The 57671-nt window shown below is 72.4% G+C and carries 48 protein-coding genes and 1 pseudogene (2 of these 49 only partly in view); 32 read left to right on the top strand and 17 right to left on the bottom strand.

Going from position 1 to position 57671, the window contains the following annotated elements; translation table 11 throughout:
• The 6 genes from MB828_RS34720 to MB828_RS34695 all read left to right on the top strand — a co-directional run.
• Nucleotides 1-738, top strand: the 3' portion of a protein-coding gene (locus MB828_RS34720) for a (2Fe-2S)-binding protein (protein ID WP_301651646.1). It extends 30 nt beyond the left edge of the window; 738 of the gene's 768 nt are visible here — the last part of the coding sequence; its start codon lies beyond the left edge, outside the window; its stop codon occupies nucleotides 736-738.
• Between the two features lie 38 nt (nucleotides 739-776).
• Nucleotides 777-1928, top strand: a complete 1152-nt coding sequence (gene glgA / locus MB828_RS34715; RefSeq protein ID WP_301651782.1) for a glycogen synthase — start codon at nucleotides 777-779, stop codon at nucleotides 1926-1928.
• 135 nt (nucleotides 1929-2063) lie between these two features.
• Nucleotides 2064-3284 carry a glucose-1-phosphate adenylyltransferase gene (glgC, locus tag MB828_RS34710; RefSeq protein WP_301651645.1) on the top strand — a complete coding sequence of 407 codons (1221 nt, stop codon included), beginning with the start codon at nucleotides 2064-2066 and terminating at the stop codon, nucleotides 3282-3284.
• A 148-nt stretch (nucleotides 3285-3432) separates the two neighbouring features.
• The gene (locus tag MB828_RS34705; protein WP_301651644.1) at nucleotides 3433-5754 is read left to right on the top strand and encodes a GH92 family glycosyl hydrolase; all 2322 of its coding nucleotides are present in this window, start codon (nucleotides 3433-3435) and stop codon (nucleotides 5752-5754) included.
• A gap of 149 nt (nucleotides 5755-5903) precedes the next feature.
• A complete protein-coding gene (locus MB828_RS34700) occupies nucleotides 5904-7235 on the top strand; it encodes a wax ester/triacylglycerol synthase family O-acyltransferase (protein WP_301651643.1) in 1332 nt (443 codons plus the stop codon).
• Between the two features lie 193 nt (nucleotides 7236-7428).
• Complete coding sequence (locus MB828_RS34695; RefSeq protein ID WP_301651642.1) at nucleotides 7429-8931, top strand: SDR family NAD(P)-dependent oxidoreductase; 1503 nt, start codon at nucleotides 7429-7431, stop codon at nucleotides 8929-8931.
• A 66-nt stretch (nucleotides 8932-8997) separates the two neighbouring features.
• On the opposite strand, the gene MB828_RS34690 is transcribed toward MB828_RS34695, so the two are convergent.
• Both MB828_RS34690 and MB828_RS34685 read right to left on the bottom strand, forming a co-directional pair.
• The gene (locus MB828_RS34690) at nucleotides 8998-9768 is read right to left on the bottom strand and encodes an SDR family oxidoreductase (protein WP_301651641.1); all 771 of its coding nucleotides are present in this window, start codon (nucleotides 9766-9768) and stop codon (nucleotides 8998-9000) included.
• A gap of 25 nt (nucleotides 9769-9793) precedes the next feature.
• Nucleotides 9794-10171, bottom strand: coding sequence for a hypothetical protein (locus MB828_RS34685; protein WP_301651640.1), 378 nt, complete (start codon nucleotides 10169-10171; stop codon nucleotides 9794-9796).
• Nucleotides 10172-10665: 494 nt separating this feature from the next.
• Here MB828_RS34685 and MB828_RS34680 point away from each other — a divergent pair, with 494 nt between their 5' ends.
• Both MB828_RS34680 and MB828_RS34675 read left to right on the top strand, forming a co-directional pair.
• A complete protein-coding gene (locus MB828_RS34680) occupies nucleotides 10666-10827 on the top strand; it encodes a hypothetical protein (protein WP_301651791.1) in 162 nt (53 codons plus the stop codon).
• 58 nt (nucleotides 10828-10885) lie between these two features.
• On the top strand, nucleotides 10886-11368 hold the full coding sequence (locus MB828_RS34675) for a GNAT family N-acetyltransferase (protein ID WP_133022564.1): 483 nt from the start codon (nucleotides 10886-10888) through the stop codon (nucleotides 11366-11368).
• Nucleotides 11369-11383: 15 nt separating this feature from the next.
• On the opposite strand, the gene MB828_RS34670 is transcribed toward MB828_RS34675, so the two are convergent.
• From MB828_RS34670 to MB828_RS34660, 3 genes are all read right to left on the bottom strand, one after another.
• Entirely contained in the window at nucleotides 11384-12340 is a 957-nt protein-coding gene (locus MB828_RS34670) for an SDR family NAD(P)-dependent oxidoreductase (RefSeq protein WP_301651639.1), read from the bottom strand.
• Nucleotides 12341-12401: 61 nt separating this feature from the next.
• Complete coding sequence (locus MB828_RS34665; protein WP_301651638.1) at nucleotides 12402-12719, bottom strand: hypothetical protein; 318 nt, start codon at nucleotides 12717-12719, stop codon at nucleotides 12402-12404.
• A gap of 52 nt (nucleotides 12720-12771) precedes the next feature.
• Nucleotides 12772-13755, bottom strand: coding sequence for an aldo/keto reductase (locus MB828_RS34660; protein ID WP_301651637.1), 984 nt, complete (start codon nucleotides 13753-13755; stop codon nucleotides 12772-12774).
• A gap of 103 nt (nucleotides 13756-13858) precedes the next feature.
• Here MB828_RS34660 and MB828_RS34655 point away from each other — a divergent pair, with 103 nt between their 5' ends.
• Nucleotides 13859-14443 (top strand): TetR/AcrR family transcriptional regulator, encoded by a 585-nt coding sequence (locus MB828_RS34655; protein ID WP_301651636.1) that lies wholly within the window; start codon nucleotides 13859-13861, stop codon nucleotides 14441-14443.
• Between the two features lie 18 nt (nucleotides 14444-14461).
• Here the strand turns inward: MB828_RS34655 and MB828_RS34650 are convergent, their stop codons facing one another.
• Nucleotides 14462-15805, bottom strand: coding sequence for an amidase (locus MB828_RS34650; protein ID WP_301651635.1), 1344 nt, complete (start codon nucleotides 15803-15805; stop codon nucleotides 14462-14464).
• 232 nt (nucleotides 15806-16037) lie between these two features.
• Between MB828_RS34650 and MB828_RS34645 the strand changes: the two genes are divergently transcribed.
• Nucleotides 16038-18401, top strand: coding sequence for an alpha-L-fucosidase (locus MB828_RS34645; RefSeq protein ID WP_301651781.1), 2364 nt, complete (start codon nucleotides 16038-16040; stop codon nucleotides 18399-18401).
• Nucleotides 18402-18559: 158 nt separating this feature from the next.
• On the opposite strand, the gene MB828_RS34640 is transcribed toward MB828_RS34645, so the two are convergent.
• Complete coding sequence (locus MB828_RS34640) at nucleotides 18560-19600, bottom strand: LacI family DNA-binding transcriptional regulator (RefSeq protein WP_133023165.1); 1041 nt, start codon at nucleotides 19598-19600, stop codon at nucleotides 18560-18562.
• Nucleotides 19601-19872: 272 nt separating this feature from the next.
• On the opposite strand from MB828_RS34640, the gene MB828_RS34635 reads away from it, so the two are divergent.
• The 6 genes from MB828_RS34635 to MB828_RS34610 are packed head-to-tail and all read left to right on the top strand — an operon-like array spanning nucleotide 19873 to nucleotide 29272.
• A complete protein-coding gene (locus tag MB828_RS34635; RefSeq protein ID WP_301651634.1) occupies nucleotides 19873-21165 on the top strand; it encodes an ABC transporter substrate-binding protein in 1293 nt (430 codons plus the stop codon).
• Between the two features lie 7 nt (nucleotides 21166-21172).
• Nucleotides 21173-22060 carry a carbohydrate ABC transporter permease gene (locus tag MB828_RS34630; protein ID WP_046727889.1) on the top strand — a complete coding sequence of 296 codons (888 nt, stop codon included), beginning with the start codon at nucleotides 21173-21175 and terminating at the stop codon, nucleotides 22058-22060.
• On the top strand, nucleotides 22057-22956 hold the full coding sequence (locus MB828_RS34625; RefSeq protein WP_301651633.1) for a carbohydrate ABC transporter permease: 900 nt from the start codon (nucleotides 22057-22059) through the stop codon (nucleotides 22954-22956). The genes MB828_RS34630 and MB828_RS34625 overlap by 4 nt, the downstream gene beginning before the upstream one ends.
• 25 nt (nucleotides 22957-22981) lie before the next feature.
• Nucleotides 22982-24232 carry a glycoside hydrolase 5 family protein gene (locus MB828_RS34620; RefSeq protein WP_301651632.1) on the top strand — a complete coding sequence of 417 codons (1251 nt, stop codon included), beginning with the start codon at nucleotides 22982-22984 and terminating at the stop codon, nucleotides 24230-24232.
• Entirely contained in the window at nucleotides 24229-26226 is a 1998-nt protein-coding gene (locus tag MB828_RS34615) for an endo-beta-N-acetylglucosaminidase (RefSeq protein WP_301651631.1), read from the top strand. The genes MB828_RS34620 and MB828_RS34615 overlap by 4 nt, the downstream gene beginning before the upstream one ends.
• A 28-nt stretch (nucleotides 26227-26254) precedes the next feature.
• Complete coding sequence (locus MB828_RS34610; protein WP_301651630.1) at nucleotides 26255-29272, top strand: alpha-mannosidase; 3018 nt, start codon at nucleotides 26255-26257, stop codon at nucleotides 29270-29272.
• Between the two features lie 199 nt (nucleotides 29273-29471).
• On the opposite strand, the gene MB828_RS34605 is transcribed toward MB828_RS34610, so the two are convergent.
• Nucleotides 29472-30203, bottom strand: a complete 732-nt coding sequence (locus MB828_RS34605; protein WP_301651629.1) for a FadR/GntR family transcriptional regulator — start codon at nucleotides 30201-30203, stop codon at nucleotides 29472-29474.
• A 163-nt stretch (nucleotides 30204-30366) separates the two neighbouring features.
• Between MB828_RS34605 and MB828_RS34600 the strand changes: the two genes are divergently transcribed.
• From MB828_RS34600 to MB828_RS34565, 8 genes are read left to right on the top strand one after another with little or no spacing between them, the layout of a single operon-like run.
• Nucleotides 30367-31437, top strand: coding sequence for a sugar ABC transporter substrate-binding protein (locus MB828_RS34600; protein ID WP_301651628.1), 1071 nt, complete (start codon nucleotides 30367-30369; stop codon nucleotides 31435-31437).
• A complete protein-coding gene (locus tag MB828_RS34595; RefSeq protein ID WP_301651627.1) occupies nucleotides 31434-32948 on the top strand; it encodes a sugar ABC transporter ATP-binding protein in 1515 nt (504 codons plus the stop codon). The genes MB828_RS34600 and MB828_RS34595 overlap by 4 nt, the downstream gene beginning before the upstream one ends.
• Nucleotides 32941-33966: an ABC transporter permease gene (locus MB828_RS34590; protein WP_301651626.1), complete on the top strand. Its 1026-nt coding sequence runs from the start codon at nucleotides 32941-32943 to the stop codon at nucleotides 33964-33966. The genes MB828_RS34595 and MB828_RS34590 overlap by 8 nt, the downstream gene beginning before the upstream one ends.
• A 41-nt stretch (nucleotides 33967-34007) precedes the next feature.
• Nucleotides 34008-35348, top strand: a complete 1341-nt coding sequence (locus tag MB828_RS34585; RefSeq protein ID WP_301651625.1) for an L-fuconate dehydratase — start codon at nucleotides 34008-34010, stop codon at nucleotides 35346-35348.
• Nucleotides 35345-36100 (top strand): SDR family NAD(P)-dependent oxidoreductase, encoded by a 756-nt coding sequence (locus MB828_RS34580; RefSeq protein ID WP_301651624.1) that lies wholly within the window; start codon nucleotides 35345-35347, stop codon nucleotides 36098-36100. The genes MB828_RS34585 and MB828_RS34580 overlap by 4 nt, the downstream gene beginning before the upstream one ends.
• On the top strand, nucleotides 36097-37083 hold the full coding sequence (locus MB828_RS34575) for an aldo/keto reductase (RefSeq protein ID WP_301651623.1): 987 nt from the start codon (nucleotides 36097-36099) through the stop codon (nucleotides 37081-37083). Before MB828_RS34580 ends, MB828_RS34575 begins: the two co-directional genes overlap by 4 nt.
• On the top strand, nucleotides 37080-37394 hold the full coding sequence (locus MB828_RS34570) for an L-rhamnose mutarotase (RefSeq protein ID WP_301651622.1): 315 nt from the start codon (nucleotides 37080-37082) through the stop codon (nucleotides 37392-37394). Before MB828_RS34575 ends, MB828_RS34570 begins: the two co-directional genes overlap by 4 nt.
• Nucleotides 37391-38221 (top strand): amidohydrolase family protein, encoded by an 831-nt coding sequence (locus tag MB828_RS34565; RefSeq protein ID WP_301651621.1) that lies wholly within the window; start codon nucleotides 37391-37393, stop codon nucleotides 38219-38221. Before MB828_RS34570 ends, MB828_RS34565 begins: the two co-directional genes overlap by 4 nt.
• A gap of 200 nt (nucleotides 38222-38421) precedes the next feature.
• Here the strand turns inward: MB828_RS34565 and MB828_RS34560 are convergent, their stop codons facing one another.
• A complete protein-coding gene (locus MB828_RS34560; protein ID WP_301651620.1) occupies nucleotides 38422-39843 on the bottom strand; it encodes a lipase maturation factor family protein in 1422 nt (473 codons plus the stop codon).
• Between the two features lie 141 nt (nucleotides 39844-39984).
• Between MB828_RS34560 and MB828_RS34555 the strand changes: the two genes are divergently transcribed.
• Nucleotides 39985-42084, top strand: coding sequence for a SpoIIE family protein phosphatase (locus tag MB828_RS34555; RefSeq protein ID WP_301651619.1), 2100 nt, complete (start codon nucleotides 39985-39987; stop codon nucleotides 42082-42084).
• Nucleotides 42085-42115: 31 nt separating this feature from the next.
• Nucleotides 42116-42979, top strand: a complete 864-nt coding sequence (locus MB828_RS34550; RefSeq protein ID WP_301651618.1) for an Fpg/Nei family DNA glycosylase — start codon at nucleotides 42116-42118, stop codon at nucleotides 42977-42979.
• A gap of 7 nt (nucleotides 42980-42986) precedes the next feature.
• Here the strand turns inward: MB828_RS34550 and MB828_RS34545 are convergent, their stop codons facing one another.
• From MB828_RS34545 to MB828_RS34535, 3 genes are all read right to left on the bottom strand, one after another.
• Nucleotides 42987-43643, bottom strand: a complete 657-nt coding sequence (locus tag MB828_RS34545; protein WP_301651617.1) for a zf-HC2 domain-containing protein — start codon at nucleotides 43641-43643, stop codon at nucleotides 42987-42989.
• Between the two features lie 148 nt (nucleotides 43644-43791).
• Complete coding sequence (locus MB828_RS34540) at nucleotides 43792-44307, bottom strand: hypothetical protein (protein ID WP_133022586.1); 516 nt, start codon at nucleotides 44305-44307, stop codon at nucleotides 43792-43794.
• Between the two features lie 144 nt (nucleotides 44308-44451).
• Entirely contained in the window at nucleotides 44452-45024 is a 573-nt protein-coding gene (locus MB828_RS34535) for a sigma-70 family RNA polymerase sigma factor (protein ID WP_301651616.1), read from the bottom strand.
• A 221-nt stretch (nucleotides 45025-45245) separates the two neighbouring features.
• Here MB828_RS34535 and MB828_RS34530 point away from each other — a divergent pair, with 221 nt between their 5' ends.
• Nucleotides 45246-46397: a CapA family protein gene (locus MB828_RS34530; RefSeq protein ID WP_301651615.1), complete on the top strand. Its 1152-nt coding sequence runs from the start codon at nucleotides 45246-45248 to the stop codon at nucleotides 46395-46397.
• Nucleotides 46398-46416: 19 nt separating this feature from the next.
• Here MB828_RS34530 and MB828_RS34525 read toward each other — a convergent pair whose 3' ends face one another.
• The gene (locus MB828_RS34525) at nucleotides 46417-46908 is read right to left on the bottom strand and encodes a MarR family winged helix-turn-helix transcriptional regulator (RefSeq protein ID WP_301651614.1); all 492 of its coding nucleotides are present in this window, start codon (nucleotides 46906-46908) and stop codon (nucleotides 46417-46419) included.
• Nucleotides 46909-46981: 73 nt separating this feature from the next.
• On the opposite strand from MB828_RS34525, the gene MB828_RS34520 reads away from it, so the two are divergent.
• Entirely contained in the window at nucleotides 46982-47797 is an 816-nt protein-coding gene (locus tag MB828_RS34520) for an alpha/beta fold hydrolase (RefSeq protein WP_301651613.1), read from the top strand.
• Here the strand turns inward: MB828_RS34520 and MB828_RS34515 are convergent.
• Nucleotides 47794-49206, bottom strand: coding sequence for an amino acid permease (locus MB828_RS34515; protein ID WP_301651612.1), 1413 nt, complete (start codon nucleotides 49204-49206; stop codon nucleotides 47794-47796). The genes MB828_RS34520 and MB828_RS34515 overlap by 4 nt on opposite strands.
• A 60-nt stretch (nucleotides 49207-49266) precedes the next feature.
• A pseudogene (locus MB828_RS34510) lies at nucleotides 49267-50218 on the bottom strand (LysR family transcriptional regulator).
• A 102-nt stretch (nucleotides 50219-50320) separates the two neighbouring features.
• On the opposite strand from MB828_RS34510, the gene MB828_RS34505 reads away from it, so the two are divergent.
• Complete coding sequence (locus MB828_RS34505; protein WP_301651611.1) at nucleotides 50321-51568, top strand: MFS transporter; 1248 nt, start codon at nucleotides 50321-50323, stop codon at nucleotides 51566-51568.
• Here MB828_RS34505 and MB828_RS34500 read toward each other — a convergent pair.
• On the bottom strand, nucleotides 51504-51959 hold the full coding sequence (locus MB828_RS34500; RefSeq protein WP_301651610.1) for a universal stress protein: 456 nt from the start codon (nucleotides 51957-51959) through the stop codon (nucleotides 51504-51506). The two genes, MB828_RS34505 and MB828_RS34500, sit on opposite strands and share 65 nt — an antisense overlap.
• Before the next feature lie 89 nt (nucleotides 51960-52048).
• Between MB828_RS34500 and lysX the strand changes: the two genes are divergently transcribed.
• Both lysX and MB828_RS34490 read left to right on the top strand, forming a co-directional pair.
• Nucleotides 52049-55321, top strand: coding sequence for a bifunctional lysylphosphatidylglycerol synthetase/lysine--tRNA ligase LysX (lysX, locus tag MB828_RS34495; RefSeq protein WP_301651609.1), 3273 nt, complete (start codon nucleotides 52049-52051; stop codon nucleotides 55319-55321).
• Between the two features lie 160 nt (nucleotides 55322-55481).
• Complete coding sequence (locus MB828_RS34490) at nucleotides 55482-56315, top strand: polysaccharide deacetylase family protein (RefSeq protein ID WP_133022595.1); 834 nt, start codon at nucleotides 55482-55484, stop codon at nucleotides 56313-56315.
• A gap of 30 nt (nucleotides 56316-56345) precedes the next feature.
• On the opposite strand, the gene MB828_RS34485 is transcribed toward MB828_RS34490, so the two are convergent.
• Nucleotides 56346-57020, bottom strand: a complete 675-nt coding sequence (locus MB828_RS34485; protein ID WP_301651608.1) for a class F sortase — start codon at nucleotides 57018-57020, stop codon at nucleotides 56346-56348.
• A gap of 335 nt (nucleotides 57021-57355) precedes the next feature.
• Here MB828_RS34485 and MB828_RS34480 point away from each other — a divergent pair, with 335 nt between their 5' ends.
• A protein-coding gene (locus MB828_RS34480) for a hypothetical protein (protein WP_133023166.1) crosses the window boundary here: on the top strand, nucleotides 57356-57671 show its start. 596 nt of this gene lie beyond the right edge of the window; the window shows 316 of its 912 coding nt (coding positions 1-316); it begins with the start codon at nucleotides 57356-57358; its stop codon lies beyond the right edge, outside the window.

The raw sequence follows: 57671 nt of genomic DNA, 5'->3' as shown, positions 1-57671 counted from the left end.
CGGCCGCTCGGCGGCTTCTTCGTCCTGCGGACGGCCCGGCCGGCGGCCGAAGCCGCCGGGGCGGCAGGGACCGGCCCGCTGCCGACCCTCGCGAAGGCGTACGGAAAAGACACATCGGATGCTCATCGCGATGTCATCACTTTCCGGGTCGAGACGGTCGGGAGGCGTCTACGGGTCCCCGAGCCCCGGGTCGCCGCCTCCGTCGCCCAGCAGGCGCTGGCCGCCCGGCTCTGGTCCGTCGCCCTCGGCTGCGCCGCCCGGTACGGCCGCCTCCCCGACCTGGACCCCCGGCTGCTCCGCTGGGACACCAGCGCCGCCGCCCCCGACGACCTCTGGCTCACCGAGGTGCGCCCGCTGCCCGGCGGCGCCGGCCCGGCCGCGCTCGCGGAAGCCGTCGTGCACGGCCACCTCGAACCCCTGGCGGAGGCCCTGCGCGCCCGCTACGGCGTCGCCGCCGGCCTGCTGTGGGGCAACGCGGGCTCGGCGCTGGCCGCGGCCGCCCGCGAACTGGACCGCTGGGCCCGGACCCGAGGCGAGCCGGAAGCCGCCCGCCGGACCCGCGCCCTCACCGCCGCCCTGTTCGCGCACCCCCGGCTGAGCGCCACCGGCACCCGCACCGGACCGGCCTTCCGCCGCCGCAGCTGCTGTCTCTACTACCGGGTACCCAACGGCGGGATCTGCGGTGACTGTTGTTTCACACAACCACCGCGCTCTTCCCCGCGCGCCGCTTCTGGGTGACCATGGACCAACCGGCCGTGGAGAGCGAGGGGTTGCGGGTGCGAGTCGGACTGCTGACCCGGGAGTACCCCCCGGACGTGTACGGCGGTGCTGGTGTTCATGTGGAGTTCCTCGCCCGGGAGTTGCGGCCCCTGGTCGACCTGGAGGTGCACTGCTGGGGCGAGGGCCGCGGGGACGGCGTCGTCCGGCACCGCCCCTGGCCCGCCCTGGACACCGCCAACGACGCGCTGCGCACCTTCTCCGTGGACCTCGCCATGGCCGCGGGACTGGACGGCCGTGAACTCGTCCACTCCCACACCTGGTACGCCAACCTCGCCGGGCACGTGGCCAAGATGCTGTACGGCGTCCCGCACGTGGTGACCGCGCACTCGCTGGAGCCGCTGCGCCCCTGGAAGGCCGAGCAGCTCGGCGGCGGGTACGCCCTGTCCAGCTGGGCCGAGCGGAGCGCCGTGGAGGCCGCCGACGCGGTGATCGCCGTCTCCGGGGCGATGCGGGAGGACATCCTCACCTGCTACCCGGCCCTGGACCCGGCCCGGGTCCATGTCGTGCACAACGGCATCGACACCACCCTCTACCGGCCGGACGGCTCGACCGACGTCCTCGCCCGCCACGGCATCGACCCCGGCCGCCCCTACGTGCTGTTCGTCGGCCGGATCACCCGGCAGAAGGGCGTGCCCCATCTGCTGCGCGCCGTCCGCGACATCGACCCCGCGGCACAGGTCGTGCTCTGTGCCGGAGCGCCCGACACCCCCGAGATCGACCGGGAGTTCCGGGACCTCTTCGACGAGCTGAGCCGGGTCCGCGAGGGCGTGTACTGGATCCCGCAGATGCTGCCGCGCGCCGACGTCATCCAACTGCTCACCCACGCGGCCGTGTTCGTCTGCCCCTCGGTGTACGAGCCGCTCGGCATCGTCAACCTGGAGGCCATGGCGTGCGGCACGCCCGTCGTGGCGTCCCGGGTCGGCGGCATCCCCGAGGTCGTCGAGGACGGCACGACCGGCCTGCTGGTCGACCTCGACGACGACTTCGAGGCGGGCCTGGCGCGGGCGCTGGACACGGTGGTCGGCGACCCGGCGACGGCCCGGCGGATGGGCGAGGCCGGACGGGAGCGCGCGGTGGGCGAGTTCGGCTGGGACGTGGTGGCCCGGCGCACGGTCCGGCTCTACGAGGAGATCCTGAAACAGACGTGACGGACAGGGGAGTCGGGGCCAGGAGATCCTCGGACAGCCGTAACGAACAGGCCGCCTGTTCGACGTGATCCCGGGGCAGGCTTAGCGGATGTGCTCCCAGGGCAGGCATGGAGCACCAGGGTGAGGGGAGCGGCCATGCGTCGTGGTGGACCTTCGGTACTCGGCATCGTGCTGGCCGGCGGTGAGGGCAAACGCCTGATGCCGCTGACCGCGGACCGGGCCAAACCAGCTGTCACCTTCGGCGGGACGTACCGCTTGGTGGACTTCGTCCTGTCCAACCTGGTCAACGCGGACGTGCTGCGCATCTGTGTGCTGACCCAGTACAAGTCGCACTCGCTGGACCGGCACATCACCACCACCTGGCGGATGTCCAGCCTGCTCGGCAACTACGTCACGCCCGTCCCGGCGCAGCAGCGGCTCGGCCCGCGCTGGTACCTGGGCAGCGCCGACGCCCTCCTGCAGTCGCTGAACCTGGTCAACGACGAACAGCCCGAGTACGTCGCGGTGTTCGGCGCCGACCACGTCTACCGCATGGACCCCCGGCAGATGCTCCAGCAGCACATCGAGGGCGGCGCCGGGGTCACGGTCGCGGGCATCCGCGTCCCGCGCGCCGAGTCCTCGGCGTTCGGGGTGATCACGCCCGGCTCGGACGGCCAGACGATAGAGACCTTCCTGGAGAAGCCCGCCGACCCGCCCGGACTGCCGGACGCCCCGGACACCGTGTTCGCCTCCATGGGCAACTACATCTTCACCACCAAGGCGCTGATCGAGTCACTGCACCGGGACGCCGAGGACGACCACTCGGTGCACGACATGGGCGGCTCGATCCTGCCCCAGCTCACCGCTCGCGGCGAGGCCCAGCTCTACGACTTCGGCACCAACCACGTCCCCGGCGAGACCAGTCGCGACCGCGGCTACTGGCGGGACGTCGGCACGCTCGACGCGTACTACGACGCCCACATGGACCTGATCGCCGAGCGGCCGGCCTTCAACCTCTTCAACCGCAACTGGCCCATCTACACCCACTCCTACCAGCTCTCCCCGGCCCGTTTCAACGCCGGCGGGATGGCGAGCGAGTCCATCATCAGCGCGGGCTGCCTGATCCGCGGCCAGGTCACCCGGTCCGTGCTGTCACCGGGCGTGCGCGTGGACCCGGGTGCGGTGGTCCAGGGGTCGATACTGCACGACAACGTGGTGGTGGGCCGGGGCGCGGTGGTACGCGGCGCGGTGCTCGACAAGAACGTGGAGGTCCCGCCCGGCGCCACGATAGGCGTCAACCCGGAGCGGGACACCGAGCTGTACACCGTCTCCAAGAACGGGGTCATCGCCCTCGGGAAGGGGCAGCTGGTCTCGTAGTCCCGGACCCGTCACGGGCCCGGCGCCGTCACGCGCCGGGCCCAACTCGTGTGCGACGCGCCGGAAGTGAAAACCCCTATTTGCCGGGCTTTGCGGCTTTTCCCCCTCACGATGCAGACAGCGATGTCGAACTTCGGAGGTCATCGACATGAGAGGGACCCGGCGCACACGGCTGTGCCTCGCCGGGGCGCTGACAGCGTCCGCGCTGTTCACCGCCCCCGCCGCAGGGGCCGCCGATCCGGCCGACGGCCACCTCGCCGACCTGGTGAACCCCTTCATCGGCAGCCAGGACGAGGGCAACACCTTCCCCGGCGCGGCCGTGCCCTTCGGCATGGTGCAGCTCTCCCCGGACACCGGGCACAGCACCGGCTACGACTACTCCCAGCACCGGATCCGGGGCTTCTCCCTGGTCCACCTCTCGGGCGTGGGCTGTGCCATCGGGGGCGACCTGCCGGTGCTGCCCACCAGCGGGGACGTCACACAGACGGACTACGCCAGGTACGCGGCCGGGTTCAGCCACGCCGACGAGCAGGCGAGCCCCGGCTACTACCGTGTCGGACTCGACTCCGGCGTCCGGGCCGAACTGACGGCGACCACCCGCACCGGCGTCCAGCGCTACACCTTCCCGGCCACCGGCAAGGCGAACGTCCTGCTCAACGCAGCACAGGCGCTGCACAGACCGGTGAACAGCGAAGTCGAGATCCTCGACGACCACACCGTCCGCACCCGGATCACCGGCCACGGCTTCTGCCGGGACACCGCCCCCTACACCGTCTACACGGTCACCCGCTTCAGCCGCCCCTTCACCGCCTACGGCACCTGGCACGGAGCCACGGTCACCCCCGGCTCCCGCACCGGAACGGACGGCGCCTACGTCCGCTTCGACACCACCGGGGACCGTACCGTCGAGGCGACCACCGCGCTGTCCTACGTCGACGCGGCCGGCGCCGAGGCCAATCTGCGTGCCGAGGGCGGCCGTTCGTTCGACACGGTACGACGGCAGGCCCGGGACGCCTGGGAACGGCGGCTGGCCGGCGTCCGCGTCCGGGGCGGCGACCGCACCCTCCGCCGCACCTTCTACTCGTCGCTGTACCGCAGCTTCCTCGCGCCCAACGTCGGCGAGGACGCCGACGGCCGGTACACCGGCTGGGACCGGCGGATCCACCGCGCCCGGGGCTTCACCTACTACCAGAACTGGTCGCTCTGGGACACCTATCGCACCCAGGCGCAGCTGCTCGCCCTGCTCGCCCCGCGCGAGGCCCGGGACATGGCCCTCTCGGTGCTGAAGGTCGACGAGGAGGGCGGCTGGCTGCCCCGCTGGGGCTACGGCACGGTCGAGACGAACATCATGACCGGCGACCCGGTCACCCCCTTCCTGACCACGGCCTACCAGACGGGCCTGCTCAAGGGGTACGAGGAGCGGGCCTACCGGGCGCTGAAGAGGAACGCCGACGGGGTGCCGCCCGCCGCCAACCCCGGGATCGGCCGCGAGGCCAACGCCGAGTACCTGGCGAACGGCTTCGCGCCCTACCTCAAGGGCCGTCCGCACGCCAAGGTCGGCGACTCCGACTACGACCACGGTGCCTCCGTCACCCTGGAGTACGCCCTCTCCGACGCGATGCTCGGCCAGATGGCCCGGGACCTCGGCCACGGCGCGGACGCGGCCCGCTACGCCACCCGGGCGCAGAACTACCGCAACGTCTTCGACCCCTCCACCGGCTTCTTCCGTGCCCGCGACGCCCAGGGCGTCTTCACCGGCGACCCCGACCCGGCCCGGGGCATCGGCTTCCACGAGGGCACCGCCTGGCAGTACCAGTGGCTGGTCCCGCAGGACCTGCCCGGCGTGATCTCCCTGATCGGCGGCGAGGACGCCACCGACAAGCGGCTCGACTCCTTCTTCGCCTACGACAGGCTGCTCGCCGATCCGGCGAGGACCGCCCGCGAGGTGTGGGTGCACGGCAACGCGTACACGTACTACAACGCGGCCGTCTACAACCCGATGAACGAGCCCGACCTCATCGCCCCGTACACCTACCTCTCCACCGGCCGGCCCTGGAAGACCACCGACGTGGTGCACGCGGCGCTGACCCTGTTCACCGACGGCCCGGCCGGGATGACCGGCAACGACGACCTCGGCACCATGTCCGCCTGGAACGTGCTGTCGTCCATCGGGCTCTTCCCCGTCCAGCCGGGCTACGGCACCTGGGGCCTGTCCACGCCGGTCTTCGACCGGATCGACGTCCACCTCGACCGCCGCTGGTGGCCGAGCGGCGGCTTCACCGTCACCGCGCCCGGCACCTCGGCCGCCGACCGGTACGTGCAGACCGCCCGGCTCGACGGATCGGAGTACGGCCGGACCTATCTGACGAACGGTTCGCTGCGCTCCCTGCGGTCGCTCGCGTTCACGGTCGGCCCGCGCCCGTCAGAGTGGGGTACGTCACCCGAGGCGGCGCCACCGGCGCTGAAGTGACCTCAGGTGCCCCTTGAGTCCCCCCTCTTCCGGAGGGGGCCGGACTTAATCTGCTGTTAACTGAGCGTAGCGTGATCGTACTTGACCGTAATCAGGTCCCGGCGTTTGACTGCTGATCCACCCTCCGTCGACGCGAGGCACCCCCTTAGATGACTGCGACTGCTGATCTGCTCGCCCCTCTCGATCTGGCGTTCTGGAACATCGAGTCCGACCGGCACCCGATGCACCTGGGCGCGCTCGGCGTGTTCTCCGCGCACTCGCCGACGGCCGGCGCCCACGCCGCCGATCTGCTCGCGGCCCGCGCCGCCGCCGTGCCCGGTCTGCGCATGCGCATCAGGGACGTCTGGCAGCCGCTGGCGTTCGGCGGCGCGGCCCGCGAGACCGCCCCGGACTTCGACCCGCTCGACCACGTCCGGCTGCACGCCCCCACCGGCGACTTCCAGGCCGCCGCGGGCCGGCTGATGGAGCGCCCGCTGGAACGCGACCGGCCGCCGTGGGAGGCGCATGTGCTGCCCGGCGAGGACGGCGTCTCCTTCGCGGTGCTCTTCAAGTTCCACCACGCCCTCGCGGACGGCCTGCGCGCCCTGAAGCTGGCCGCCGGGGTCCTGGACCCGCTCGACCTGCCCGAGCGGTCCCCCCGTCCGATCGAGGCACCCCGCCCGATGCTCGCGCTGCCTGACGTGCGCAGGGTGCCCGAGCTGGTGCGCGGGGCGCTCTCGGACGTGGGCCGGGCCCTGGACATCGGTGCCTCCGTCGCCCTGTCCGCGCTCGGCGTCAGCTCCTCCTCCGCGCTGCGGTCCGAGCCCACCGGCACCCGCAGCATCGCCGGCGTCGACCTCGACATCGACGACGTGCACCGTGTCCGCAAGGCCGTCGGCGGCACCGTCAACGACGTCCTGATCGCCGTCGTCGCCGGGGCGCTGCGCCGCTGGCTGGAGGAGCGCGGCGACGGCATCGCGGGGGTCGCGCCGCGCGCCCTGATCCCCGTCTCCAGGCGCCGTCCGCGCACCGCCACCCCACAGGGCAACCGGCTCTCCGGGTACCTGATACGGCTTCCGGTCGACGACCCCGACCCGCTCGCCCGCCTCGCGCGCGTGCGCACGGCGATGGGCCGCAACAAGGACGCCGGCCCCAACCGGGGCGCCGGTGCCGTCGCCCTGCTGGCCGACCACGTGCCGGCGCTCGGGCACCGGCTCGGCGGACCGCTCGTCGGCCAGGCCGCCCGGCTCTGGTTCGACATCCTGGTCACCAGCGTCCCGCTGCCCGGCCTCGGCCTGCGGCTGGGCGGCCACCCGCTCACCGCCGTCTACCCGCTGGCCCCGCTGGCGCCCGGCCAGTCCCTGGCCGTCGCCGTCTCCACCTACCGGAACCAGGTCCACTACGGTCTGGTGGCCGACGCGGCGGCCGTCCCGGACCTCGACGTGCTGGCCCGTGCGGTGACCGACGAGGTGGACTCCCTGATGGAGGTGTGCGACCGCTGACCGCGGACCGGGGGCGGTCCAGGCCCCGGTCCGCCGCAAGGACCGGGGGCGGTCCAGGCCCCCCTGTCCGCCGCCATCCCCGCTCCGCCATTCGGGCGGGTTTGGTCCTTCGGCCCGGCGCTCCGTAAAATCCTCCGTTCGAAAGCGGGCGCGAGTCGGAGCACCGCTGGTGGATCAGGGAAGCGGCGGCGCGATGACGGTGACACAGGACGGCCCGGCGGCCGAGGGCACGGTGGAGGCCGTGGTCCACGGCCCCGGCATCGACCCCGAGCGGCTCGCCGTCTGCCTCGGCGTGCTGGCGGAGCTGGACGAGCTGGAGGTCGACCACCCGGACGCCATCGCGGTGCGCCGGGCCACGGCCGGCGTCTACCGCACGGTCAAGCAGCGTCGCCGCCAGGAACGCCGGGCCGCCAAGACCGCCCACGACAAGGCGGTCACCGAGGCCACCGCGACCGGCTCCGCCCAGCGCATCGACGACGAGACCGAGGGCCTGCTGCCCTCCTCGCGGACCGACGAGGGCCGGATCGCCGGGATACTCCAGCGCCCCCGCTCCTGCTACACCTGCAAGAGCCGCTACGTCGAGGTCGACTACTTCTACCACCAGCTCTGTCCGGACTGCGCCCGGCTGAACCGCGCCAAGCGCGACGCCCGCGCCGACCTGACCGGCAAGCGCGCCCTGCTCACCGGCGGCCGCGCCAAGATCGGCATGTACATCGCGCTGCGGCTGCTGCGCGACGGCGCGCACACCACGATCACCACCCGCTTCCCGAAGGACGCCATCCGCCGCTTCAAGGCGATGGAGGACTCCGCGGACTGGCTGCACCGCCTGGAGGTCGTCGGCATCGACCTGCGCGACCCCGCCCAGGCGGTGGCCCTCGCGGAGCAGGTCACCGCGGCGGGCCCGCTGGACATCCTGATCAACAACGCGACCCAGACCGTACGCCGGCTGCCGTCCGCGTACGCGGCCCTGGTCGAGGGCGAGAGCGCCCCGCTGCCCGCCGGCGAACTCCCCGCCCACCACGTCATCGGCGCCTTCAACTCGGGTGCCGTGGACGGTCTCGCGGCGCTGCCGCTGGGCACCAGCGGCCTGGACGCGCAGCAGGTCGCCGACCTCGCGCTCGTCGCGGGCAACGCCAGCGTCGCCCGGCACCTGGACGGCACCGCCATCGACGCGGGCGGCCTGGTCCCGGACGTCGTGGACACCAACACCTGGGTGCAGACCATCGACCAGATCTCCCCGGTGGAGCTCCTGGAGACCCAGCTCTGCAACTACACGTCGCCGTTCATCCTGATCAGCGCGTTGCGCCCGGCCATGGCCGACGCCGCGAGGAAGGCGGCGCGCGGCCGGTCGTACGTCGTCAACGTCTCCGCGATGGAGGGTGTCTTCGGCCGCGGCTACAAGGGCGCCGGACACCCCAACACCAACGCGGCCAAGGCGGCCATGAACATGGTCACCCGGACCAGCGCGGCCGAGATGTTCCAGACCGACGGCATCCTCATGACCTCCGTCGACACCGGCTGGATCACCGACGAACGCCCCCACTTCGACAAGCTGCGGCTGGCCGAGGAGGGCTTCCACGCCCCGCTCGACCTGGTCGACGGCGCGGCCAGGGTCTACGACCCGATCGTGCTCGGCGAGCAGGGCGAGGACGTGTACGGGGTCTTCCTGAAGGACTACGCGCCGGGCAAGTGGTGAATCCCACGTGATCGTGCGGGTGCGGGTGCGGGTGCGTGGGGGCTGGTCGCGCAGTTCCCCGCGCCCCTAGGTCGCTGTCTGCGCTGCTCGTACTCTGGTACCGCCGTCCACCAGCACGTCGGCTCCCGTCACCCACCGTGCGGCGTCCGAGCACAGCCACAGCACCGCACCCGCCACGTCCGCCGGCTCGCCGATCCGGCCCATCGGCAGACCCGCCGCGATCTCCTGCTCCCGCGGCTCCCACATGAACCGCGCCATCTCCGTGCGCACCAGCCCCGGCGACACCGAGTTCACCCGCACCCGGGGCGCCAGTTCCCCCGCCAGCTGCTGGGTGAGGTGCAGGAGCGCCGCCTTGCTGGTGCCGTACGCGCCCACGTCGGGCCCCACGTGGGCCGCGCCCTCCGTGCAGATGTTGACCACCGCGCCGCCGTGCTCCCGCATCCAGCCCCGCCAGGCGCACTGGGTCAGCCGCAGCGGGGCCTCGACGTTGACCGTGAACGCCTCCCGCCACATGCCGAGGTCGGCGTCCATCAGCGGTCCCCAGGGACGGTTCGTGGCCGCGTTGTTGACCAGGATGTCCAGCCGCCCGAACTCGGCGAGCGCCATCCGGGTCAGCTCCCGGGCGTGCTCCGGCCCCGCCACACTGCCGGCCAGGCCGACACCGCCCAGCTCCGCGGCCGTACGCCGGACCTCGTCCGGGTCCCGGGCGCTCACGCACACCAGGGCGCCGGCCGCCGCGAACGCCTCGGCGACCGCACGCCCGATCCCGCGCGTGCCGCCGGTGACGACGGCCGCCCTGCCCCGGAGCCCGGGCGCCGGCCCGTACGATGACGTCATCGCCGTACCGTCTCATGACGGACCGTCAGTCGACAGCCCCCAGGCGGGAGTTGCGGGCGGCGACCAGTTCCAGGACGGTCCGCCAGTCCTCCAGGACGCCCGCGTCGAAGCCGGCGGTGCGGCTCTCCTCCCAGGCCTGGCGCAGCCGCAGCACGTCCTCGTCGGCGGTGGTGCCGTCCCCGCGGACCAGGCGGTGGACGCGCTCGCCGAGCAGGTGGCGCACCGCCCGCGCGGCGCCCTCGGCGGAGCCCAGCACCTCCTCGACGCCGAGCACCAGGCCGGCCACCTGGAGCTCCTTGTCGGCGGGCCGGCCGCGGCGCAGCAGTGCCGCGGTGCGCAGTGCGCGCTGGTGCCGGCAGGCGTACAGCAGATCCATCAGCTCCTCGACGCTGCGCAGCTCCATGCGTCAGTCCCTCCGCGAGACAGCCGTTGTCCTCCGCCATCGGATCATGCCGAGTTTTCGACCCGGCCAACGCAACCTGAACTGCGCGGCCTGTGCGGGGACCGATGGCCGGTGATCGCATATACGTTCGAGCAAGTAGCCCGGGCGAGTGGTTCGCAAACAGGGCATGATGTTACGAACAGGTGCTTTTGCGGGCCACTGAAGCACGGAGCGACTCGCGATAGTTACACCTTGTTTGCACTCCCTATCGAGCGGTGTCCTGCTCATTTGGTTAATCTGTAGGGGACGGACAGCAGTACGGGGTCCCACCCACACCCATGGTCCGTCCCGGGGCGAGCCGGCGGACAACGGCCTGCTCTCCTGCGAGTGACCGGCGCCACCGCGTCCGACTGGCCTTCCACCCAGACCCGAGCGGGCGTCGAGCACCGGAACGCAGACTGTCCGGTACGCCCCGAGGGTGACCGACACATAAGGAGTGCGCGGTGACACCGGAAATGACGAATCGCGAACAGCGCCCCAAGGAACGCACCGAGGGCGCGGGCAGCCGGTCAGGGCAGCTCGGCAGCCTCGACGTGTGGGCCCGGTCCGCCCCGATCCGCCTCGCGGGTTACGAGGAGGACCTCGCCGAGCCGCACATCCTGCCCAGCGTGGACTGACCGGCCGGTCAGCCCCGTCGCGATCGCCGACGCGCATGGGCGTGCGAGACTCACGCCCATGCTGATCAGAGAAGCCACCGCGGCCGACTGGCCGCAGATCTGGCCCTTCTGGCACCGGATCGTCGCCGCCGCCGAGACCTATGGATGGGACCCCGACACCTCGGAGGAAGCGGCCCGCGCCCTGTGGATGAGCCCGGCGAAGCGGGTCTACGTCGCCGAGGACCCCACCGGAGCCGTCGTCGGCTCCGCCTACCTCACGCCCAACTACGGGGGCCCCGCGGCCCGGGTGGCCAACGCGGGCTTCATGGTCGACCCCGACCAGGGCGGCCGGGGCATCGGCCGCGCCCTCGCCGAGCACGTCCTCGCCGAGGCCCGGGCGCACGGCTACCGGTCCATGGTCTTCAACGCCGTCGTCGAGACCAACCCCGCCGTCGCCCTGTGGACCTCGCTCGGCTTCACGATCCTCGGCACGGTCCCGCAGGCCTACGACCACCCCGTACACGGACCGGTCGGCCTGCACATCATGTACCGCGCCCTTTGAGCTCCGAACTCCGGACTAACCGGCCAGCGCCTCGGACACGGACCACAGCCGGGCCGCGTTGTCCCGGTCCAGCGCGTACGGCGCGACGCCGCCGGCTTCACCGGCCCGCCGGGTGACCGGCCTGGCCTCCGCGCAGTCCTCGAAGTAGCGGCCGCTGACGCCCGCCACCGCCGGTGAGGCGGCCAGCAGCACCGAGGTCGCCGCGCCCTGCTCCACCGTCTTCTCGGGCGGCAGGGCGATCTCGCCCGAGGCGATGAACGCGGCGACCTGCTGCATGTCCATGTGCCGGGCCAGGTTGGTGTCGCCGATGTTGCCCGGCATCAGGGCGTTCGCGGTGATCCCGTCGTCTGCCCAGCGTTCGGCGGCGGCGACGGCGAACAGGATGTTGGCGGTCTTCGACTGGCCGTAGGAGGTCCACGGGTCGTACGGGCGGAACCGGTAGTCCAGGTCGTCGAAGACCACGGGGGAGAGGAGGTGGCCGGTGGAGCTGACCGACACGACCCGGGCGCCGTCCGCCGCCGCCAGCGCCCGGTGCAGTCCGGTGGTGAGGGCGAAGTGGCCCAGGTGGTTGACGCCGAACTGCTGCTCGTGGCCGTCCGGGGTGCGGGTGATCTCCGGCGGCGCCATCACGCCCGCGTTGTTCACCAGGATGTGCAACGGGCCCTGCCAGCCGGCGACGAAGGCGGCGACCGTCGACCGGTCGGCGAGATCCAGCCGGCTCACGGTCAACCTGCCCGACTCCGGCGGCAGTCCGGCCGCCAGCCGGGCTGCCGTGCGGTCGCCCGCCGCGGTGTCGCGCACGGCGAGGGTGACATCGGCGCCGGCCGAGGCGAGCGCCCGGGCCGTCTCCACGCCGATGCCGGAACTGGCTCCGGTCACCACGGCCCGGCGGCCGTGCAGGTCGACGCCGTCGACGACCTCGGCGGCGGTGGTGGTCGCGCCGAAGACGCCGGCGTTCTGGGATACGGACATGAGGTGTGTCTCCTGTGGTGGTGGGGGTGTGGGAGCTGTGGCCGGGCCGTGCCCGGCAGGGTCATCGGGAAGCCGGCGAGCCGCCGACGGGGGTCCAGGTGCGCGCTTCCGCGCTGCGCGTGACACGGCCGAACATGTCGTCCGTGAAGTGCCCGGCCGCGATCACCGTGTCCGGCCGCCCGAGCACCCGGTCGCGCACCGCCCGGGCCAGGTCCGGAGCGACGTCGGAGGCGAACGCCAGGGCGGGGTCCGCGATCTGGGCGGGGGAGTGTAGGACGTCCCCGACGATCCAGACCCCCTCGGCGCCGCCGCCTGACGGGTCGCGTACGGCGATCGCCAGATGGCCGGGTGTATGACCCGGTGCGGCCTCGACCGTCACGCCAGGCGCGAGCGTGTCGCCGCTCGCGACGCGAACGGGGTGCCGTCGGCGCTCAGCCGTTGAGAGTGCCCATGTGCTCGGGCGCGTAGCGGTCGCCGGCGACCGTGCCGTGCGGGGCGACCGCCTCGATGGCGGCGAGGTCGTCCGCGGTGAGCGTGATGCCGGTCGCGGCGATGTTCTCCTCCAGGTAGCGGCGGCGCTTGGTGCCGGGGATCGCCACCGCGCCCTGGTGCTGCACCCAGGCGAGCGCCAGCTGGGAGGGGGTGACGCCCTTGTCGGCCGCGATCCGGCGGACCTCGCGGACCACGTCGAGGTTGCGCTGGAAGTTCTCGCCCTGGAAGCGCGGATCGGTACGCCGCCAGTCGTCCGCGGCGAAGTCGTCCGGGCTGGTGATCGCGCCGGACAGGAAGCCGCGGCCCAGCGGGGAGTAGGCGACCAGGCCGATGTTCAGCTCGTTGAGGGTGTCCAGAACGCCGTCGTGCTCGATGCCCCGCTCGAAGAGGGAGTACTCGATCTGGAGAGCGGCGACCGGGTGGACGGCGTGGGCCCGCCGGATGGTCTGCGCGGACGCCTCGGACAGACCGATGTGCCCGATCTTGCCCTCGGCGACCAGCTCGGCCAGGGCGCCGACCGTCTCCTCGATCGGGACCTGGGGGTCGATGCGGTGCAGGTAGTAGAGGTCGACGCGGTCGGTGCCGAGGTGGCGCAGCGAGCGGTCCAGCGCCCGGCGCACATAGGCGGGGGTGCCGTTCAGGCCGACCACCTGACCGTCGTCGGTGATCTCGACGCCGGTCTTGGTCGCGACCACGGCGGCCTCCCGGCGCCCGGCCAGCGCCTTGCCGAGCAGCTGCTCGTTGACGAAGGGGCCGTAGCTCTCCGCGGTGTCCAGCAGGGTCACGCCGAGCTCCAGCGCCCGGTCGATGGTGGCCAGCGACTCGGTCTCGTCGGTGGCGCCGTAGAAGGCGCTCATGCCCATGAGGCCGAGGCCCTGGACGCCGACGGTCAGGCCCTGGCCGCCCAGTGCGCGCTGTTCCATGAGGTTTCCTCGATTCCATAACTAACTGGATAGATACCTTGACCGTAGACCCCGGTCGCCACTCATGTCAATAACTAGATAGTTACTTGGTAGGGTAGTGCGCATGTCACGCGATTCCAGTGCCACCAAGGCCCGGCTGCTCGACGCCGCCTTCAGCGAGTTCGCCGCCTACGGCATCGCCGGTGCCCGGGTGGACCGGATCGCCGAGGCCGCCGGGGCGAACAAGCGGCTGATCTACGTCTATTTCGGCAACAAGGAGCAGCTCTTCGACGAGGTGCTGCGACGGGCGATGACGGCGGGCGCCGAATCCGTGCCCTTCGACGTCACGGACCTGCCCGGATACGCCGGCGCGATCTTCGACCACCTGGTGGCGCGGCCGGACCTGATGCGCCTGCGCCTGTGGAAGCTGCTGGAGCGGCCGTCGTCGGCCACCGGACTGGAGCAGGACGCCTTCCGCGGCAAGGCCGCCCAGGTGGCCGAGGCGCAGCGGCGCGGCGACCTCGACGGCGAGATGACCCCCGACGACCTGCTGACCATGGTCCTCGCGGCGGCCCAGGCCTGGTTCTGGGCCGCCGAGGGCGTCGACCCCACGGAGCTCGGCGCGACGTGGTCCGCCCAGCGCCTGGCCCTGCACCGCGCGGCGGTCGTCGAGTCGGCCCGCCGCATGACCGAGCCGAAGAAGCCCTGACCCCGGCCCGTCCGGTCGTCAGTCGAGCGGCGCCGTCCGCCGCCACGGCCGTTGTGCCTCCAGCTGCCGGGCCACGTCCAGCAGCACCGCCTCCGAGCCCGGCCGCCCCACCAGCTGTACGGCGCAGGGGGCGCCCGAGGGCAGGGTGCCGAACGGGACCGACATCGCCGGCCAGCCGGTGAGGTTCCAGGCCGGGGTCAGCGGGGAGTAGTGGGAACCGGCCAGCACGTTGCGGAACCAGCCCCGCTCGTGCCAGGGCGCCGCGGCGGGGGAGCGGCGGGCCAGGGCCGGGGTGAGCAGTACGTCGTACTCGGCGAAGAACGGGGTGAGGCGGGCGCGCAGCCGGTCCCGGGCGTCGCTCACCCGCACCCCGGGCAGGAAGCGGCGGCCCACGGCCGCGTGCACCCGGGTCCGCCGCGCCAGCAGGGCGGGGTCCAGGTCCGCCGCGTCCACGGCCGTACCCGCGGTCCAGTGCCGCAGCGCGGTGACCCCGATCGACGCCGGGTACGGCGGCTCGGCGCGCCGCACCTGATGCCCGGCGCCCGCCAGGACCCCGGCCGCCTCGGCCACCGCGTTCGTATACGGCCTGCTCACCGTCACGCCGACCAGAGGGCTGCGCCGCGACACGGCGATCTTCCGCGGCGGGCGCTCCCCGGCGCCCGTGAACTCCCGCTCCGCCAGCACCGAGAGCATCAGCCGGGCGTCCTCGACCGTGGTCGCCAGCGGCCCGTTCTCCGACATGCCGAACCAGTCGCCGTTGCCGATCCCGGCCGGGACCACCCCGAACCCCGGCTTGATGGTGACCAGACCGCAGTTGGCCGCCGGGATGCGCAGCGAGCCCATGCCGTCGTTGCCCACGGCGATCGGCACCAGGCCGGCGGCGACCGCGGCCGCGCTGCCGCCCGAGGAGCCGCCGGCGCTGCGGCTGGTGTCCCACGGGTTGCGGGTGATGCCGTGGGCCCCCTCGGTGGTGCCGAAGACACACAGCTCGGGCACGTTCGTCAGTCCCACCACCACGGCACCCGCGGCCCGCAGCCGGGCCACGGTGACATGGTCGGCGTCGGCGGGCGTGTCCGGTGTCGCCGCCGAACCGTCCCGGTGTGCCTCACCGCGCACCGCCAGGTTGTCCTTCACGGCCAACGGAACGCCCGCGAGGGGGAGTTCGCCGAGACCGGCCCGCGCCCCGACCTCGTCGGCCTCGGCGAGCGCGGCCTCGGCCCGGACCTTGCGGAACGCGCCGATCCGCCCGTCCAGCCGGGCGATCCGCTCCAGGTGCTCGGCCACCACCTGCCTGGGGGTGACCTCCTTGTCCCGTACGGCGGCGGCGATCTCGGCGGCGGTCCGGCCGACCCAGTTGGTCACGGGCACTCCCAGGGGTGCGGAGAAGGGGCTTACTCGTCGGTACGAGAGGGCACTCTGCCGCGCCGCGGGCTCCGCGTCGAGAGTGCTTGTCCCGTGAACCGGCCGACGACGCCCGCAAGATCCGCGCAGGTCATCCGACCACTGCTGCAACTCCCGCGCGTGCACGCCCCATTGACAGGTCTCCGAGCCCGCTCAATCATCAGACATCCGATGAATGGAGCCGCGCATGAGCATGTCTCCCTGTCCAAGACGGCACGTGCTGGCGATCGCGGCGGGAGCCGCCACGGCGGCCGCCCTGCCGCTCACCGCGCCGGCCGAGGCACAGGCGGCCGAGCCGGCCGGTGACCTGGCCGACGGCCGGGCCGCGTCACCGTGGACCCCCGTCCCCGACCCGGTCCCCGTACCGCTCGACTCGCTCTACGACAACGACGGCATCGACACCACCACCGCCCGGGGCGGCGACTTCGACGGCTCCGGCTACACGTTCCCCGGCGAGGAACTCCCGGCCGGCCGCGTCGAGGTCGACGGCGTCCCCTTCGACTTCCCGGCCGCCACAGCGGGCGCCCGGAACAACGTTGTCGCGCGGGGGCAGCGCGTCGACCTGCCCAGGGGTCGCTACCTGTCGGCCGTCTTCCTCACCGCGGGTAGTTACGGCAACGCCTCCGGCACGGCCACCGTGCACTACGCCGACGGCACGACCGGCACCGCAGGCCTGAGCGGCGGCGACTGGTACGCGGCCGGCGGACCGCTGTCGGCGCCGTACCGGTACCGGCCGGACGGCGGCAAGGACGAGCACAGCGTCGGGATCGGCACCTCCGAGGTCCCGGTCGACCCGGAACGGGAGGCCGTCGCCCTCACCCTGCCGGTCACCGGACCGGCCGAGGCCGGCCGGACCGCCCTGCACGTCTTCGCGCTCTCCCTCCAGCCCGCCGCCCAGGGCCGGGCGCTGGCCCTGCGCGGCGCCCGCTCCACCAGCTCCCTGCTGGCCGCCACCGGCGCCCAGAGCGTCGAGGCCACCGTCGTCAACGCGGGCACCGTCCCGATCCTGGCCCGCGACGCGGTGTCCGTGCACGTCGACGTCCCCGGCGCCCGCACCGTCGAGCCCGCCCGCGTCCGCCGCCTCGACCCCGGCGAACAGGCCCGCGTCCGCGTCGGCATCCGCAACCGCCCGGGCACCGCCCCCGGCACCCGGCAGGACGGCACGGTGAGCGTGCGCGGACGCGGCACGCAGGTCGCCTCCGCCCGCGGCACGCTGACGCTCGGCACCGCCGACTACCGGCCCACGGAGGCCTCGTTGGGCGGCCACCAGGCGCCCTACTGGTTCAACGAGGCCAAGTTCGGCATCTTCATCCACTGGGGCGTCTACTCGGTACCCGCCTGGGCGCCGGTCGGGGTGCAGTACGCCGAGTGGTACTGGGACCAGATGCAGGACCCGAACAACCCCACGTACGCCTACCACCGGGACACCTACGGCGAGGACTTCGCCTACGACGACTTCATCCCGCGCTTCACCGCCGAGAAGTTCGACCCGCGGGCCTGGGTGGAGCTGTTCCGGGACGCCGGCGCCGAGTACCACGTACTGACGTCCAAGCACCACGAGGGCTTCGCCCTGTGGGACACCGCGCTCTCCGACCGCAACTCGGTCAAGCTGGGCCCGAAACGGGACCTGCTCAAGGAGCTGTTCGAGGCGTCCCGGCGCTACACCCCCGAACTCCACCGCGGCCTCTACTTCTCCATGCCCGAGTGGTTCAACCCCGACAGCCCCTGGACGGGCCACGCCCCGCGCAACCCGTACACCCTGGAACCGCTGCCGTACACCGGGTACACCGCGGGCAAGGACTACGTGACGGAGTTCCAGGCGCCGCAGCTGCTCGAACTGGTCCACGGCTACGACCCGGAGATCATCTGGTGCGACATCGGCGGCGCGAACGACAGCGTCGACGTCCTCGCCGAGTACTTCAACCACGCCAAGAACCGCGCGCACCCCGTCGACGTGACCGTCAACGACCGCTCGGGGATCGGCTTCCACGACTTCACCACGCCCGAGTACACGACGTACGCCGACACCGTGGTCGCCAAGTGGGAGGCCAGCCGCGGCCTCGACCCGCGCAGCTACGGCTACAACCGGGCGACCCCGGACGACGCCTACATGACCACCGAGGAGGTCGTGCACAGCCTGGTCGACATCGTCTCCAAGAACGGCAACTTCCTGCTCGACATCGGCCCGCGCGCGGACGGCACCATCCCGGAGATCATGCAGACCCGGCTGCGCGAGACCGGCGCCTGGCTCGCGGTCAACGGCGAGGCCATCCACGGCACCACGTACTGGTCGCGGATGCCCCAGCTCGGCGAGGACCTGCGGTTCACGGTCCGTCCCGACGAGGCCTTCTACATACACTCCCTGACCCGGCCGGGGGCCAAGCTCACCGTCGAGGCGCCGGTGCCGGTCCGTGGCGGCGACAAGGTGACCATGCTCGGCCACGACCGGCCGCTGACCTGGACGGTGTCGGGCGGGGCGCTGGTGATCGAGGTACCCGAACCGGCCCGGCGGGCCGGACGGCACGCCTGGGTGTTCAAGGTGGAGTGGCATGGGTGAGCCCGGGCGGGGCCTGCCGCGGCCGGTCCGGGCCCGCGGGTGGCGGGCCCCGGCCACCGGGGCGCGGGGCCAGGTGCGCCTCGCGGAGTGCGGACCGTACCGGTCACGCGGCTGACGAACCCGCCGTGTGGCCCACGGACGCCGGGAGGCGGTGGTGACTAGCCCGGACCGGTCATCTCGCCGCCCCCGGCCCGGGACGCGGCCGCCCCCGTGCTGCCCCGGACGGTCAGCCGGGGCACCGGGACCCGTACCGCCCGGGCCGCGCCGCCGTCCAGCAGGGACGTCAGTTCACGGGCCGCCGTGCGGCCGAACTCCGCGCTGTCCCGTGAGAGGGCGGACAGCCAGGGCTTGACCATCCGGCACAGGGCCGAGTCCTCCCAGGAGACGACGGAGACGTCCGCGGGCACGGAGCGGCCGAGCTCGGCCGCCGCCGCGACCCCGGCGACCGCCATCACGTCGTTGTCGTAGATCAGGGCGGTCGGGGGCGGGGTGGCGCGCAGCACGCGGCGGGTGACGGCCGCGCCCTCGGCGTCGGAGTAGTCGGTGGTGACCGAGTGGACCTCGGAGAGGCCGCGCCGGTCGGCCTCGGCGCGCAGCGTCCTGATCCGGCGCTGGGTGTGCGCGAGGCCGGGCAGCCCCGCGATGTGGACGATCCGCCGGTGGCCGAGGCCCGTCAGCTCGTCCACCACCGACGCCATCGCGGCCGCGTCGTCCGCCCACACCGTGGACAGGCCGGGGTGGCGTTCGTCGGGGGCGCCGCCGATCACCACGGCGGGCAGCCCGAGTTCGTCGAGCAGATCGGGGCGGGGGTCGTCGGCGCGCGGGTCCACCATCAGGAGGCCGTCGACGCGGTGCTCGGCCCACCAACGGCGGTAGACGGCGCACTCGTCGGCCACGTCCTCGGCCATCTGGAAGAGCAGGCCCAGATGGCGTTCGGCGAGCACCTCCTGGATGCCGGAGACGAGTTGGAGGAAGAAGGAGTCCACGCCGAGGGAGTGCGCGGGACGGGCGAGGACGAGACCGACGGTGGCCGCGCCCTCGCCGGACAGCGCACGGGCCGCCGTGCTGGGCCGCCAGCCGAGCTGTTCGGCGACTCCGCGGACCCGCGCCCTGGTCGTCTCGGAGACCCCCGGGCGGCCGTTGAGCGCGAAGGAGACCGCGCTCTCGGAGACCCCGGCACGGCGGGCGATGTCCTTCATCGTCGGCCGCCGCGCGGGAACGCGTTTCTCCACCAACTGTGTGCCTCATTCGGTCCGGACGGTGATCTGCTAATGCGCTTGAGCGCCAACACCCTAAAGCGGATTAGTGACCCCGGGCAATAGCCGGGAAGTACCGTGCTGAGCAGGGAGTTTGAGTCACTAATGAATTTAGCTGGACCGAATCCATTGACGTGGCACGGAAACGGCGTGCAAGGTCTGGCGCGGCACCCCAGCCCGACCCCGCCGCCCCCGCTGCAAAGGAGCAACGGACCATGCCCGTCCCCCGCAGAGCCCTCGTCCTCGCCACCGCCGCCCTCCTCGCCCTGCCGCTGAGCGCCTGCGGTTCCGGGGAGGACGGAGGCGGTTCCTCCGACGCCTCGGGCAGGGTCCAGGGCGACATCACCTTCCAGACCTGGAACCTGCGCGCGAACTTCAAGTCGTACTTCGAGGGCGTGATCGCCGACTTCGAGAAGAAGTACCCGGACACCCACGTGAAGTGGATCGACCAGCCGGCCGAGGGCTACGCCGACAAGATCAGCGCCGACGCGGCCGGCGGCACGCTCCCCGACGTCGTCAACGTCTCCCCGGACCTGGTCGCCCCGCTCGCCAAGGCGGGCCTCGCCCTCGACCTCGACAAGGCGGCGGCCAAGTACCGGTCCGAATACCTGGACGGGGCCTGGGCCAGTCACCGGATACCGGGGATGAGCGGGACCTACGCGTTCCCCTGGTACCTGAACACCGGGCCGCTGTTCTACAACAAGACCCTCTTCAAGCAGGCCGGGCTCGACCCCGACCAGCCGCCGACGACGTACGACGACCTGTTCACCGACGCCCTGAGGATGGCGAAGCAGAGCGGCGGCAAGGTCGCCACCCTCGCCAACGTCCCCACCATCGAGGACTTCGGGCGCTACGGCGCCGAGCTGATGGACAAGCAGGGCGCCGGGTTCGCCTTCAACGACGCCAAGGGGGTCGAACTGCTCACCAGGTACAAGGAACTGTTCGACGCCAAGGCGCTCGACCCGCAGGCGCTGACCGCGACCCCGGAGTCCACCGGCAAGAAGTTCCTCACCGGGGCGGTCGCCATGAACCCCGGCAGCGCCCTGGACCTCGACAACTTCAAGAAGCAGGCGCCGAACCTGTACAAGAACATCGGCATCACCGACCAGATCACCAGCACCGGGCACGTCAACATGTACGTGATGGGCGTGATGGTCAACACGAAGACCAGGCACACCCCGGCCGCCGTCGCCTTCGCGCACTTCGTGACCGACGCGCAGAACCAGATGTCCTTCGCCAAGAAGGTCGCCATCTTCCCCAGCACGGCCGGCTCCCTGGATGACCCGTACTTCACGAAGGAGGACGGCACCGACGAGACCCGGGTGCGGATCGCCGCCGCCAAGTCGCTGAAGAACGCGGTCAACTACACGCCCGTGCTGTTCAGCGACCAGATGAAGACGGCACTGCGCAACGAGGTCGCCAAGGCCCTGCAGGGCAAGGAGAGCCCCAAGGCGGCCCTCGACAACGCTGTCAAGGCCTGCGACCGCCTGCTCCAGCAGGAGGGCTGACGAACCGATGGCCGGCGTGTCTCGCGTGCGGCGCCAACTGCCCACCAGTCCATGGCTGTTCGCCGCCCCCGGACTGCTGGTCGTCGGTGCCTTCGTGCTCTACCCGTTCGTCTCCACGGTGGTCAACTCCTTCACGGACCGCCGTACCCTGCTCCCGGGCCGCTTCGTCGGCCTCGCCAACTTCCGTGAGCTGATCCACGACGACATGTTCTGGACCGGCCTGCGCAACAGCACCCTGTACATCGTCGGGGTGGTGCCCGCCCTGGTGGTACTGCCGCTGCTGCTCGCCCTGCTGGTGCAGAAGAACATCCCCGGAATCACCTTCTTCCGGTCCGCCTTCTACACCCCGGTCGTCGCCTCCATCGTCGTGGTCGGGCTCATCTGGGTCTGGCTCCTCGACGAACGCGGCCTGGTCAACTCCCTGCTGGAGACCGTCGGGATCGGCCGGATCGGGTTCCTCAGCGACCAGTGGCTGCTCCTGCTGAGCGCGATGGCGGTCACCGTCTGGAAGGGCCTCGGATACTACATGATCATCTACCTGGCCGCGCTCGCCAACGTGCCGCGCGAGCTGCACGAGGCCGCCGCCGTGGACGGCGCGGGCGCGGTGCGCCGCTTCCTCACCGTCACCGTGCCCGCCGTACGCTCCACGATGGTCCTGGTCGCCGCGCTCTCCTCGGTCGCCGCCTTCAAGGTCTTCTCCGAGGTGTACCTGATGGCCGGGCCGGACGGCGGCCCGGCCGGCGAGGACACCACCCTCGTGATGCTCGTCCAGCAGACCGGCACCGGACTGACCGGCCGGGTCGGCTACGCCTCGGCGCTCTCCGTCGTCGTCTTCGTCGTCACCGTCGCGCTGATGCTGCTCGTGCTGCGCGCCGACCGCGGGGAGCGGGCATGACCGTCACCGAGGAACGGACCGGGACGGCGCCCACGGCCAGGGAGGCCCGCGTCACCGACGAGCACGGCCGCCGCGTCCGGATCGGCGAACTGGTCTGGCGGTACGCGCTGTTGCTGCTGGTGCTCGCGCTCACCGTGGGCCCTTTCCTGTGGCAGCTGTCCACCTCGCTCAAGGGCCCCACCGAGGACATCTTCGGCTCGCCGCCGAGCTTCCTGCCCGAGCACCCCACCCTGCACAACTACGAGCGGGTCGCCGACACCATCCCGGTCTGGGACTACGCCCTCAACTCGCTGAAGGTCGCGGGCGCGAGCGTGGTCACCAACTGCGTCGGCTCCGCGCTCGCCGGGTACGCCCTGGCCCGGCTGCGCTACCGGGGCCGCCGGGTCGCCACCCTCGTGTTCATCCTCGCGATGCTGGTGCCGGTGGAGGGCATCATCATCGCCCAGTTCACCACCATGCGTGAACTCGGCCTCAACAACACCCTGATCGGCGTCGTCCTGCCCGGCTCGATCGGCGCCATGAACGTGCTGCTGATGCGCAACGCCTTCCTCAACCTGCCCTACGAGATCGAGGAGGCGGCCTATGTCGACGGCGCCAACGCCTGGCAGCGGTTCCTGCGGATCGCCCTGCCGTCGGTCAGGGGCACCGTCGCCGTCGTGGCGATCTTCGCCTTCATGGGCGCCTGGGACGACTTCCTGTGGCCGCTGATCGTCCTCAGCGACCCCTCCAGGTTCACGCTCACCATCGGGCTCAACTACCTGCACGGCACCTTCGCCAACGACGAACGCCTCGTCGCCGCCGGCACGGTGATCGCCGTGGCCCCCCTCATCGCCCTGTTCGCCTGCCTCCAGCGGTACTTCTTCCGCGGGGTCGGCGAAGGCGCCGTCAAGGGCTGACCCCCCGTTCCCGCGAGGAGACCGCATGCCTCCTGCCGTGCCGCGCTTCGGCGTCAACTACACCCCCAGCGAAGGATGGTTCCACCACTGGCTCGACTTCGACCTGGACTCCGTACGGGCCGACCTCGACTCGATCGCCGCGCTCGGCCTGGACCACATCCGGGTCTTCCCGCTGTGGCCCTACTTCCAGCCCGACCGCACGCTGATCCGGCCCCGCGCCGTCGAACAGCTCGTCGCCCTCGCCGACGCGGCGGCCGAACGCGGCCTCGACGTCAACGTGGACGGTCTGCAGGGGCACCTCAGCAGCTTCGACTTCCTGCCCGCCTGGACCCGCACCTGGCACCGGCGCAACCTCTTCACCGACCCGGACGTCGTCGAGGGCGAGGCCGCCTACCTGCGGACCCTCGCCTCCGCCCTCGCGGACCGCCCCAACTTCATCGGCATGACCGTCGGCAACGAGGTCAACCAGTTCGCCTCCGGCCCGCACCCGGACCCGGACCGGGTCACCGAGGAGGGGGCGGAGCGATGGCTGACGCGCCTCCTCGACGCCTGCGCCGAGGGCGCCCCCGGCCGGACCCACCTGCACGCCTCCTACGACGCCGCCTGGTACCAGGACGACCAGCCCTTCACCCCCGCCCACTCGGCCCGGCTCGGCGACGTCACCGCCGTCCACTCCTGGGTGTTCAACGGCACCGCCCAGCGCCACGGCCGGACCGCCCTCCAGACCGAACAACACGCGGCCTACCTGGTGGAGCTGAGCAAGGCGTGGGCGGACCGCCCGCACCGGCCGGTCTGGTTGCAGGAGGTGGGCGCGCCCGCGCCGCTGATCCCCGCCGAGCACGCGGCCGCCTTCGCGGAGGCGACGATCACCGCCGTACTGGACTGCCCCGACCTGTGGGGCGTCACCTGGTGGTGCTCGCACGACGTCAGCCGCGGCCTCGCCGACTTCCCCGAACTCGAGTACGGCCTCGGCGTGTTCACCAACGACCGCAAGCCGAAGGAGATCGCGCACGTCCTCGCGGCGGCGCGGCCCCGCATCCCGCGGGAGCGCGGCACGGCACTCGTCGTGCCCGCCGACCCGGCCCGGCGCTCCGCGTGCGCCCCCGGCGGACCCGTCTACGACGCCTACTTCCGGCTCGCCGCCGACGGCGCCCGCCCCACCACCGTCCTCGACACCCGCGCCACCGACCGGGACCATCTGGTCGCACGCGGCATCACCGAGGTCGTCCATCCCGATCAGGTACTCCCCACCCCACAAGGAGGCACCCGCTCGTGAACCCCAGCAGACGCACGTTCCTCATCGCCACCACCGCGGCCGCCCTGGCGCCCGCCCTGCCGGCGACGGCCGCTCCGGAGGCCGCCGCGGTCACCCCGCCGTACGCCTCCTACTGGTACCCGGACTCCTTCCCCTCCGGCAGTCCGGGCGCCGGTATCACCTGGCGCAGTCTGAAGAGCTGGACGGCGGCCGGGGACACCGACCTCGCCTTCAACGCGGCCTCGGTACCGCTCGCCGGCCGCTTCACCCCCACCCCGGCCAACACCACCGCCCGCTCCGGGCAGGCCCGCGTCCAGGCCCTGGTGTCCTTCGGACCGACCTCCGCCAACCCCGCCCAGGGCTCGGCCACCGCCGACTACTACGCCCTCACCCACTGGGCCTACCTCGACGAGCTGGTCTTCTGGGGCGGCTCGGCGGGCGAGGGGCTGATCCTCGCCCCGAACGCGCCGATCGTGGACGCCGCCCACCGGCACGGCGTCCCCGTACTCGGCAACATCTTCCTGCCGCCGACCGCGTACGGCGGCCAGCTCCAGTGGACCCGCGACCTGGTCCAGACGGACGCCTCCGGCCACTACCCGCTCGCCGCCCAACTGGTCGCCGTGGCCGCCGCCTACGGCTTCGACGGCTGGTTCGTGAACGCCGAGACCGGCGGCGGCAACACCGCCCTCGGCACCGCGATGCTCGGTTTCCTGACCGAGCTGAAGTCCCTGTCGGCCGCCCGGGGACAGCGCGTCACCTGGTACGACGCGATGACCGTGAACGGCACGGTCAGCTGGCAGGGCGCGCTGGACAACCAGAACCAGGCCTTCTTCCAGCACGCCGACGACATGTTCGTGGACTTCCGGTGGAGCGCCTCGACCCTCGCCTCGTCCGGCACCAGGGCCAGCCAGCTCGGGCGCAGCCGCTACGAGTTGTGGGCCGGCGTCGACGTCGAGTCGAACGGCTCCGGCACCTCGGTGAACTGGGACGCGATGGTCCCCGCCGGGTCGGCGCACGTCACCTCCGTCGGCTTCTACCGGCCCGAGTGGACCCGCAACCACCTGCCCGCGAGCCGCACCCCCGGCGACTTCCACGCCGCCGACGACCGCTTCTGGACCGGCCGTTCCCTCGACCCGTCCCGCCCCGACGGCGCCGATCCGTGGCGGGCCCCGGCCGTGTGGGTGGCGGACCGGTCGACGGTGACGGCGGTGCCGTTCGCCAGCGTGTTCAACACCGGGCACGGGCTGCGCTGGTACGAGGAGGGCGAGGTCGCCTCGGACACGCCCTGGAACCACCTCGGACTCCAGGACCGGCTGCCGTCCCGGCGCTGGGCGGTGCGGACGGCCGGCACCAGGCCGGCCGTGACCCTCGACTTCGCGGACGCCTGGCGGGGCGGCAGCAGCGTGCTGGTCGCCGGTGACCCCGACCAGCCCGTGGTCCTGGACCTCTACGCGACCCGGCTGCCCGTCACGGCCGGGACGGTCGTCGAGCTGACGTACCGCACGGACGCCGGCAGCGTGGCCGTCGAACTGGCCGTCGCCACCGCCGAACCGGACGGCGCCGGCGCGCCACCGCCGTACACGTACCTGCCGGTGGACGCCGGAGACGGCTGGTCGACCGTGACGGTCCCGCTCACCGGGCTCTCCGGTACCGTGCACGCCCTCGGCGTCCGCCTCACCGCGACCGCCGGGCCCGTGCGCTGGCGGCTCGGCGCCATCGCCGTACGGGACACGGTGACCACCCCCGCCGCGCCCGCCGGCCCGCGGGTCACCGCGGCGAACGGTGGCGACCTGCGCCTGGCCTGGGACGCGGCGCCCGGGGACGTGCGGCACTACACCCTGCACCGGCTGCTCCCCGACGGCACCCGCCGCTTCCTCGGCGCCACCGGCCAGCGGGCCTTCTTCCTGACCGGACTCCGGCCGGAGCAGGGCGAGACGACGGCGCGGTTCGAAGTGCGCGCGGTAGGGGAGCTGTACACCGCGTCGGACCCCGTGACCGTCACGCACACCTGGTAACCGGTAACGAACAAACGGAGCACCCCACATGCATGACGACCGCAGCCTGGTCGAGGCCCGTCTCAAGCGCGTCCTCGACGAGCGCATCCGTCCCGCCGTGTACCCCGAGTCCGTGCCGCTCGACGTCGCCGCCTGGCACGCGCCCGGCGAGCCCGTGCCGGTCGCCGAGGGGCTCGCGGCCCGGCCCGAGCCGATCGCGGTGGGCGCCCGCTGGGGTGCTCCGTGGGGCACCAGCTGGTTCCGGGTGACCGGGACCGTCCCCGAGGAGTGGGCCGGCCGGACCGTGGAGGCGCTGCTCGACCTCGGGTTCGACGAGAACATGCCGGGCTTCCAGTGCGAGGGCCTGGTGTACCGGCCCGACGGCACCCCCGTGAAGGGACTCAACCCGCGCAACCAGTGGGTCCGGATCGGTGCCCCCGTGGCGGGCGGCGAGGAGGTCCGGCTGCACGTCGAGGCCGCCTCCAACCCGGTGATCCTCGACTACCACCCGTTCCTGCCCACCCGGCTCGGGGACAAGGACACCGCCGGACACGAACCGCAGTACACGCTCGCCCGGATGGACCTCGCGGTCTTCGACGAGACCGTGTGGCAGCTGGTGATCGACCTGGAGGTGCTCGGCGAGTTGATGGCCGAGCTGCCGGCCGACGCCCAGCGGCGCCACGAGATCCTGCGCGCCGTCGAACGTGCCCTGGACGCGGTCGACCTCCAGGACGTGGGCGGCACGGCGGCCGCGGCACGCGCACGGCTCGCCGAGGTGCTGGCCGTCCCGGCGGCGCCGTCCGCGCACCGGATCAGCGCGGTCGGGCACGCGCACATCGACTCGGCGTGGCTGTGGCCGCTGCGCGAGACGGTCCGCAAGGTCGCCCGCACCACCGCCAACATGACCGCCCTCATCGAGGACGAGCCCGACTTCGTGTTCGCCATGTCCCAGGCCCAGCAGTGGGCGTGGGTGAAGGAGCACCGGCCCGAGGTGTGGGCGCGGGTGAAGAAGGCGGTCGCGCAGGGGCGGTTCGTGCCGGCCGGCGGGATGTGGGTGGAATCGGACACCAACATGCCGGGCTCGGAGGCGATGGCCCGTCAGTTCGTGCACGGGAAGCGGTTCTTCCTCGACGAGTTCGGCATCGAGAACGACGAGGCGTGGCTGCCGGACACCTTCGGATTCGCGGCGGGGCTGCCGGGGATCATCAAGGCGGCCGGCGCCACGCGTCTGCTCACCCAGAAGATCTCCTGGTCGCAGACGAACAGGTTCCCGCACCACACCTTCTGGTGGGAGGGCATCGACGGTACCCGGATCTTCACGCACTTCCCGCCCGTCGACACCTACAACTGCTCCATGAAGGGCAGTGAACTCGCCCACGCGGGCCGCAACTTCAAGGACAAGGGCCGGGCCCGGCACTCCCTGGCCCCCACCGGCTGGGGTGACGGAGGCGGCGGCACGACCCGCGAGATGGTCGCCAAGGCGGCGCGGGTACGGGACCTGGAGGGCTCGCCCACCGTCGTCTGGGAGACCCCGCGGGAGTTCTTCGACAAGGCGGAGGCCGAGTACCAGGACCCGCCCGTGTGGGTGGGCGAGCTCTACCTCGAACTCCACCGCGCCACCCTCACCAGTCAGGCGAAGACGAAGCAGGGCAACCGGCGCAGCGAACACCTTCTGCGGGAGGCCGAGCTGTGGGCGGCCACGGCCGCCGTCCGCACCGGGTTCCCCTACCCCTACGAGGACCTGGACCGCATCTGGAAGACGGTCCTGCTGCACCAGTTCCACGACATCCTGCCGGGCTCCTCCATCGCCTGGGTGCACCGGGAGGCCCGGGCGACCTACCAGCGCATCGCCGCGGAACTGGACGGGATCATCGACGCGGCCCAGCGGGCGCTGGCGGGGGAGGGCGACCGGCCGCTGCTGTTCAACGCGGCACCGCACGGCCGGGCCGGGGTCCCGGCCGGGGGCGCCGGGCAGGAGCGGCCGTCCGGTGACGTGACGGTCTCGGCCAGGACCGGTGGCGGACACGTCCTCACCGACGGCGTCCTGCGCGTCGAGATCGACGCCCGGGGCCTCGTGGTGTCCGTCCACGACCTGGTCGCCGACCGCGAGACGGTCGCCCCCGGCGCGGCCGCCAACCTGCTCCAGCTCCATCCGGACTTCCCCAACATGTGGGACGCCTGGGACGTGGACGCCTTCTACCGCAACGCGGTCACGGATCTGACGGACGTCGAGGAGCTGGCTCCCGGCGAGGACGGCCGCTCCGTCCGTGTCGTCCGGACCTTCGGCTCCTCCCGGGTCACTCAGGTGCTGTCGCTGTCGCCGGGGGAGCGCCGGCTGCTGATCGAGACGGAGGTCGACTGGCACGAGACGGAGAAGTTCCTGAAGCTGGCGTTCCCGCTGGACGTGCACGCCGAACGCTACGCGTCCGAGACCCAGTTCGGGCACTTCCACCGTCCCACCCACACCAACACGTCATGGGAGGCGGCCAAGTTCGAGGCGTGCAACCACCGGTTCGTCCAACTGGAGGAGCCGGGCTGGGGGGTGGCGGTCGTCAACGACTCGACGTACGGCCACGACGTGACCCGCAGCGTCCGCACCGACGGCGACCGGGGCACCACGACCACGGTCCGTGTCTCGCTGCTGCGCGCTCCGCGTTTCCCGGACCCCGAGACGGACCAGGGCATCCACCGCTTCCGGCACGCCCTCGTGCCCGGCGCGGGGATCGGCGACGCGGTGCGCGAGGGCTGGCGGATCAACCAGCCCGAGCGCCGGGTCACCGGCGCCCGCGAGGCCGCCCCGCTGGTGACGGTCGACGACGACGCGGTCGTGGTCACGGCGGTGAAACTGGCCGACGACGGCAGCGGGGACGTCGTGGTCCGGTTCCACGAGGCGCACGGCGGCCGGGCCCGGGCCACGCTGACGGCGGGCTTCGCGGTGGCGGACGTGACGGTGACCGACCTGCTGGAGCGGCCGGCCGGCACGCCGGCCCCGGAGCGGGCGGGCGACGCGGTGGCGCTGCGCCTGCGGCCCTTCGAGCTGATGACCCTGCGGTTCCGTCGGGCCTGAGCCGACACCCGGGCCGCGTCGGGGGTGCGCGGGTCCGAGAACGACACCCGGGCCGCGTCGGGGGTGCGCGGGTCCAAGAACGACACCCGGGCCGCGTCGAGGGCGCGGGTCCGGCAGCTACGCCCGGGCCGCGCCGGGGTGCGCGGTCCGGGGGGCGGGTTTTACGGCCCCGTTCTCGGTCCCGGCGCCGGGGCGCGGGTCACCGCTGTTCGCTCAGCTGGGTCCGTAGCCACTGCTCCACCTCTCCCACGTGCGCGGCCGCCGCGGCCCGGGCCGCCTCCGGGTCCCGGGCCACCAGCGCCCGGTGGATCGCCGCGTGCTCCCGGCGCGTCCGGGCGAACGCCCCCTCCTCCTCGTACCCGCGCCACACCCGGGCCCGGAACGTCCGTGACGACAGCCCGTCCAGGATCGCGGCCATTGTGTCGTTGCCCGCGGCGCCCGCGATCACCCGGTGGAACGCGAGGTCGTGCGCGAGGATCTCCTCGGGGTCGTCCGTCACGTTCATGGCCGTCAGGTGCTTCTCCACCTCGGCCAGCTGGTCGGCCGTGATCCGCGCCGCGGCCAGGGCCGTCGCCGTCGACTCCAGTACCCGCCGCACCTCGAGGAGTTCCACCAGCCGGGGCCCGCGGGACAGGTCGGCGACCACCCCGAACGTCTCCAGCAGGTCACCCGCCTCCAGCTGGGTGACGTAGATGCCGGAACCGTGCCGGGCCTCCAGGACGCCCAGCACCGTCAGTGCGCGGATCGCCTCGCGCATGGAGCTGCGCGAGATCCCCAGCCGGGCGGCGAGGTCCCGTTCCGTGGGCAGCCGCTGGCCCGGCTCCAGCCGGCCCTCCGCGATCATCGCCTTGATCTGCTCGATGGCGCGCTGCGTCACCGTGCCCTTGGGCGCGGCACCAACGCCGTTCTCCGCTTCCCCGGTGTCCGCCACGCCGTTCCTCCTGTCGCCGGTGCGCCGAAGTCTAACCAGCCAGGTGGTCCGACCACTATGGCGCGTTCGACGGGAAATTCGCGTCTGGAGGGTGTTGAAAGCGCCGAGTGGTCTGATAAGTATGCCGTCATCTGCTCGAACACGCTCGATGAGGAGCTGCCAGATGCCCGGCAGAACACTGAGGAAGCGGAACCGGTCCCGGATCATCGGCGCGACGGCCCTGGCCGTCGGTGCCTCGCTCGCACTCGCCGCCTGCGGCAGCACCAAGGACACCGGCAGCGGCAGCGCCGGAGGCGGCGGCACCGGCAAGGTCGGGGTGATCCTGCCGCTGCTGACCTCGCCGTTCTGGCAGTCGTACAACGACTACGTGCCGAAGATGGCGAAGTCCGAGGGGGTCGACGCGCTGAAGACGGTCAACTCCAACAGCGATCCCTCGCAGCAGATCACCGACATCAACAACGAACTGAACCAGGGCGTGAAGGGGCTGGTCGTCGCCCCGCTGGACAGCGCCGCCATCGAGGCCGGCCTGGACCAGGCCGAGCGCAAGGGCGTGCCGGTGGTCGCCGTCGACGTGGCCCCCGACAAGGGCAAGGTCGCCATGGTGGTGCGCGCCGACAACGTCGCCTACGGCGCCAAGGCCTGCGACTACCTGGGGCAGCACGTCACCAGCGGCAAGGTCGTGCAGATCATGGGCGACCTCGCCTCCGTCAACGGCCGCGACCGCTCCGAGGCGTTCCGCTCCTGCGTGAAGAAGAAGTACCCGAAGCTCAAGGTGCTGGAGATCCCCGCCAAGTGGGAGTCCGACACCGCCGCTTCCCAGCTGGGCACCCTGCTCAACGCCAACCCCGACATCAAGGGCATCTACATGCAGGCCGGCGGTGTCTACCTCGCGCCGACCCTGCAGACCCTGAAGTCCAAGGGCATGCTCAAGACCGCCGGGCAGAGCGGGCACATCGTCATCGTCTCCAACGACGGCATCCCGCAGGAGTTCGACGCCATCCGCAAGGGCCAGATCGACGCCACCGTCTCCCAGCCCGCCGACGCCTACGCCAAGTACGGCATGTACTACATCAAGGCGGCGATGGAGGGGAAGACGTTCAAGCCGGGCCCGACCGACCACGACTCCACGATCGTCAAGCTGTCGAGCGGCATCCTGGAGGACCAGCTCCCCGCGCCGCTGGTCACCAAGGACAACGTGGACGACCCGAAGCTCTGGGGCAACACGGTCAAATGATCACGCCACTTGTTGAGGCCCGGGACATCGTCAAGCGGTACGGCCCCACCGTCGCCCTCGCCGACGGCCGGCTCACCGTGCTGCCCGGCGAGTCCCACGCCCTCGTCGGCCGCAACGGAGCCGGCAAGTCCACCCTGGTCAACGTCCTCACCGGCCTCCAGGTCCCGGACGAGGGCACCGTCCGCTTCGACGGCGAACCCGCGCCCCCGCCCGCCGACCGGGACGCCTGGCGGCGCAAGGTCGCCTGCGTCTACCAGAAACCCACGGTCGTCCCGGAACTGACGGTCGCCGAGAACCTGTTCATCAACCGCCAGCCGCTGCGACGGGGTTTCATCAGCTGGCGGCGGCTGCGCAGCGAGGCGGCCGCGCTCCTCGACACCTGGGACGTCCGCGTCGACCCCGAGGCCCGCACCGCCGACCTCAAGGTCGAGGACCGGCAAATGGTCGAGATCGCCCGGGCGTTGAGCTTCGGCGCCCGGTTCATCGTCCTCGACGAGCCGACCGCGCAGCTCGACAACCGGGAGATCGAGCGGCTGTTCAGCCGGATGCGGGCGCTCCAGGACTCGGGTGTGACCTTCCTGTTCATCTCGCACCACCTCCAGGAGGTGTACGAGGTGTGCCAGACCGTCACCGTGCTCCGTGACGCCCGCTGGATCACCACCGCCCCCGTCGCCGACCTGCCCAGGGCCGCCCTGGTGGAGGCGATGGCGGGGGAGGCCGTCACCCGGCAGGAGCAGCAGACCAGGGACGCGGTGCCCGCCGGGGCGCCGGTCGTCCTCGACGTACGCGGGCTCACCTCCGAGTCGTACGACGGCATCGACCTCACCGTCCGCAGCGGTGAGGTCGTGGGACTGGCCGGCATCAGCGGCAGCGGCAAGATCGAGCTCGCCGAGACCATCGCCGGACTACGGGCGCCCACCGGCGGCACCGCACGACTCCAGGACGGGGAACTGCCGTTCGGGGACGTCCGGGCCGCGTTGCGGGCCGGTGTCGGTTTCGTGCCCCGGGACCGGCACGACCAGGGTCTGGTCCCCGGGATGAGCATCGGCGACAACGCCACCATGACCGTGCTCGACCGGCTCGGCCGGGGCGGCTTCGTCGGCACCGACCGCAGGCGCGGGGTCGCCACCGGGCTCATCGAGCGCCTCGACATCCACGCAGAGGGCCCCGACCAGCCCGTCTCCGACCTGTCCGGCGGCAACGCGCAGAAGGTGGTGATGGCCCGCGCCCTCGCCTCCGACCCCCGCCTGCTCGTCCTGATCAACCCCACCGCGGGCGTCGACGTGAAGTCCAAGGAGTCCCTGCTGGCCCGCGTGGACAGCGCCCGTGAGGACGGCACCGCGGTACTGGTCGTCTCCGACGAACTCGACGACCTGCGCCGCTGCGACCGCGTTCTCGTTCTCTTCCACGGCCGGATCGTCGCCGAACACCCGGCCGGCTGGCACGACCACGAGCTGATCGCCTCGATAGAAGGAGTGGACTCCATGCCCGAAGGAGTGGACCATGGCTGAGACCAAGGCCCCGCCGCTCGCCCCGGTGCGCTCCCCGGATCCCCGCGCGGCCCGCGCCGTCATCCTGCGCAGGGCGCGCGAACTCGCCCTCGTACCGGCTCTGTTGCTGCTGATGGTGCTCGGCGCGGTGGTCAACGACTCGTTCCTCACCGAACGCAACCTGATCTCCATCCTCGGCGCCTCCGCGGCCCTCGCGATGGTCGTGCTCGCCGAGTCGCTGGTCCTGATCACCGGCAAGTTCGACCTCTCCCTGGAGTCGGTCGTCGGTATCGCGCCGGCCGTCGGCGCCCTCCTCGTCCTCCCCTCGGCGGAGTCCGGCTGGGGCACCGAACTCCCCGCCGCCCTCGCCATGGTGGCGATCCTGGTGGTCGGCGCGGCGGTCGGCGCCTTCAACGGCGTCCTGGTCGTCAAGTTCAAGCTGAACGCCTTCATCGTGACGCTAGCGATGCTGATCGTGCTGCGCGGTGTGCTGGTCGGCGCCACCAAGGGCAAGACCCTGTTCGGGATGCCGGACAGCTTCTTCACCCTGGCCACCACCACCTTCCTCAACGTCCCCATGTCGGTGTGGCTGGCGGCCGTGGCCTTCGCGGTCACCGGACTCGTCCTCAAGTACCACCGCGTCGGGCGCGCCCTGTACGCCATCGGCGGCAACGCCGACGCGGCCCGCGCCGCCGGCATCCGCGTCGACCGGGTGATGCTCGGGGTGTTCGTGGTCGCCGGGGTCCTCGCCTCCGTCGGCGGGATCATGCAGACCGGATACGTGGGCGCGATCAGCGCCAACCAGGGCAACAACATGATCTTCACGGTGTTCGCGGCGGCGGTGATCGGCGGCATCAGCCTGGACGGCGGCAAGGGCACCATGTTCGGCGCCCTGACCGGCGTACTCCTGCTGGGCGTCGTGCAGAACCTGCTCACCCTCGCGCAGGTGCCGTCGTTCTGGATCCAGGCCATCTACGGGGGCATCATCCTCGTCGCCCTCATGATCGCCCGTGTCACCACGGGACGGGCCCAGGACTGACCGGCCCGCGACCCGAACTCCCCCCGAACGAAAGGCAATCCGTGTCCGCGAGCCCGGCCCGCGTCACCGCGGTAGACACCTACGACATCCGCTTCCCCACCTCGCGCGAGCTCGACGGCTCCGACGCGATGAACCCGGACCCCGACTACTCGGCGGCCTATGTCGTGCTGCGCACCGACGCGGCCGACGGGCACGAGGGCCACGGGTTCACGTTCACCATCGGGCGGGGCAACGACGTCCAGGTCGCCGCGATCGACGCGCTGCGGAACCATGTGCTCAACCGCCCGGTCGACGAGATCTGCGACGACCCCTCGGTCCTCTACCGGGACCTGATCGGCGACAGCCAGCTGCGCTGGCTCGGCCCCGAGAAGGGCGTGATGCACATGGCGATCGGCGCGGTGACCAACGCCGTCTGGGACCTCGCCGCCCGCCGCGCCGGCAAACCGCTGTGGCAGCTGCTCGCCGACGCCGAACCCGAATGGATCGTGCGCCAGGTCGACTTCCGCTACCTGACCGACGCCCTCACTCCCGAGGAGGCCCTGGCCATCCTCCGCCGGGGCCGCGAGGGTGCCGCGGAGCGCCGGGCCCGCCTCCTGGAGCGCGGCTTCCCCGCCTACACCACCTCCGCCGGCTGGCTCGGCTACGACGACGAGAAGCTCACCCGGCTGGCCGCCGCCGCGGTCGCCGACGGCTTCCGGCAGATCAAGCTGAAGGTCGGCGCCGACCTCGACGACGACATCCGGCGCTGCCGGGTCGCCCGCGCGGTCGTCGGCCCCGGCATCCGGATGGCCGTCGACGCCAACCAGCGCTGGAACGTCGACGAGGCCATCCGCTGGACCAGGGCGCTCGCCGAGTTCGACCCGTACTGGATCGAGGAGCCCACCAGCCCCGACGACATCCTCGGCCACGCGGCGATCCGCCGGGCCGTCGCCCCGGTCAAGGTCGCCACCGGCGAACACGTCCAGAACCGGATCGTCTTCAAGCAGCTGCTCCAGGCCGGCGCCCTCGACGTCGTCCAGATCGACGCGGCCCGGGTCGGCGGCGTCAACGAGAACCTCGCCGTCCTGCTGCTCGCCGCCAAGTTCGGCGTCCCGGTCTGCCCGCACGCCGGCGGAGTCGGACTGTGCGAACTCGTGCAGCACCTCTCGATGTTCGACTACCTCGCGGTCGCCGGCACCACCGACGACCGGGTCATCGAGTACGTCGACCATCTGCACGACCACTTCCTCGAGCCGGTGGTGATCAGGGAAGGTCACTACACGGCACCCACCGCACCGGGCTTCTCGGCCGCCATGCGACCGGAGTCCGTCGCGGAGTACACCTACCCGGGCGGCACCTTCTGGACCGCCGACGCGCAGACGCAGAAGGGACAGGCGGCATGACCGACTTCGAGGGCCTGAAGGCCCTGGTCACCGGCGGTGCCTCCGGGATCGGACGGGCCACCGCCGACCTCCTCGCCGAACGCGGCGCCCAGGTCGCCGTCCTCGACCTCGACCCGTCCGCCGTGGCGAAACCCCTGCTCGGCTTCCGGGCCGACGTCACCGACGACACCTCCGTGCGGGCGGCCGTGACGAGTGCCGCCGAGGCCCTCGGCGGACTCGACGTCCTGGTCAACAACGCGGGCATCGGCGCCCAGGGCACCGTCGAGGACAACGACGACGACGAATGGCACCACGTCTACGACGTCAACGTCCTCGGCATGGTCCGCACCGCCCGCGCCGCCCTCCCGCACCTGCGTCGCTCCCGGCACGCCGCGATCGTCAACACCTGCTCCATCGCCGCCACCGCGGGCCTGCCGCAACGCGCCCTGTACAGCGCCACCAAGGGCGCGGTGTACTCCCTCACCCTTGCCATGGCCGCCGACCACCTCCGCGAGGGCGTCCGCGTCAACTGCGTCAACCCCGGTACGGCGGACACCCCGTGGATCGGCCGGCTGCTCGGCAAGGCCCCCGACCCGGCCGCCGAACGCGCCGCCCTGGAGGCCCGCCAGCCCTCCGGCCGCCTGGTCTCCGCCGCCGAGGTCGCCGGCGCCATCGCCTACCTGGCGAGCCCGCTGTCCGGCGCCACCACCGGCACCTCCCTCGCCGTCGACGGCGGCATGCAGGGCCTGCGGCTGCGGCCGGCGGGCCGGTGACCGCCCTCGGCCGCAGCGGCGTCCGGGTCGGTCCCCTGGGCCTCGGCGCCGCCGTGATCGGCAACCTGTACACGGAACTCCCGGACCAGCAGGCGTACGACACCGTCACCGCCGCCTGGCAGCAGGGCATCCGTTACTTCGACACCGCTCCGCACTACGGCCTCGGCCTGTCCGAACGGCGGCTCGGCGAGGCGCTGCGCGGGTACGACCGTACGGCCTACACCCTCTCCACCAAGGTCGGCCGCCGACTGGAGCCGGGGCCCGGAGACGGTGACGACCTCGCCAACGGCTTCGCGGTGCCCGACACCCTCCGCCGGGTCTGGGACTTCACCGCCGACGGCATCCGCCGCACCCTGGAGGCCAGTCTGGACCGGCTCGGCCTCGACCGGGTCGACGTCGTCTACCTCCACGACCCCGACGACCACGCCGAACAGGCCTTCCGGGAGGGCTACCCGGCCCTGGAGAAGCTCCGCGCGGAGGGCGTCGTCGGCGCGATCGGCGCCGGGATGAACCAGACCGCGATGCTCACCCGCTTCGTCCGCGACACCGACGTCGACGTGGTGCTGTGCGCGGGCCGCTACACCCTGCTCGACCAGAGCGCCCTCGCCGACCTGCTCCCGGCCGCCGAGGAACGCGGCACCTCGGTGGTGATCGGCGGCGCGTTCAACTCCGGTCTGCTGGCGGACCCGAAGCCGGACGCCACCTACAACTACGCCCAGACCCCGGACGAGTTGCTCGCCCGCGCGCTGCGGCTCAAGTCGCTCGCCGAGGCGCACGGCACCACCCTGCGCGCCGCCGCCCTCGCCTTCTGCGCCGCCCACCCGGTCGTGGCGAGCGTCCTGGTCGGCGCCCGCTCGGCGGCCGAGATCGAGGATGGGGCACGGCAGTTCGCCGCCCCCGTGCCCGCCGCCTTCTGGCAGGAACTGCGCGCCACCGGCCTGCTGCCGGCCGACGCGCCCCTCCCGAACGAGGAGCCGTCATGAGAGTCGCCCTGCACACCAGGGTCCGCGCCGACCGCGTCGCCGCGTACGAGGCCGCCCACCGCGAGGTCCCCGCCGCACTCACCGACGCCATCCGCGCCGCCGGCGCCACGTCCTGGACCATCTGGCGCAGCGGCACCGACCTCTTCCATGTCCTGGACTGCGCCGACTACGGCCGCCTCCTCGCCGAGCTGGACAAGCTCCCGGTCAACGTGGCCTGGCAGGCCCGGATGGCCGAACTCCTCGACGTGGTCCACGACTACTCGGCGGCGGGCTCGGAGGCCGGCCTGCCCGTCGTCTGGGAGCTGCCGTGACCGTCGACGCCCACCACCACGTCTGGGACCTCTCGGTACGGGACCAGGACTGGATCACCGGACCCGAACTCCAGCCGCTCAGGCGGAACTTCACCGTCGGGGATCTCGAACCGGAGGCGCGTGCGGCCGGAGTCACCCGGACCGTCCTCGTCCAGACCGTCACCGTCGCCGAGGAGACCCCCGAGTTCCTGGCCCTCGCCGAGGCCCACGACCTGGTCGCCGGGGTCGTCGGCTGGACCGACCTGACCCGCCCGGACATCGCCGGGGAACTCGCCCGCCTCCGTGAACTCCCCGGCGGGCGGTACCTGAAGGGCATCCGCCACCAGGTGCAGGGCGAACCGGACCCGGAGTGGCTGCTGCGCCCGGACGTCCACCGGGGGCTCGACGCGATCGCGGACGCGGGCCTGGTCTACGACCTGATCGTCCAGGCCCGGCAGCTCCCGGCCGCCGTCGCGGCGGCGACTGCGCATCCCGGGCTCACCTTCGTCCTCGACCACCTGGGCAAACCCCCCATCGCCGCCGGCGCCCTGGAACCCTGGGCCGGCGCGGTACGTGCCCTCGCCGCCGTGCCCAACACCGTCTGCAAACTCTCCGGCATGGTCACGGAGGCCGACCCCGCCGCCTGGAAGGTCGAGGACCTGCGCCCGTACGCCGAGACCGTGCTGGACGCCTTCGGTCCGGACCGGCTGATGTTCGGCTCGGACTGGCCGGTGTGCACCCTGGCCGGAAGCTACGCCGAGGTCTTCGACGCGGCGGCCCGGCTGGTCTCCCCGGCCGAACACACCGCCGTCTTCGAAACCACCGCCACCCGCGTCTACACCCTCTGAACCGCCCGGCCCGCGGCGCGGTTCAGTTGTTCGGCCGCGGGTGAGTGGGGGCTGGTCGCGCAGTTCCCCGCGCCCCTGAAGGGGCGCTCACGCCGGCGCCCTGCTTTTAGGGGCGCGGGGAACTGCGCGAGCAACCCCCACCGGGCCGCACCGAACAGCTGAACCGTCCTGCCCGCCCGGCCCAGCGCCGGCCCGCCGGGCTACGGTCGCCGTGTCGTCGTGGCCAGTCGGGTCGGCGGCAGGAAATCTCGTACGTACGTGCGCTCCCAGCACGCGCCCGTCTCCCGCAGCTCCCGCCAGGTCGTGTAGCGGTAGCGGAAGAGGCGGGCGCGGACGAAGCGCGGGGGTTCGCCGGGCGGGAACGGGGAGCGGCGCAGCAGCCGCAGGGTGTCGCGGTCGTCCTCCAGGAGGCGCTCCACCAGGCCGCCGAACCAGTCGTCGGCGTAGGCGGGGGAGAGCGCGGCGAACCACATCAGCCAGTCCAGGCGCAGGTGGTAGGGGGCGAACTGGCGCGGCCAGTGCCGGGGATCGCCCGGCTTGCCCCTGAACTCGTACTCCCGCCAGTCGGAGTCCTCGCGCGGAGTGCCGTCCAGGGTGCCCTCGACCACCACCTCGTACCGGATCCGGCTGACGCTGCCGAACGCGCCGTAGGTGTTGACCAGGTGGAGCGGGTCGAAGGACCGGTTCATCACCTGGCGGCGGGAGACCATGTTCACCACGGGGCGGTAGCTCAGGAAGAGGATCAGCGCGGTCACGGCGAGGACGACGACCTCGTACCACAGTGGGGTCGGGGGCGCGGCCGTACGGTCCGTGGGCAGCTCCAGCGCCGACAGCGCCACCACGACGGTGATCCAGTTGAGCCAGGAGAAGTTGCCGGACGCCACCAGCCACAGCTGGGTGAGGATCATCAGGGACGCGGCGGCCGTCGCGATCGGCTGCGGGGTGAACAGCAGGACGGGCACGACCAGTTGGGTGAGGTGGTTCGCGGCCACCTCCGCCTTGTGGACCGGTCCTGGGAGGTGGTGGAAGAACCAGCTCAGCGGACCCGGCATGGGCTGGGTCTCGTGGTGGTAGTGCAGGCAGGTCAGTTTGCGCCAGCAGGCGTCCCCGCGCATCTTGATCAGGCCCGCCCCGAACTCCACCCGGAACAGGATCCAGCGCAGCAGCAGGAGCACCACGAACGGCGGGGCCACCTCGTCGTTGCCGAGGAACACCGCCAGGAAGCCGACCTCGAGCAGCAGGGACTCCCAGCCGAACGCGTACCACGTCTGGCCGACGTTCACGATCGACAGGTACAGCGCCCAGGGCACCAGCCACAGCAGCATCCCCGCCCAGAGCGGCAGTTCGGAGTCCGCGCCGGCCGCCAGCGCCACCGACACGGCGCAGCCCGCCCAGGCGCAGCCCGCGAAGAACCGGTCCGAGTAGCGCAGGTGGAACAGGCTCGGTGCCCGCCGGAAGGGGACCCGTGCCACGAACCTCGGGATGGGCAGCATCCCGCGCTCCCCGAGCAGGGCCCGGAACTGGAGCGCCGCCGTCAGGAACGCGAAGAAATAGACACCGGCCAGCGCCCGCTGGAAGACCAGCCGGCTCAACCAGTACCCGGGTGCGGTGAACCAGTCCACGGCCGTGCGCTCCTGCCTGGGTCCGGTGGGAAGGGGCCTGTCACCCTGTGTACCTCGCCTCCGCGGTCGCGTAACCCGGGTGAGTGATGTGGACAATAGTGATGAATTGCCCGGTCGTGCCGCGCCTGGCAAGGTGGCCCCATGGCTGATCGGGGAGCGAGCGCTCCGTCACTCCCGGACGACTGGCCCGCACACCCGGACCACCCGATCCTGGCGCTCAACCGCCTGGGCACCTTCGACTGGGACCTGGACGCCGGTCTGCTGCACATGGACGCGCAGGCGTACGAGGTCTTCGACCTGCTCCCGGAGGAGTACGACGGGCGCCCCGAGGGCCTGGCCGTGCGGGTGCCCCCGGCGGAGGGCAGCCGGCTGGACGCGGTGGTGGCCCAGGCCATCAAGGACGGCAGCGAGAACTACGGGGCGTACTTCCGCATCCGCTGCCGCGACGGCACCCCGCGCTGGACCCACACCCAGGGCTACATCCGGCGGGACGCCACGGGCCGCCCGCGCCGGGTCGTGGGCATCGTCCGGGACGCCACCCGGGAACTGGAGGACAGCGAGGCACGCAGCCTGCGGGCGGCGCAGGACGAGGCGCTGCGGCAGCAGACCAACGTGGTCCAGGTGATCACCGTCGCGCTCGCGCACGCCCGGAGCGTCCAGGACGTCATCGACGCCCTCAAGGACGCCCAGGGGATCCCCAACCTCGGGGCGACCAGCCTGGTGATGGGACTGCTGGAGGCGGGCCGGATCCGGCTGGTCGCGGAGGGACCGGCGGGCAGCTTCGTCCCCGGTACCCGGATCACCCGGGTGGAGGAGCCGTACCCGATGGGCGAGGTGGTGCGCACGCTCAGCCCCCGCTTCATCGAGTCGCCCGAGGACTTCGCCGAGAGCTATCCCGTGCTGTGGCCGCACATCACCGGCCTGCGCATCACCTCGGCCGCCTACCTGCCGCTGATCGCGCAGGCCCGTCCGATCGGCGCCATGGGCCTGCTCTACGACGACCGGCTGGGCTTCTCCGACGAGGAACGCGCCGTCCTGGTCGCCCTCGGCAGCAGCATCGCGCAGAGCCTCCAGCGGGCCATGCTCTACGAGCAGGAGAAGGACCTCGCGCAGAACCTCCAGCAGGCGATGCTGCCGCGCACCATCCCCAGCGTGCGCGGCGCCGACGTCGCCGTCCGCTACCGCTCGGCGAGCGCCGCCGGCACCCTGGGCCGGGACATCGGCGGCGACTGGTACGACCTGATCCCGCTGCCCGGCGGCCGGGTCGGCGCGGTCATCGGCGACGTCCAGGGCCACGACACGCACGCGGCGGCCGTCATGGGCCAGCTGCGCATCGTGCTGCGCGCCTACGCCGCCGAGGGCCACGCCCCGGCCACCGTGATGGCCCGCGCCTCCGTCTTCCTCGACGAACTCGACACCGACCGCTTCGCCACCTGCCTGTACGCCGAGGCCGACCTGTCCACCGGGGTCGTCCAGGTGGTCCGCGCCGGGCACATCGACCCGCTGGTCCGCGGCGCCGACGGCGGGTGCCGCCGGGTGCCCGTGGAGGGCGGGCTGCCGCTCGGCCTGTCCGCCGAGTTCGAGAGCCTGGAGTACCCGGTGTCCACCCTGGAGCTGGACCCGGGCGAGACGCTGCTGCTGTGCACCGACGGACTGGTCGAACAGCCCGGCACCGACCTCGGTGACGGGATGCGGGCCCTGACCGCGCAGGTCGCCGACGGTCCGGAGGACGTGCGGGACCTCGCCGACCGGCTGATCGAGCTGGCCGAGGAGCGCGGCGGCGACGACGACGTGGCGCTGCTCCTGCTGCGCCGCCGCAGGCAGGACAGCACGCAGGCCGTCGGCCGCCTCCAGCAGCACGTGGCCTCCGGCGACCCCGAGGCGCTGCGCCTGGCCCGGCACATGATCCGCGCCGCCGTCCGCACCTGGGGCGCGGGGGACCGCGCCGACGAGATCGAACTGGTCGCCGACGAGCTGATCACCAACGCGCTCATGCACACCGAGGGCTCGGCGATCGTCACCCTCCGGGTCCTCGGCGGCAGCGAGCGCCGGCTGCGCGTCGAGGTCGAGGACTCCTCCAGCGCCCTGCCGCGCCGCCGCGAGGCGGGCGAGAACGGGGTGTCCGGGCGGGGGCTGCTGCTGGTCGACCTGATGACCGACGCGTGGGGCGTGGAGGCGCGCGGCGGCGGCAAGGCCGTGTGGTGCGAGTTCCGGATGCCCGGGCAGCCCGCCGGGAGCTGACCCCCTGGGCCCCGGGTGGCACCCTGGACGCATGCCCGAACTGCCCGAGGTGGAAGCGCTCAGGGAATTCCTCACCGAGCACCTGGTCGGCCACGAGGTCATCCGCGTGCTGCCGGTCGCCATCAGTGTCCTGAAGACGTACGACCCTCCCGCCACCGCCTTCGAGGGCAGCGAGGTCGTCGCCGTGCACCGGCACGGCAAGTTCCTGGACATCGAGGGCGACGGCGGCCTGCGCCTCGTCACCCATCTGGCCCGTGCGGGCTGGCTCCAGTGGAAGGACCGGCTGCCGGACGGCCTGCCCCGGCCCGGGAAGGGCCCGCTGGCGCTGCGGGCGGCCCTGGAGACCGGCGCGGGCTTCGACCTCACCGAGGCCGGCACCCAGAAGAAGCTGGCCGTGTACGTCGTCCGCGACCCGATGGAGGTCCCCGGCATCGCCCGGCTCGGACCCGATCCGCTCGCCGCCGACTTCGACGAGGCCCGGTTCGCCGCGCTGCTCAGGGGCGAGCGGCGGCAGCTCAAGGGCGCACTGCGCGACCAGAGCCTGATCGCCGGGGTGGGCAACGCCTACAGCGACGAGATCCTGCACGCGGCGAGGATGTCCCCGTTCAAACTGGCCGCGTCCCTCACGCCCGAGGAGACGCACGGCCTGTACGAGGCACTGCGCGGCACCCTCACCGAGGCGGTGGAGCGCTCCCACGGCCTGGCGGCGGGCCGGCTCAAGGCGGAGAAGAAGAGCGGGCTGCGCGTGCACGGCCGGACCGGCGAGCCCTGCCCGGTGTGCGGTGACACCGTCCGCGAGGTCTCCTTCAGCGACTCCTCGCTCCAGTACTGCCCGACCTGCCAGACCGGCGGCAAGCCGCTCGCGGACCGCCGGATGTCCCGGCTGCTCAGGTGAGGGACGGTCATTTGGGATCGACGGTCACGAGACGCTGTCCGTCGGCGCTGCGCACCTCGTAGTGGTCGATCTCGTCGGGATGCATCGAGGAGCCGCCCGACATGGTGCTCGTCCGGTCGTCGTGGTCCCGTTCGGCCCAGGTGGTGACGATCTGCTCGGAGCCGTCGTTGCCGACGGCGATCAGCCGGCAGGAGCGCGGCCCGGCGGCGTCCTTCACCTTCAGCTCGACCACGGTGCCGGAGTCCGTGTCCGCCTCCTTCACCTGCGCCCACACGCCCGACTGGGCGTCGGTGGTCGCGGCGACCTGCACGGTGGGCACGGTCTCGTGACCGGCGTACGCCATGATGCCGGGGCCCGCGACCGCGAACACCACGGACGCGGCGAGGCCGTACAGCAGCCTGCGGCGCTTGGCGCGGTGCCGGGTGGCGACCTCGGCGAGCAGCCTGTCCAGCAGCCGGGGACCCGGCTGGGCCATGGGGTGCACGAAGCGCGGCGTGGCCCTGCGGTACAGCATCAGCTGCCGCGCCGCGGGGCCGAACTCTGTCACGTGTGCCGCGCAGCGAGGGCACTCCATGAGGTGGTCCTCGAAGCGGAAGGCCTCCGCCTCGTCCAGCACGCCGAGCGCGTACGCGCCGACGTCGCGATGCCTTTCCAGGGACCTCATGCCGAATCCTCGTGCCGAAGGGTGGGGGTGGTGTTACTCGTTGCTCCTTGCTCCCACCCGTACGCAGTCGGCAGAGGATTCACTCAAGGCACGTACAGAATCGTAATCAACGGATTCGGAGCGGCCCCGCCCGCGGATTGGTCCTGAATCAAAAAAGATGGATGGCGAGGTGTCCGAGGGGCAGTCCGAGCCGCCAGGCGGCCGTCCACACCTTCGGTCCGTCGTCCTCGCCGAAGACCGAACCACCGCCCGGCACCGCGTCCAGGTCGGGCGCGAGCAGCTCGGTCTCCTCCAGCCAGCGCCACGCGGCCACGGCCAGGTCCAGGTCCGGCGAGGGACCGCCCGACGCGACCGCCTCGGCCGCCACCCCGGCCATACGTTCCCTCACCCAGTCCTGCCACGGCTGGTCGTACGCCGTGAGCGAAAGCCAGGTCTCCAACTGGGACACGACCCGGATGCCCGACAGTTCGCCGTCCGTGTCGGAGAGGAAGATGGTCAGCGCCAGCGCGTCACGGCCGGCCCGGAACTCGAAGGACGTCGGTGGCATGAGATCGCCGGTGCGCAGCAACTCGTCGGCGATGTACTCGGCGTACAACCAGGCCATCGGGACCGCCAGTTCCCCGCTCCCGGCCCCGCCCGTGCTCTCTTGACCTCTGTGCAGCATCCCGTCCTGCCTTCCTCCGGTGCGCGCGTGGCCCCGACCCCGGGTCCGTCCCTCTCCCAGTGCGGAACACGGATGAAGACAGCTGATTGCTCAAACAGGGTCCTCAGCAAGGCGCTTTACCGAGGTTTGACCTGGCTTACGGTTTCATCCCAGGTCGGGTGCATAACCGGGAAGGACCCGGCGCAGGGCACGCAGCGCGTAGTACGCCCGCGATTTCACGGTACCGGGAGGAATCCCGAGCGTCCGCGCGGCCTCGGCAACACTCGCCCCTTGGAAATACACCAGCACCAGGACGTCACGGTGTTCCGGGGTGAGAGTCTTCACAGCCTCCCGGACGTCCAGGGCCGCGGCGGCGCGTTCGGCGTGGTCGCCGACGGCCCGGGTGTTCTCCAGGACCGCGTCGTGCACCTCGGGCGGGCGGGCCTGCCGGGCCCGGCGCGCGTCGATGGCGAGCCGCCGGCCCACGGTCAGCAGCCACGGCAGCACGGAGTCGAACTCGTCGGCGCGCAGCGCCTCGGGGTGCTGCCAGGCGCGGACGAGGGTCTCCTGCACGAGGTCCTCGGCGCGCTGCCGGTCCCCGTCGCTGAGCCGCAGCAGCAGCGCGAAGAGGGGGCGGCCGTGCTCGCGCTGGAGTGCGGCGAGCTCGTGCTCGGCGGTCGTCGTCCCGTCGCGAAGCCCGTCGCGACGCCCGTGGGGAAGGGTGGTTCCGGCCGTCATGGCCGTATGGCATCGCAGGGCCGGGCGCCGGGACAGGGGGCGCACAGGGATCTGCGACGGACGGTCGATCGCGTCGGCGAACGGTGCGACGAACGGTCCGTCCTGCCCCGTACCCGACCCGGATGGGTCAATCGGGGCGCCTGAGTTGTTTGGGGTCCCGCCCACCTTCGTACCCATTGATCTGTAAATAGGACGAGCCTTGCGACTCTGGGGTGCTCCTGATGATCAATCGCAGACGCCAGGCGGCCCTGGCCCTGACCGCCCTCCTCGCCACCGCGGCCGCCTGCACGAACCACGAACGGCAGGAGCGTGCGGCGCCGTCCGGCCGGCCGGCGCCCAGCGCTGCCGCCGCCGGGGCCTTCACGCTCGTCGCCTCCGGTGACGTCATGCCGCAGAAGTCCGCCGTCGACCACGCGAACTTCGACGCGGGCGGCAGCGGCTACGACTTCCGTCCGATGTTCTCCGGCGTCGAACCCGTCGTCTCCCGGGCCGATCTGGCGCTCTGTCACCTGGCGACGGTCACCGGAGCCGACGGCGCTCCCGGCGGCCTCACCTCCCCGGCGCAACTCCTCCAGGGCCTCGCCGCCGCCGGGTACGACGGCTGCTCCACCGCCTCCGACCGGTCCCTCGACGACGGCGCCGCCGGCATCCGGCGCACCCTCGACGCCATGGACGGGGCGGGCCTGCGGCACGCCGGCACCGCCCGCACCGAGACCGAGGCCGGCACCCTCACCCTGCTGAAGGCGGGCGGCGCCCGGGTCGCCCAGCTCTCCTACACCTACGACGTCAACGGCAACGAGCTGCCGCCCGGGCAGCCCTGGGCCGTCGGCCTCCTCGACGAGAACCGCATCCTCGCCGACGCCCGCGCCGCCCGGCGGGCCGGCGCCGACGTGGTCGTGGTCTCCGTGCACTGGGGCACCGAGGGCCAGGACGCCCCCGACGAACAGCAGCTCACCCTCGCCAGACGGCTCACCGCGTCGCAGACCGGCGGCCGTCCCGACATCGACCTGATCCTCGGCACCCACGCCCACATCCCGCAGGCCTACGAGAAGGTCAACGGCACCTGGGTCGCCTACAGCCTCGGCGACCAGCTCGCCGGCGAGCTCAACAACAGCCAGGGCCGGCAGGACCCGCGCGGCAACGAGTCCACCATCGCCCGCTTCACCTTCGCCCCGCCCACCCGGCCGGGCGGCCGCTGGGAGGTGACCCGGGCGGAGTTCATCCCGCAGCTGTACGACCTCGACGCCGGCCGGGTCGTCGACCTCAACGCGGCCATCGGCAAGGGCGCCGACTACACCGCCGCCCGGGACGCCATCCGGGACGTCGTGCTCAGCCGGGGGGCCGCCAAGGACGGGCTCGTCATGGGGGAGTAGCGGCGCTAAGCGGCCCCGGTCACTCCACGTCGACGTGGTCGAAGGTGACCAGCAGCTGCTTCAGCACGCGGACGCACGCGGTGATCTCGGCGTCGGTCAGATCACCCCCGACCTGCCGGTTCAGGGCGTGCTCACGGGCGAGGACCGCGGTGATGGTCGCCCGGCCCTCCTCCGTGAGCCGGATCAGTGAGGAGCGCTGGTGCGCCGGGTTGGGCGTGGCCTCGGCCCAGCCGCGCGCCACCGCGTCGTTCACCATGCGCTGCACGAACTGCCGGCTCAGCGCCATGATCCGGCCCATCTGGGGCACCGTCATGGGCTCGTACCGGCGCAGCAGGTCCAGCACCGAGCGCACGCCGACGGAGGCGCCCTCGATCCCCTCGCCCTGTTCGAGCTTGCGGAAGGCGCGCCGGTACAGCGGGCCGATCAGGTCGAACACCTCGGTGATGCGCTCGCCCAGCTCGTCGGGGGCGAGGGGGCCGCCGGGGGTGGGGGGCTCGTCGATGTCGTTCACCCGGCCATCATGCACCCCGCCCGACATGACAACCAGGTTGTCAAAACTCCCCGCAGATGACACCTTGGTTGTCATGAATGGTGCTGCGGACGTCCGCTTCTTCCCGTCCTCCGACGGCGACCTCGCCTACCTCGACACCGGTTCCGGCGACCCCGTGGTCCTGCTCCACGCCGGATACGTCGACCACCGCTTCTGGCACCGGCAGATCCCGGCGCTCGCCGCCGAGTACCGGGTGATCGCCCCGGACGTGCGCGGCCACGGCTTCTCCGCCAACGCGAGCAGGCCGTTCCGCTGGGCCGACGACCTCGCGGAACTCCTGCGGCACCTCGACGCGGGGCCCGCCGTGCTCGTCGGCGTCTCGATGGGCGGGGTGATCGCCACCGACACCGTGCTGGAACACCCGGAACTGGTCCGCGCGGTCGTCACCTGCGGCGCCGCCACCGGCGACTTCCGGTACACGGACCCCTGGCACACGGAACTCCAGGCCGAGTACGTCCGCACCCTGGGCGCCGGCGACGTCGAGGGCTGGCTCGACGCGTTCGTGAAGGTCGTCCCCGGCGAGCACCGCACCCTCGACGCGATCGACCCCGAGATCCCGCGTCTGCTGCGGGAGCTGGCCCTGCACTCCATCTCCAAGCACACACCGGACGAGCCGGACCGGCTCGTGCCCGTCAGCGGATCCTGGGCCCGGCTGCCGAAGATCGACGTCCCGGTGCTCGCCGTCAACGGCGGCCTGGAACCGGCCGGCCTGCTCGCCGCCGCCGAACGTCTGGCCCGCGAGGTGCCCGACGGCCGCGCCGAGATCATCGAGGGCACGGACCACTACCCGAACCTGGAGAAGCCGCGGGAGTTCAACGCCCTCCTGCTCGACTTCCTCCGCGCGCTCTAACGCCCCGCCAGCCGGGACCTCTTGTACGAGTAGCCGAAGTAGACCACGCACCCGACCACGAACCAGACCGCGAACCGCACCCAGGTCTCCCACTTCAGGAACGTGATCAGCCAGAGCGAGAAGACGACACCCAGGGCCGGCACGAACGGCATCCCCGGGGTGCGGAAGCCGCGCGGCAGGTCGGGCTGCCGGTAGCGCAGCACGATCACCGCCACGCACACCACCACGAACGCCAGCAGGATGCCGATGTTGGTGAGCTCGGCCGCCTCGCCGATCGGCACGAACCCGGCGAGCAGGGCGGAGGCCACCCCGACGATCCAGGTCACCCGGGTCGGCACGTGCCGCGTCGGGTGCGTCTTCGCGAACCAGGCGGGCAGCAGCCCGTCCCGGGACATCGAGAACCAGACCCGGGTGACGCCCAGCATGAACGTGAACATCACCGTGAGGATGCCGATGATCGCGCCCACCGCGATCACGTCCGCGAGTCCGCTCAGCCCGACCGACTTGAACGCCGTGGAGAAGCCGCTCTCCGGGTCGATGTCCTTGTAGTTCTGCATGCCCGTCAGGACCAGGCAGGCCGCCACGTACAGCACCATCGAGATCGCCAGCGAGTAGATGATCGCCTTCGGCATGTGCCGCTGCGCGTCCTTGGACTCCTCGGCCGCCGTCGACATCGCGTCGTACCCGAACACCGCGAAGAACACGGTGGCCGCGCCCGTGAAAGCGCCGCTGACGCCGAACGGGAAGAACGGGTGGTAGTTGTCCGTGTTGATGTGGAACACGCCGACGCCGATCACCAGCAGCACCACCAGCACCTTCAGCACGACCACGAAGGTCTCGAACCGGGCCGCGCTGCGGATGCCGAGGTTGAGCAGGTAGGCGATCAGGAGACAGAGCACCGCGGCGAACAGGTCGACGCGGTGCCCGGCGCCGGTGCCGGGAGCGCCGAGCATCCAGTGCGGCAGGCTCGCGCCCATCTCCTCGACCAGGAAACCGAAGTACCCGGAAATGCCGATCGCGACCACCGCCACGATCGCCGTGTACTCCAGGAGCAGGTCCCAGCCGATGAACCAGCCCGCGAACTCGCCGAGCACCGCGTAGCCGTACGTGTAGGCCGACCCCGCCTTCGGGATCAGCCCGGCGAACTCCGCGTACGACAGCGCCGCGCAGGCGCTCGCCACACCGGCGATCAGGAACGAGACCAGGACCGCGGGTCCAGCAGTCTCGTTGGCCACCGTGCCGGCCAGGGTGAAGATGCCCGCGCCGATGATGCCGCCGACGCCGATCGCGGTCAGCTGCACCAGCCCGAGCGATCTGTCCAGCCGGGGGCCCTCGGTGACCTCGGTCTCCTCGATGTGCTCGATGGGTTTGCGACGGAGAATTCCTTCACCCATACGGAGCTTGGCCATGTGCCTCACCTCTTCGCCGATCGCGAACGGCTGCCGGCGGATCATGATGGCCCAGGGGCGTCACGGACGGAAGACGCCACGCACGGTCTCGGCCCAGCCGGGCACCCAGGTCCCGGTCACGGGCCGGGGCGGCCGGGCGTCCGTGAGATGGGCGCGCAGGGCGACCAGCCCCGGGTGCGGGTTGGCGGTCGTCCACACCAGGGAGTGCGGGTAGAGGGGGGTCGGGCCGGCCAGTGGGATCCGGCGCAGTCCGTGGCCCTCCGGCCAGGTCAGCCCGGTGCGCTCGCTCACCAGGGTGGCCACGGTGCCGGAGCTTGCCAGCGCCTCCTGGAGGGCCCCGGAGAAGTTCGGGCCCGAGGCATCGATGGTGAGACCGAACTCGGCGGCGAGGGAGGCGTAGTAGGCGGCCCACTCGGTGCCGTCCACGATGCCCGGCATCCAGATCCGGTGCCCGGCCAGCTCCCGGGGCGTGACCGAGTCCCGGCCGGCCAGGGCGTGCCCGGGGCCGGTGAGCAGCTGCACCGGCTCGTCGTACACCCGGACGGCCTCGACGCCCCTCGGCAGCGGCCGGCCCGGCATCGCGACGGCCCGGAAGGACGCGTCCACCGCACCCGAGCGCAGCGCGGTCAGCGCCGAGTCCACGTCGAAGAGGGTGACCCACGTCCAGCGCGGTCCCGGGGTGCGCCTCGTGGAAGCCGCGCAGCAGCGCCGCGGGGGCCAGCCGGGCGCCGATCACATCCACCCGCAGCGCGCGCCGGCCGGGCCGTACCGACGCCGCCGCCCGGTCCGCGGCCAGCAGCAGCTCGCGGGCGTGCGGCAGGAAGGTACGGCCGTCCACGGTCAGGCCGGCTCCCCGGGCGGTCCGGGTGAACAGCCGAACGCCCAGCTCCCGCTCCAGGGCGGCGACCCGCTTGGACACGGCCTGCTGGGTGACCTCCAGCACCGCCGCGGCCTCCTGGAACTGCCCCGAGTCGGCCACCGCGACGAACGTGCGCACTGCTGTGAGGTCCACCCCGCCACCGTACAACCGCTGGTTGTGGCAGCCGGTCCGCCGGTTGTTTGATTCCGCGGCCACCTGCGCGTTTTCATGTCCCGGGTCAACGGGAGGTTGTGCATGGGACTGCGGTTCGGGTGGCTGTGGGCCGCCTACGCGGTGAGCGCGTTCGGCACCTATCTGGCCTTCGACGCGTTCTCGGTGATCGCCGTCGTCGCGCTGCACGCCGGCCCCGCCCAGGTGGCGCTGCTCGCCGCGAGCGGGCCGGCCGTGGGCGCGGTCGCGGCGGTGCCGCTCGGGCCCTGGGTGGAGTTCCGGCAGAAGCGGCCGGTGATGATGGCCATGGACCTGGTCAGGTTCGGCGCCCTGCTGACCGTCCCCGCCGCCTACGCGCTCGGTGGCCTCGGACTCGGCCAGATGCTGCTCGTGTCCGTCGTCGTGGCCGCCGCCGACATCACCTTCGGCGCCGCCTCCGGAGCCTTCCTGAAAGGGCTGGTCCCCGCCGGCCGGCTGCTCACCGCGAACGCCCGGTTCGAGTCCACGAACTGGACCGCGCTGGTCCTCGGACCGCCCCTCGGCGGCGCCGCGATCGGCCTGTTCGGACCCGTCACCACGGTCACGGCGAACGCGGTCAGCTTCCTGCTGTCGGCGCTCGGCATCCGCGCCGTCGGCGGCGGCGAGCCCCGCCCCGCGCCGCGCGGGACGGACCGGCTGCGCGCCGCCGACCTGGCGGAGGGCTGGCGGCACATCCTCGCCAGCCCGGCCCTGCGGCCCCTCTTCCTCAACAACCTCGCCGCCAACGCCCTGATCATGGTCGCCGCCCCGCCGCTGGCCGTCCTCATGCTCGGCCGGCTCGGCTTCACCCCGTGGCAGTACGGCCTCGCCTTCGCCGTGCCCTGCCTCGGCGGTCTCCTCGGCGCCCGGCTGGCCCGCCCGCTGGTCGCCCGGTACGGGCAGTGGCGGGTGCTGCGCGCCGCGAGCGTCCTGCGCGCCGTCTGGCCCCTCGGGCTGGCCTTCGTCGGACCCGGGCTGCCCGGACTGCTCCTCGTGATGGCCCTGGAGCTCGGGGTGATCACCTGCTCGGCCGTCTACAGCCCGGTGTACGCCACCCGCCGGCTGGAGCACACCCCGGACGACCGGGTCGCCCGCACCCTGTCCGCCTGGTCGATCACCGGCAAGGCCACCACGGCCGCCCTGACCGCCCTGTGGGGCCTGCTGGCGAGCCTCACCGGCCCGCGCACCGCGATCGCCCTCGCCGGGATCCTGCTCCTGGCGACCCCGCTGCCGCTGCTGCGGCGGACGGCTACGGCACCACCGTCACCGGCCACCGTCCCGCCTTCACCAGACGGATCGCCACAGAACCGATGAACCGGTGCCCGGCCTGCTCGGAGGCCCCCACCACGACCGCGTCCGCCTTCAGTTCGTCCGCCGCCTTCACCATCCCGTTGTAGGCGTCGCCGCGGAACGTGTGGAACTCCCAGCGCACCTCGAATATCCCCTTGACCCGTTCGGCCGCGTCCCTGATCTGCCGGACCAGGTCCTCCGCGATCTCGTCGGTGGTCTCCGCCACCGGCGCCCCGAGCACCGCCCCCGCCGCGAGCACCGGCTGCACGTACACCACGGCCAGCAACGCGCGCTGCCGCCGGGCCAGACCGCCGGCATAGGAGAGTGCGCGCAGCGAGGAGTCGGAGCCGTCCACCCCGACCACGATGACCTTGGGGCCGTCCGTGCCCCGCTCGAACCGGTGTTGTTCCGCCACGAGCCAGAGGCTATCGGAATCCGCAGGTCCGGTGGGGGTCCGGGGCCGCTCGACGGGCGCGCCGGGCGCGCCCTTCCTAGAGTCGGAACATGGGTGCCGCCGTGGCGCCCGCCACGGGCAGGGCCCCGGCGGGCCCGACACGCCCGCCCGGCGGCGGGCGAACGACCTGGGTGCCGGAGGCCTTCGGGACCTTCTTCGGAGCCCTCGCCCTGCTGTGCGCCCTGCTCTCCTTCCTCGCCCCGCTGCGGGTACTGCTGCGGCCCGTCGTGCACTTCCTCAACGCCGTCGTGGTGCCGGTCAGCCCCAACCTCGCCTACGCCGTCTTCCTGTTCCTGCTCGCCGGCGCCACCGCCGCCCGCAAGAAGGTCGCCTGGTGGCTGGTGGTGGTCTACCTCGGCCTGCTGGTGCTGGCCGACATCCTGACGGTCGCCCTCGGCTTCGACTGGTACTCGTTCAGCTCACTGCTGGTGTGCGGGCTCGCCCTGGCCCTGCTGATCGTGGCCAGGGGCGAGTTCTACGCCGCCTCCCGCCGGGCCGCGGTGCGCCACGCCCTCGCCGTCCTCCTCGTCGGCCTGCTGCTGGCGATCCTGGCCGGCTGGGGGCTGGTCTCGCTCTTCCCCGGCTCGCTCCCGCACGGCCAGCACCTCGCCTACGCCGCCGACCGGGTCTGCGGCGGCCTGGTCTCCGGCTACAGCTACGGCGGCCGGCCGCCCCGCTTCGTCGCCTTCCTGCTGGGCCTCTTCGGCGCCCTGGCCCTGCTCGACGCCGCCGCCACCCTGTTCCGTTCACAGCGCCTGGAAGCGGCCCTGCACGGCGACGAGGAGACCCGCATCCGCGCCCTCCTCAAGGACTACGGCGACCGGGACTCCCTCGGCTACTTCGCCACCCGCCGCGACAAGGCCGTGGTCTTCTCACCGAGCGGCAAGGCCGCCGTCACCCACCGCGTCGAGGCCGGTGTCTGCCTGGCCAGCGGCGACCCCGTCGGCGACCCGGAGGCCTGGCCGCACGCCATCGCCGCCTGGCAGGACATGGCCCGCCGGCACGCCTGGGTGCCCGCGGTGATGGGCGCCTCCGAGGACGGCGCCAAGGCCTACGTCCGCGCCGGACTCGGCGCCCTGCAACTCGGCGACGAGGCGATCCTGCACGTCGCCGGCTTCGACCTGGGCGGCCGGGAGATGCGGGTCACCCGGCAGGCCGTCAACCGCGTCCGGCGGGCCGGCGCCACCACCCGGGTCCGCCGCCACGCCACGCTCACCGAGAGCGAGATGGAGGAGGTCGTCGACAAGGCCGACGCCTGGCGCGACACCGAGACCGAGCGCGGCTTCTCGATGGCCCTGGACCGGCTCGGCGACCCCGCCGACGGCGACTGCCTGCTCGTCGAGGCGCTCGCCGAGGACGGCCGGCTGCTCGCCCTGCTCTCCTTCGTGCCCTGGGGCGGCGACGGCATCTCCCTTGACCTGATGCGCAGGGACCGCGCCGCACCCAACGGCGTCATGGAGTTCATGGTCGCCGACCTGTGCGCCGCCGCCCCCAAACTGGGCGTCCGCCGCATCTCGCTGAACTTCGCCGTCTTCCGCTCGGTGTTCGAGGAGGGCGCCCGCATCGGTGCCGGACCGGTGCTGCGGCTGTGGCGCCGGCTGCTGCTGTTCTTCTCCCGCTGGTGGCAACTGGAGGCCCTGTACCGCTCCAACGCCAAGTACCGCCCCGAGTGGTACCCGCGCTTCCTCTGTTACGCCGACGCCGGCTCCCTCGCCCGGATCGGCCTCGCCTCCGCGATCGCCGAGGGCTTCGTCTCCGTACCGTCCCTGCGCAAACTCTGGGGAAAGGGGCACCCGAAGGCCGGACCGCGTCCCGTCGAGGGGCCGCGGTCCGCGCCGGTGCCAGGTCTCGACGGAGGGGACGAGGCCGGGCCCGGCGCCCCGGACACCGGCCTGCCGGACCAGTTCCGGGTCCGCCGCCGCAAGCTGGAGCGGCTGCGGGCGGCCGGCACCGACCCCTACCCGGTGGCGGACGGCCGGCCGGTCCGGGCCGTCGCCGGGATCCAGGACGGCGAGACGGCCACCGTCGCCGGACGGGTCATGCTGGTCCGCGACTTCGGCGGCATCCTCTTCGCGGTCCTGCGCGACTGGTCGGGCGACCGTCAGCTCGCCCTCACCCGTGACACGTCCGGCCCGGCCCTCGACCGGTTCAGGACCGACACCGACCTCGGCGACCAGATCACCGCCACCGGCCGGGCCGGCCGCAGCGACCGGGGCGAACCGACCCTCTTCGTCACCGACTGGCAGCTCACCGCCAAGTGCCTGCGCCCGCTGCCCGACAAGTACCGGGGCCTCGCCGACCCCGAGGCCAAGGTCCGCCGCCGCTACCTCGACCTCGCCACCAGCCCGGCCGCCCGGGACGTGGTCCGCGCCCGCTCCACCGCCCTTCAGGCCGTGCGCCAGGGCCTCCTCGACCGGGGCTACCTGGAGGTCGAGACCCCGATGCTCCAGCAGATCCACGGCGGCGCCAACGCCCGCCCCTTCACCACCCACATCAACGCCTACGACCTCGACCTGCACCTGCGCATCGCCCCCGAGCTGTACCTGAAACGGCTCTGCGTCGGCGGCCTGGAGAAGGTCTTCGAACTCGGCCGCACCTTCCGCAACGAGGGCGTCTCGCACAAGCACAACCCCGAGTTCACCATGCTGGAGGCCTACCAGGCGTACGCCGACTACGACGTGATGCTCGACCTCGCCCGCGAACTCGTCCAGGGCGCCGCGACCGCCGTCTTCGGCGCCCCGGTGGCCCGCAGGGACGGGCAGGAGTACGACATCTCGGGCAGCTGGCCGGTCAGGACCGTGTACGGGGCGCTCTCGGAGGCACTGGGGGAGGAGATCGGACCGGGCACCGAACTGCTGCGGCTGCACCGGCACTGCGACCGCGCCGGGGTGCCGTACACCGCCGACGACGGGCCCGCCGACGTCGTGCTGGAGATGTACGAGCGGCTGGTCGAGGAACGCACCGAACTGCCCACCTTCTACAAGGACTTCCCGACCGGCGTCGCCCCGCTCACCCGGCAGCACCGCACCGACCCGCGGCTCGCCGAACGCTGGGACCTGGTCGCCTTCGGCACCGAACTCGGCACCGCCTACTCCGAACTGACCGACCCGCTCGAACAGCGCCGCCGGCTCACCGCCCAGTCGCTGCTCGCGGCCGGCGGGGACCCCGAGGCGATGGAACTCGACGAGGACTTCCTCGACGCCCTCGAATTCGCGATGCCCCCCACCGGCGGGCTCGGCATCGGCATGGACCGGCTGGTCATGTTCCTCACCGGCCTGACGATCCGGGAGACGCTGCCCTTCCCGCTGGTCCGCCGCCGCTGACGGCCACTCCGCCCGAGGTTCCCGCCCGGGGGCCCGCCCCCCGCGCCTCCTTGACCGTTTCTTTTCGAAACCTCTCTCCGCTGGTCCGTGCGGGTGTTTTCGCGCCGCCGCACCGGTGTCGAAGCGGTGCCCCGGAGCCCTGCCGGGCGACTGATGAGTCATGCAGAAGGATCAGTTGTTCACCCGGCGCCGGCTGCTGCTGGCCGGCGCCGCCGCCGTGGGGGCCGCGGGCACCGCCGGGATCGTCGTGGCCGGCAGCGGCGAGGAGGCGGCTCCCGCGGCCGCCCCGGCCGCCGGGCCCGCGGCCCGCCAGGAGCTCAAGGCCTCCGCCTTCCGGCTCCAGCCGCTCACCGGATACGGCGCGCCCCGCACCAGGCCGCGCAAGCTCAAGGTCCGCAAGGAGCCCATCCTGAAGATCTCCGAAAGCGGCCGGCAGATGATGCTGACGTTCGACGACGGCCCCAACCCGAACTACACCCCGCACATCCTGGACACCCTCGCCAAGTACGACGTGCGGGCGATGTTCTTCCTGTGCGGTGAGTGCGTCGTGGAGAACCGGGAACTGGTGGCACGGATGGCCGAGGAGGGGCATGTCGTGGGCAACCACACCTGGACACATCCGCTGCTCACCACCCTGGACCGCAGCGAGATCCGGGACGAGATGGAGAGCACGAGCGACGCCATCGAGGACACCTACGGCGAACGCCCGCAGTGGTTCCGCGCGCCCTACGGCGCCTGGAACAAGGCGGCCTTCCAGCTCGGCGCCAAGATGGGCATGGAGCCGATGGCCTGGACCGTCGACAGCACCGACTGGACGACCCCGGGCACCCGGACCATCGTCGACATCGTGGAGAGCGGCGCCGCCCCCGGTGTCGTGGTGCTCTCCCACGACGCCGGGGGCGACCGCTCGCAGAGCGTCAGCGCCCTGCGCCAGTACCTGCCCTACCTGCTGGACAACGGCTACCGCCTGACCGTGCCGCGCCGGCGTACCTGACCGCGCCCTCGCCCGCCCGGTCGCGCGGCCTCAGTGGACCTCGACCAGGCGGGCGAAGACCACCACGTTCCCGTCGTAGCCGTTCTGCTTGGAGAAGCCGCCGCCGCAGGTGATGACCCGCAACTCCGGTGTGCCCTTGGAGCCGTAGACCCGGTCGCCGGGGAAGCCGGACTTCGCGAAGACCTCGATGCCGTAGATCTCGAACACGGCGGTGCTGCCGTCGACACGGTCGACCTCGATGCGGTTCCCCTTCTTCAGCGAACCGAGACCGTAGAAGACCGCCGGGCCCTTGGTGTTGTCGACATGGCCGACGATGACGGACGTGCCCTTCTCCCCGGGTGAGACACCCCCGGTGAACCAGCCGGCCAGGTTCGGGTCGTCCGGCGGCGGGGCCGCGACCCACCCGTCCGTGTCCAGACCGACCGCCATCACCGGCGCGTCGACCCGGATCGCGGGGATACGGACCCGGTTCGCCGCCGAGAACGGCAGCGCCGCGGGTGCTGTGGCGAAGGTGCCCGGGATCGTGGTACGGCTGTCCGGGGCGGCGGCGGAGGCCGGCTGCGGCGGACCGACGTCGAACTCTCCGGAGCCGTTTCGAATGAGTGCCAGGCCGGTCAGCAGAACCAGCGCTATCACGCCCCAGGGGGCACGCTTCCGCCGCCGTTCCTCCTCTTCGGCGAACTCGGAGAATCCGGACGCAGACATTCGCCATCCCCTTTCCACGCGGCCGCCGCCACGTCCGTGTCGCGCATGGGAAAACGCTAAGTCCCGCGCACGCGGGCGGCGACGGGGCGACGGGCGAACGGGTGGCCCGCCGCGGTCGCGGTGAGCCATCCGAGTTGCCGTTCCGAGGTTTTTTCTGACGGTCCGTGACCTGCGGCAATATCCGATTGTGCGCTTTTCCGTCGGCGTGTCCCCTCACCAGGACGGACCATTCTCGAAATGCGGGCGTGTTCCCGGCATCTGAGGGTCTGTTCGGGAGGTGCTTTCTCGCCGATCGACCGGGGACGGTTCCCGGGGCGCCTTCCGCGGAGGAAGAGATGCGAAACTCACGTGCGCTGGCGGTCGCGTGCACAGTGGTCGCCGTTCTCGGGGCCGCCGCCCCCATGGCCGTCGCGGACGGCATGGGCAACGGCGGCGGCCCCGCCAACACCCAGGCCCCGGTTGTCGGCGGAGCCGGCGTCAACCCGGGGGTAGGCGTCGCTCCCGGCACCGGTGTCGGTGGCGTCGGTGTCGCCCCCGGCGTCGGTGTCGCCCCCGGAGTCGCGGCGGTCCCGGGAATCGCGGTCCCCGCGGTCCCCGGGTTCGGCGTGGGCGGATTCAACGGGCGGGGTCGGGACGACTTCAACGGACGGG

This window comes from Streptomyces arenae, assembly GCF_022343545.1.
GTDB lineage: Bacteria > Actinomycetota > Actinomycetes > Streptomycetales > Streptomycetaceae > Streptomyces > Streptomyces humi.
Note: the sequence above shows the minus strand (reverse complement) of the source record. Positions and strands in the feature narration are given on the sequence as shown.

Coding starts and splice junctions, on each gene's coding strand:
- MB828_RS34620 (WP_301651632.1), top strand. CDS start 22,982: ATGCCTCCTGCCGTGCCGCGCTTCGGCGTCAACTACACCCCCAGCGAA.
- MB828_RS34530 (WP_301651615.1), top strand. CDS start 45,246: ATGATCAATCGCAGACGCCAGGCGGCCCTGGCCCTGACCGCCCTCCTC.
- MB828_RS34655 (WP_301651636.1), top strand. CDS start 13,859: ATGTCACGCGATTCCAGTGCCACCAAGGCCCGGCTGCTCGACGCCGCC.
- MB828_RS34700 (WP_301651643.1), top strand. CDS start 5,904: ATGACTGCGACTGCTGATCTGCTCGCCCCTCTCGATCTGGCGTTCTGG.
- MB828_RS34625 (WP_301651633.1), top strand. CDS start 22,057: ATGACCGTCACCGAGGAACGGACCGGGACGGCGCCCACGGCCAGGGAG.
- MB828_RS34580 (WP_301651624.1), top strand. CDS start 35,345: ATGACCGACTTCGAGGGCCTGAAGGCCCTGGTCACCGGCGGTGCCTCC.
- MB828_RS34610 (WP_301651630.1), top strand. CDS start 26,255: ATGCATGACGACCGCAGCCTGGTCGAGGCCCGTCTCAAGCGCGTCCTC.
- MB828_RS34550 (WP_301651618.1), top strand. CDS start 42,116: ATGCCCGAACTGCCCGAGGTGGAAGCGCTCAGGGAATTCCTCACCGAG.
- MB828_RS34600 (WP_301651628.1), top strand. CDS start 30,367: ATGCCCGGCAGAACACTGAGGAAGCGGAACCGGTCCCGGATCATCGGC.
- lysX (WP_301651609.1), top strand. CDS start 52,049: ATGGGTGCCGCCGTGGCGCCCGCCACGGGCAGGGCCCCGGCGGGCCCG.
- MB828_RS34555 (WP_301651619.1), top strand. CDS start 39,985: ATGGCTGATCGGGGAGCGAGCGCTCCGTCACTCCCGGACGACTGGCCC.
- MB828_RS34595 (WP_301651627.1), top strand. CDS start 31,434: ATGATCACGCCACTTGTTGAGGCCCGGGACATCGTCAAGCGGTACGGC.
- glgC (WP_301651645.1), top strand. CDS start 2,064: ATGCGTCGTGGTGGACCTTCGGTACTCGGCATCGTGCTGGCCGGCGGT.
- MB828_RS34505 (WP_301651611.1), top strand. CDS start 50,321: ATGGGACTGCGGTTCGGGTGGCTGTGGGCCGCCTACGCGGTGAGCGCG.
- MB828_RS34515 (WP_301651612.1), bottom strand. CDS start 49,206: ATGGCCAAGCTCCGTATGGGTGAAGGAATTCTCCGTCGCAAACCCATC.
- MB828_RS34590 (WP_301651626.1), top strand. CDS start 32,941: ATGGCTGAGACCAAGGCCCCGCCGCTCGCCCCGGTGCGCTCCCCGGAT.
- MB828_RS34690 (WP_301651641.1), bottom strand. CDS start 9,768: ATGACGTCATCGTACGGGCCGGCGCCCGGGCTCCGGGGCAGGGCGGCC.
- MB828_RS34640 (WP_133023165.1), bottom strand. CDS start 19,600: ATGAAGGACATCGCCCGCCGTGCCGGGGTCTCCGAGAGCGCGGTCTCC.
- MB828_RS34680 (WP_301651791.1), top strand. CDS start 10,666: ATGACGAATCGCGAACAGCGCCCCAAGGAACGCACCGAGGGCGCGGGC.
- MB828_RS34570 (WP_301651622.1), top strand. CDS start 37,080: ATGAGAGTCGCCCTGCACACCAGGGTCCGCGCCGACCGCGTCGCCGCG.
- MB828_RS34685 (WP_301651640.1), bottom strand. CDS start 10,171: ATGGAGCTGCGCAGCGTCGAGGAGCTGATGGATCTGCTGTACGCCTGC.
- MB828_RS34635 (WP_301651634.1), top strand. CDS start 19,873: ATGCCCGTCCCCCGCAGAGCCCTCGTCCTCGCCACCGCCGCCCTCCTC.
- MB828_RS34520 (WP_301651613.1), top strand. CDS start 46,982: ATGAATGGTGCTGCGGACGTCCGCTTCTTCCCGTCCTCCGACGGCGAC.
- MB828_RS34630 (WP_046727889.1), top strand. CDS start 21,173: ATGGCCGGCGTGTCTCGCGTGCGGCGCCAACTGCCCACCAGTCCATGG.
- MB828_RS34705 (WP_301651644.1), top strand. CDS start 3,433: ATGAGAGGGACCCGGCGCACACGGCTGTGCCTCGCCGGGGCGCTGACA.
- MB828_RS34645 (WP_301651781.1), top strand. CDS start 16,038: ATGTCTCCCTGTCCAAGACGGCACGTGCTGGCGATCGCGGCGGGAGCC.
- MB828_RS34695 (WP_301651642.1), top strand. CDS start 7,429: ATGACGGTGACACAGGACGGCCCGGCGGCCGAGGGCACGGTGGAGGCC.
- MB828_RS34540 (WP_133022586.1), bottom strand. CDS start 44,307: ATGCTGCACAGAGGTCAAGAGAGCACGGGCGGGGCCGGGAGCGGGGAA.
- MB828_RS34660 (WP_301651637.1), bottom strand. CDS start 13,755: ATGGAACAGCGCGCACTGGGCGGCCAGGGCCTGACCGTCGGCGTCCAG.
- MB828_RS34485 (WP_301651608.1), bottom strand. CDS start 57,020: ATGTCTGCGTCCGGATTCTCCGAGTTCGCCGAAGAGGAGGAACGGCGG.
- MB828_RS34490 (WP_133022595.1), top strand. CDS start 55,482: ATGCAGAAGGATCAGTTGTTCACCCGGCGCCGGCTGCTGCTGGCCGGC.
- MB828_RS34670 (WP_301651639.1), bottom strand. CDS start 12,340: ATGTCCGTATCCCAGAACGCCGGCGTCTTCGGCGCGACCACCACCGCC.
- MB828_RS34535 (WP_301651616.1), bottom strand. CDS start 45,024: ATGACGGCCGGAACCACCCTTCCCCACGGGCGTCGCGACGGGCTTCGC.
- MB828_RS34545 (WP_301651617.1), bottom strand. CDS start 43,643: ATGAGGTCCCTGGAAAGGCATCGCGACGTCGGCGCGTACGCGCTCGGC.
- MB828_RS34675 (WP_133022564.1), top strand. CDS start 10,886: ATGCTGATCAGAGAAGCCACCGCGGCCGACTGGCCGCAGATCTGGCCC.